Genomic DNA, 57671 nt, shown 5'->3' on the forward strand with positions numbered 1-57671 from the left:
GCCGACGATCCTGCAGATCGAAGGGGCGAAAGCGGCGCGGGAGGTCGCGGCGGGCGGCGGCGCGGTCTGCGGGATTTCGTTCGAAGCGTAGCGCGCGCCGGTTCGCGCAAGGCGGCCGAGCGCGGCGATCCGGCGTCGTTCGACATGGCAAGCGGAAGTCGCGCCGCCGGCGGAATGGCGGCAGGGCGCGGACGTATCTCGGCATCTATCTGGGCATCTCGGCGGACGGCAGGCTCCGTGACGCCGTTTCGTGGCGGATGGCAGGAAGTGCAGGCAGAAGACGCCTGCTCGCACGTTTCCGGTTTCTCTGCCGTGGGTGCGCCGAAATGGCGACGAGATGTCCGCGGGTCCAGCGGCAATAATAAAACCGCCTGATTGGCATTCAAATCTTGATTCTTGAAATCAACGTCGAATTTCTCGTTATTTAGAAAATACCGGCTAATGGCGCGAATCGGAATTCATGACGTGTTTCGATATCGCGCGGCTGAAAATACGCGATGCGTCGAATCATCCGCGTTGCAGAGCGGGCTTCGTCTCGGCAAGCGACCAACCGCGCTCCGTTGCAACAGGAACCCGGGTGCCGCGCCGGAAATCGAAAGCCACTTGCATGTGACGCGCGCGGTCCGATCCGTCGGACAGCGTTCATTCGAATCAGCATGCAAAAGCATACGGCCGGATAAAATAAAAATAACTTGATTGTCGGAATCAACGTTGACAGCCGAAGTTTGCCGACAATAATCTTGCTGCGATATCGACAAATCGAGAATATCCATGTCCGATCTCGCTTCTTTATCGCAATCCGAACAATCCGGCCGCGCTCGCACCGCCGCGTATCTGCACGAAATCTGGCGGGCCGCGAACGGCGATCCCGACTATCTGCGCACGTTGCGCTTCAGCGGCGTGGGCGTCCTGCCGTCGGTTTTTCCAGTCACCGATTTCGCGTCGGCCGCGATCGGCGCGGCGAGCGCCGCGGTCGCCGAGCTCGTGCATCGCGCGACCGGCAAGCTGCCCGGCGTTCACGTGGATCGCCGCCGCGCGTCGCTGTGGTTCGGCGCGTCGCTGCGTCCGCGCGGCTGGCAAGTGCCGCCGCCGTGGGACGTGATCGCGGGCGACTATCGTACCGCCGACGGTTGGATCAGGCTGCACACGAACGCGCCGCATCATCGCGACGCCGCGCTCGCGGTGCTCGGCGCGCCGCTCGACAAGGCAGCCGTCGCGCGCGCGGCCGAGCGGTGGCGTGGCGACGCGCTCGAGTCCGCCGTCATCGCACAGGGCGGTTGCGCGGCCGCGATGCACACGCAGGACGAGTGGGCGCGTCATCCGCAAGGGCGCGCGGTGCGCGCGGAGCCGCTGCTGATTCACGACGACGTGGCGGTCGAGGGCAAGCGCCCGGCATGGTCGGCGCCCGCCGAACGTCCGCTGCACGGCGTGCGCGTGCTCGACCTGACGCGCATCCTCGCGGGCCCCGTCGCCACGCGCTTTCTTGCGGGCTTCGGCGCGCAGGTGCTGCGCATTGATCCGATCGGCTGGGACGAGCCGAACACGGTGCCGGAAGTCGTGCTCGGCAAGCGCTGCGCGCGCGTCGACCTGAAGTCCGGAGAGGGGTGTGCACTGCTGCGGCGCCTGATCGGCGAGGCCGACGTGATGGTCCACGGCTACCGGCCCGACGCGCTTGAGCGGCTCGGCTTCGACGCCGACGAGCGGCGCCGGATCAATCCGGGCCTCGTCGACGTGTCGCTCGACGCCTATGGCTGGAGCGGGCCGTGGCGCGGACGCAGGGGTTTCGACAGCCTCGTGCAGACGAGCGCCGGCATCGTCGAGACGGGCATGCGCGAAACACGCGGCGAGCGTCCCGTGCCGCTGCCCGTCCAGGCGCTCGATCACGGCGTCGGCTATTTCCTCGCGACCGCCGCGATTCGCGGCCTCGCGCGCCGGCTCGCGACGGGCGTCGGGACGAGAACGCGCGCGTCGCTCGCGAGAACGGCGGTGCTGCTCGCGTCGGATGGACTGCAGGAGAAGGGCCGGCGGCCGATCGCGCCCGAAACGCCCGACGATCTGGCCGAGTGGGTCGAGGAGACGAGCTGGGGGCCGGCGCGGCGCGTGCGCGCGCCCGTGGCGGTCGACGGCGCCCCGGTGCGCTGGCCACATCCGGCGAGCGCGCTCGGTTCGTCACCCGCCGGGTGGTAGCGGGCGCGCGCCGGCGCATTCATCACGTTCACACGGGAGCGCACATATGAGCCGGATAGTCGTAGTCAGCGGCGGCGGCACGGGAATCGGTTTGGCGGCCGCGCGTCATTTCGCGCGGCAGTGCGCGCAAGTGGTGATCGTCGAGCGTCGTGCGAACGTGAACGCCTGAACGCCTGAACGCCTGAGCGCCGCGTCCGCGGCCGGTTTGCACGAGTCGCCGGCCAGTCCGTGCGCCGCAAGCCTGCCGCCGCCGCCCATCCATCGACTGCGCGGACTGCCCAGCAGATCCCGCCGCGCCCCGGCCGTCGACGGCTCAGTCCAAGGCGGCGGAACGGTCTCTGTCGCGTCGGCCGCGGCCTCGCCAGATTCATCGCTCATATCGCCACCACCGCGAGACACTCGATGAAAGCGATTGGATTGATCGGCGGGTTGAACTGGGAATCGTCGGCGTCGATCGGGAGATTCTGGCAGAAGGCGATGGCTTTCATGTCGGTTCGAATCCACAACATGGAATAGAGGCGCGCGGGCCGTCGCGCGAAACGGATGCGAAACGGGGGCGAAACGGGGGCGAAACGGGGGCGAAACGGGGGCGCGCGCCGCGGTGCACTGTGCCGGTCAGCGGCGCGAGGCATTCGCGGTCATCGTCGGCGATCGTCGGTGATCACCGGCAGTCCTTCCGGATGCGCTTGGCCGGCGCCGGTGGCGACGATGCGGCGCCCGGCGTGAGCGTCACAGCCGGCGGGCGCGATTTCAGTTTCAATGCGGTGTTGAACATCCCGGTGGCGCGTGGGCCGCGGGCCGGTGCGAGCCGGATGTGCCGCTTCGATCGGCCGGCGACGAGCCGCTCAATGCAGCATTCCCAGCCGCTCCGCCATCGGATGCCGCTGCACGTAGCACTGAAACGCCTCGATGAACACGTTCTCGGCCGCGTTCATCCGGCGCTCGCGGTTCCACATCAGAAAGATCTCGACATCGAGCAGGCCTTCCTCCGGCGGCAGCCGCCAGAGCCGCTGCCGCGCGAGGTCGTCGCGCACGATGTGCTCGGGCAGGCAGCCGATTCCATAGCCCGCGAACACGAGGCGGCGGATTTCGTCGAGACTCGCCGACGTCGCGACGATTCGCCCAGTGAAGCCGCGCTGATCGCGAAACACGGTGAGCGGCGCGAGCGCGTCGCCGATCTGGTCGCTGGTGAACGAAACGAAATTCTCGGCGAGCAGATCTTCGATTTTCAACGCCTGCCGACCGAATAAGCGGTGGTGACGTCCGCAAAACATTGCATAGCGTTGTCGCAAAAAACTGCGTAATTCGATTTTATCGACCGGCGTTCGACATAATGCGAGCCCGCAAGTCGCTGTTTTTTGCAATAAAGAAGAAAGAATATCCGCCGAACGCATGACTTCGATATGCAGATCGACGCGCGGATAGGTGCGGCGAAATTCGGCGAGAAACTCGTCGTAGACGGGCGATTCGACGCGGCTCACGCACAGCAGGCGCACCGATCCGGTCAGTTCGCCGCCGCGGTCGTCGAGCTCGTTGTCGAGCCGCGACATGTGGCCGTAGATGTCGGCTGCGATCCGGTAGACCTCTTCGCCCGCGCGCGTCGGCAGGAACTGCGCGCCGCGCCGCTGGATCAGCGTGCGGCCGAGCGAATCCTCGAGCCGCTTGAGCGCCTGGCTCACGGCCGGCTGCGTCAGGTGCAGCCGCGCGGCCGCGCGGCTGATGCTGCGCTCCTGCATGATCGCCAGATACGTTCGCAATAGATTCCAATCGAGGCGGTCCATCAGCACGCGTGCGACATGGGTTCGAATATTCGACACTTATTTTTACTCCCGGGAAACGATTTTGCATCGTAAAACTAGATTAGCGGGATTTATTCTTAAGATAATAACTTAGAATTTGACCGATTAATCCCGCTGCGCGATAAATCGCCCATTTGCCGAACCCGATTCGTTCGGCCGAGGCGGACATTTCAGCGAGGAGATCGCATTGGACCGGGGCATCCCATCGAACCTGCCGGCGCGCCAGCCGCGCCGCGCGGCCGGCGCCGCATTCGTCGGCACGATGATCGAGTGGTACGACTTCTACATTTACGCGAACGCGGCCGCGCTCGTATTCGGCGAGCTGTATTTCCCGTCGCGCGATCCGTTCACGAGCACGATGGCGTCGTTCGCGACGTTCGCGGTCGGCTTTTTCGCGCGGCCGGTCGGCGGACTGTTCTTCGGCCATCTCGGCGATCGGATCGGGCGCAAGAAGGCGCTGATGACGACGCTCGTGATGATGGGCGTCGCGACCGTCTGCGTCGGCCTCTTGCCGAGCTACGAGCGCGTCGGCATGCTCGCGCCCGTGCTGCTCGTGCTGCTGCGGATCGTGCAGGGCGTCGCGGTCGGCGGCGAGTGGGGCGGCGCGGTGCTGATGGCGGGCGAGCACGCGCCGCACGGGCGGCGCACGTTCTTCGCGTCGTTCGCGCAGCTCGGCAGTCCGGCGGGGCTCATCCTGTCGCTCGTCGCGTTTCGCGCGGTCACCTCGATGGAGCACGATGCGTTCATGTCGTGGGGCTGGCGTCTGCCGTTTCTCGCCAGCATCGTGCTGCTCGCGGTCGGCGTGTTCGTTCGGCTGAAGGTCGACGAGTCGCCCGAGTTCATTCACGAGAAGGCGATGGCGCGCACCGTCGCGCGGCCGATCGCCGAGGTGTTGCGCTCGTCGCGCGCGATGGTGCTGTTCTGCATCTGCGCGAACACGATCGGCATCGCCGGGCTGTATTTCACGAACACGTTCATGATCGCGTTCACGACGCAGCACGTCGGCGTGACGAAATCGCTGATCCTCGATTGCCTGTTCATCGTCGCGATCATCCAGTTCGTGTCGCAGCCGATCGCCGCGTGGCTCGGCGGCAAGCTCGGCGACGCGCGGTTTCTCAAGCTCGCCGCGCTTTTCGCGATGGCGTCGCCGTATCCGATGTTCATGCTCGTGCAGACGGGACGCCTCGTGCCGATGGTGATCGGCATCGCGCTCGCGACCGTGTTCCTCGCCGGCTTCTATTCGGTGATCGCGGGTTTCGTGAGCGGCGCGTTTCCGACGCGCGTCCGCTATTCGGCGATCTCGATCTCGTACCAGATGTGCGGCGCGATCGCGGGCGGCCTGACGCCCCTCGCCGGCACGTGGCTCGCGCATCGGTTCGTCGGGCAATGGTGGCCGCTCGCGGTGTTCTATACGTGCCTTGCGGCGTTGTCGCTGCTCGGTGTGATCGCGCTCGACGCGCGCAGGCATCAGCGGGCCGACGTCGCCGACGCCGTGCTCACGCGCTGATTCGCGAAGGAGGAAGGCTTCGATGTGGCAAATCGACGGTATGCGACTCTGGGACAGTTTGATGGCGCTCGCGCAAATCGGCGGCACCGCGCGGGGCGGCGTGCGTCGGCTCGCGCTGACCGATGCCGATCGGCGCGGCCGCGAGCGCTTCGCGCAATGGTGCGGCGACGCCGGGATGACGGTGCGCGTCGATGCGATCGGCAATCTTTTCGCGCGGCGCGCCGGTGCGGATGACGCGCATCCGGCCGTGCTGATCGGCAGCCATCTCGACACGCAGCCCGAAGGCGGGCGCTTCGACGGCGCGTACGGCGTGCTCGCCGGGCTCGAGCTCGTGCGCACGCTGAACGACCGCGGGATCGTCACCGACAAGCCGCTCGAGCTCGTGTCGTGGACCAACGAGGAGGGGGCGCGCTTCACGCCGGCGATGCTCGGCTCGGCGGTGTTTTCGGGCGCGATGTCGCTGGATGCGGCGCTCGCGGCGCGCGATGCCGACGGCGTCGCGCTGGCCGACGCGCTCGATGCGTGCGGATATCGCGATCCGCTGCGCGCGGCCTGGGCGCGCGGCCAGCATGCGTCGTGCGATCCGGAGCAGGTGCGCGCGATGCTGCGCGAGCGCGTCGACGCATACTTCGAAGCGCACATCGAGCAGGGCCCGGTGCTCGAGCGGCGCGGCAAGACGATCGGCGTCGTGACGGGCGGGCAGGCGATCCGCTGGCTCGACGCGACCGTGACGGGCGTCGCCGCGCACGCGGGCACGACGCCGATGCCGTATCGGAAGGACGCGCTGTTCGCGAGCGCCGAGATCGCGCTCGCGCTCGAAGCGCTCGTCGCGCGCCACGCGCCGGATGCGCTCGCGACGATCGGGCAGAGCACGGTCGAGAACGCGTCGCGCAACACGATCGCGGAGCGTGTCGTGTTCAGCGTCGATCTTCGTCATCCGGATGATGCGCGGCTCGACGCGATCGAGCGCGAACTGCGCGACGCGTGCGCGCAAATCGCCGCACGCCGCGGCGTGACGGTCGACGTCGGCACGCATTGGTCGAGTCCCGCGACGCCGTTCGACCCCGCATGCATCGCGCTCGTCGAGACGGCCGCGCAGCGCTGCGGCTACACGCACGCGCGGATCGTGAGCGGCGCGGGGCACGACGCGATCCACCTCGCCCGCTGCGTGCCGACCGCGATGGTGTTCATCCCGTGCGTCGACGGGCTGTCGCACAACGCGGCCGAGCGCGCGCTGCCCGAGCATGTCGCGGCGGGCGCGAACGTGCTGCTCGGCGCGGTGCTCGCGCGCGCCGGCGTGCACGAGCAACCGGCGCACGCTCACGCCGCCGAAATCGCGTCGCAACCGCATTGACGATCGATCGGAGAGCCGAGCCCGCATGCTGACTTATTTTCATCCGGACCAGTTGAAGCACAGTCCGCTCACCTATCTGTCGCGGGGCAAGATGCGCGCGCCGCACGAAGTGCCCGAACGGGCCGCGCGGCTCGTCGACGCGGCGAAGTCGCTCGGCTTCGACGTGCGCCCACCCGCGGACTTCGGCACGGCGCCGCTTGCGGCGGTGCACGGCGAGCGGTATCTGCGCTTTCTCGCCGACGCGCACCGTGAGTGGCTGCGCATCCCGGAGGACTGGGGGCCCGAGGTGATGTCGAACGTCTACGTGCGCGAGCCGAATCCGCTGCGCGGCGTGCTCGCGCAGGCGGCGCGCTATCTCGCGGACGGCAGCTGCCCGATCGGCGAGCACACGTATCGGGCCGCGTACTGGTCCGCGCAGGACGCGCTGGCCGGCGCGGCCGCGCTCGCCGACGGCGTGCGCGACGTATACGCGCTCTGCCGCCCGCCCGGCCATCATGCGCGCCGCGAGGCCGCAGGCGGCTTCTGCTATCTGAACAATGCGGCGATCGCCGCGCAGGCGCTGCGCGCCCGCTACGCGCGCGTCGCGATCCTCGATACCGACATGCATCACGGTCAGGGCATCCAGGAGCTGTTCTACGACCGCGACGACATACTGTACGTGTCGATTCACGGCGATCCGACGAACTTCTATCCGGCCGTCGCCGGCTACGAGGAGGAGCGCGGCACGGGGCGGGGCGAGGGCTGCAACGTGAATCTGCCGATGCCGCACGGCTCGGACGAATCGGTGTTCTTCGCGCAGCTCGAGCGCGCGAAGGCGATCGTCGAGCGTTTCGCGCCCGACGTGCTGGTGTTCGCGCTCGGCTTCGACGTGTACCAGGACGATCCGCAGTCGAAGGTCGCGGTGACGACGGAAGGCTTCGGCCGGCTCGGCGCGATCGTCGGCGCGTTGCGTTTGCCGACGCTGATCGTGCAGGAGGGCGGCTATCACCTCGATGCGCTCGCACAGAACGCAGCGGCGTTTTTTCGGCGTTATCAGGCGGCGCGCTGAGCGCGTCCGCCGGGACGGCCGGGCGGCGCAGCCGTCGCCCTGACGTTGGTTCGATTTCGTTGGTTCGGCACTAGTGGCTGATGCTAGTGCGCCGCCCGCCATCTGGTGGTGGCCCTTGGATGCAGGCGGATTTTGCCGCGCGATCGCTCGCGCGGCTTTTCTCTTTTTACGCCGCGCTTTCGTGTGGAAGCGTCGGCACGAGGTCGACGCTTCGTCGATGAGGGCCCGGCGCGGCGCGTCGCGATAGCGCGAGCGCGCCGGGCGGCGGCGATCAGCGATTGGCGATGGGTGTGCGGCGCGCGGCGCGCGATGGCCGTGCGGGCGCGCCGGCGCGCACCACGGTGAATGCCGAACCGGCCGACGTCGGGATCGACGCCGCGCCGATCCGATCGAACCGGCGCGGCGAGTCGATCTCGCATCATGCGTCGCTGCGCTCGACTCGCCTTCCAACTATCCGATTTTCAGGGCGTCGACCGATCACGAAGCCGCGCCGCGCGCGCCGCCCGTTCCGCGAGAAGCCGCCGCTTCCGTCGAGCCGTTCCGCGGCGTCACGCCGTCGGCCGCGCGGGCTTCCCACCAGTACTTGCCCGCCCGCAGCTTCGGATCCCGGATCGCCAGATACGTCGTACTCCACAATTGCGCGGCGTTCGCCTCGGTCACGTCGGTGCTGCGCGTGCCGAACGCTTCGGTCTGGTATTGCCCGTTCGCGTAGGACCACGACCACATCTCGGTCAGGCGCATGTCCTTCGCGTTCGCGATCACCTGCCAGATCTGCTGCCGCGCCTGCGTGAGCAGCGTGCGCACGTCGCCCGGCAAATCGGTGCGCGCGAGCTGCCGGTCGAGGCCCGCGACCCACATTGCCTGCTGCCACGACCAGATTACCGTGCCGTGATACGCGGAGTTCGTGAAGCGCGGCCACAGCGTCGGGTCCGCGTAGGCCGGATTCGCGATCAGCATGCCGGCGTCGGTCACGAGCCCGACCGGGAACGGCCGCATCACGTCGGTGACGATGCGGGCGAGCAGGTCCGGCGGCGGATTGCCGAACAGCAAGACGAAGCCGCCGTCCGAGTGCATGATCGGGATCGGGTAGCCGCGCGCGTCGAGCGCGATTGCGTCGAACTGCAGCGCGGCGTTCGGCGCCGTGCCGGCCGGCACGCCCGCCTGCGGCGCGTAGGCGGCGAGCTTCGCGCGCGCGTCGTTCGGCGTGACGGCGACCTGGAAGTACGGCGGGGCGGCGCGCTCCCAAACGGCTGCCGCGGCGCCCGCGTTCGCGAGGACGGCGCGCTGATCGGCGCTCAGGTACGGATCGAGCAGACCGCGCGCGAGAAAGTTGCTCGTCGCGCGCAACGCGGCCGGCACGAGCGCGACGTTGACGTCGTACGGATAGACGCCGCCGCCGATGCCGTCGGTGCTGTCGCGCCAGTTGCCGACGATCTCGCCGGGACGCAGCCGGATCAGGTTCGCCGCGAGCGCCTGCTGCGTGAACGGCTGCGCGGTCTGGACGACGCGCACCAGATTGCTGACGAAGCGGCTGCCGTTCGCGACGCCGTCGCTGCCGGCCTGCGCGAGGTACGCGGCGGCGCGCGCCTGGCCGCGCGGATCTTCGATCAGCCAGTCTTCCATGATCGGCGCGAGCATGTAGTCGCCATCGATCATCTTGTAGTCGTAGGTCGGCGTCGGATCGTTCGGGCGGCCGTGCTTGAGGTTGTCGATCAGCGCGAATTCGCCGATGCCTTCCTCGTGCGCGACCTTGCCGTCCGGCGACAGGCGGCTCAGCACCGAGCCGAGGCCGGCTTCGATCACGTCCGGCTGCAGCACGGGCATCAGCATCCGCACCGAGATCAGCGTGTCGCGGCCGAAGTAGGTGTCGTACTGCCAGGAGCCGGCGAGCAGCTTGTCGTGGAAGCTCAGGAATTCGAATACATCCTGGCTCAGCGGATCGGGGTTCACCGCCGACGTGAACAGATTCGTGTGCGTGATCGGCTGCAGCGGCGTCTCGCCGCTAAACGCCTCGATGCGCAGGCGCAGCGTCGGCGCGCCGGACGGCGATTGCAGCACGAGCTTGCCGGTGCCGTCGGCGGCCACCGTGCCGCCGCCGATCACCGTGACGCGCAACGCGTAGCCCGGCGCGCCGTCGACGCGATTGCGCTGCCACGTCGCGACGTTGTCCGACACGGACGGCTGCACGACGATGTCGGACGGCACGGTCGCGCCGCCGTTGTAGTCGCGCAGGAAGCGCACGGAGCTCAGCAGCGCCTGCTTGATCGACAGGCTGTTCACGTCGGCCGACACGTCGACGCCGATCCCGTACAGCGGCCGGCCCGCCGCGTCCTGCGTCATGACGGGCGCGATCGGCGTGTCCTGGCTCCAGTTGACGGGCTGCGACGTGTCGCCGAACCAGAGGCCCGTGCCGCTGTTGCCCGCCGGAAAGACGACGAGGAGGCGCGGTTTCGTCGACGAGCGCATCAGCAGATGTGCGGCGATCTTGTCCTGCCGGTAGAACGCATTGATCTGCCCGCCGCGGTCGAGCCTGAACGCGAGCGCGGACGCTGGCGGATCGCCGCCGCCGCCCGAAATGTCGTCGTGATCGGAGCAGCTCGCCAGAAAAGCAATGAAAAATACAAACAAACAGGTGAAGACCTTCCTCGTATCGAGACGCGCCTGCATATCCCCTCCATTTGCTCGTGGGCAAGTGAAATTGTGTCGATATGTCCGATGACCGGGCGTCGCCGGACACGCGAAAGCACTGCTGAATGACGCTTCAATCGGGATGCCTTGTGCGAGACGGCCGGATGCTCGCGCTGTCGTGCCGGCTGCGGAATGCGTGCGGACGCTGCAACGTGCGGTTGCCGTGCGCGCATGGCGCGCGTAGCCGGAGCCGCTCGGGCCGGCGGAGCCGATCTGCGGCCGCCGATCGCGAGCCGGGCGGGATGCGGATGGAGCTCGGCGCATGGATGCGCATCGAGCCGGCCGAGGGCGACGCGAGCCTATCGCGCCTCGGCGGAAACGTTCGGACTTCGGCTACGTCGCGTGCTGCGCGCTCGCTTCCACACGTAGGCGTGGGACGTCAGCACCATCGCATGCTAAATCAATCGTCACACGATTGGGGCGGGAATGCAGATCGCCATGAGCGTTGTCGATACGACTTCTTGTTAATGGCTCGGAGAAGAATTGAATTGATAATCCTGATTCAATAATCGATCGGGTCGTCCGCTCTCGATTCGCGAAAAGAGGCTTCCTGTTTCCGTGAGGATGTCGTACTGCTCTGATTGCTTTTAGCGAGTATCGATATTTCAATGGTTGGCTACATTCTTGCGATGCAATCTGGCCACCTGTCCGCTACCCGTCGCGTCCAGGTGTCGGGCGCTCGTCGTGACAAGCGAGACGGACCGGCGGCGTTCGCTTATCCGGGCCGTTCGATGCGACAGCGCGGCCAGGCATTTTTTGGCCGGGCGGCCCCGTCGGCGCTTCATTGCTTCTCCGGCAGGAACCAGTTCATCACGAGCGCGCAGATGCCGCCCGTGGCGACGCCCGATTCCAGCACGCTCTTGAGCGCGTGCGGCAGGCTGGTCAGGATCTCCGGCACTTGGGACACGCCGAGGCCGAGCGCCAGGGAGACGGCGATGATCAGCAGTGCGCGGCGGTCGAGCCGGATGCCGGCGAGGATGTTGATGCCGGAAGCGGCCACCGCGCCGAACATCACCATCGCGGCGCCGCCCAGCACGGGCTCGGGCACCGCTTGCAGGACGCCTGCGACGGAGGGAAACAGGCCCAGCAGGACGAGCATGCCCGCGATCCAGATGCCCACATGGCGGCTGGCGATGCCGGTGAGCTGGATCACGCCGTTGTTCTGGGCGAAGACGGAACTGGGGAAGGTGTTGAAGACGCCGGCCAGCAGCGAGTTGGCTCCGTTGACCAGCACGCCGCCCTTGATGCGCCGCATCCACAGCGGGCCTTCGACAGGCTGCCTGGAGATCTTGCTGGTGGCGGTGACGTCGCCGATGGCTTCGAGCGAAGTAACCAGGTAGATGATCAGCATCGGCACGAACAGCGTCCATGAGAAGCCCAGGCCGAAGTGCAGCGGCGTGGGGATCTGGAACAGCGCGGCTTCGCGCGCGCCGGTGAAGTCGAGGCGGCCCATGGCGGCGGCCGCGAGATAGCCGATCGCGAGCGCGATGACGAGCGCGGTGCTGCGCACCCAGACGACGGGCACCCGGTTGAGCAGGATGATGGTGCCCAAGACGAGGCCGGAGAGGGTCAGGTTTTCTGCGCTGGCGAAGCTGCCCTTGGACATGGCGCTGTAGCCGCCGCCCATGCTGATGAGGCCGACCTTGATGAGGGTGAGGCCGATCAGCAGGACCACGATGCCGGTGACGAGCGGGGTGATGAGGCGTTTGACGAAGGGCAGGATGCGGGAAACGCCCATCTCGACGAAGGAGCCGGCGATGACGACGCCGAAGATCGCGGCCATCACGGTTTCGACCGGCGTGCCCTGCTTGACCATCAGGCTGCCGCCGGCGATGAGCGGGCCGACGAAGTTGAAGCTGGTGCCCTGGACGATGAGCAGGCCGGCGCCCAGCGGGCCGAAGCGCCTGCACTGGACGAACGTCGCGATGCCTGAGATCACCAGCGACATCGACACGATCAGCGTCGTATCGCGACTGGGCACGCCCAAGGCCTGGCAGATCAGCAGGCCCGGCGTGACGATCGGCACCAGGATCGCCAGCAAGTGTTGCAGGGCGGCGACGATGGCGACCATCGGGGCAGGCCGGTCGTCGGGGCCGTAGACGAGATCGTGGGCGGATTCGGCGTCGTCGGCGCTGCGGGAAGCGGGTTGGGCGAGGGGGGCGGGTTGCATGGCGGAAGGGCCGGTCCAGGTGGAAAGTGCGGGATTTTAACGGGAAGGCCCCGCCTGCACCCGCCAAGCCGCCGGTTGGCTGTCCGCGCTTACGCCACCTGGGCGTGGAGTCCGCGCATCAGCGCGTCGAAGGTCGCTTGCGGCACGAGCGAGGACGGCTGAACGGCCGAGCCGTCGCGAGGGGCCGAGGGCCCTTCGCGACGCGCCTCGATGCGCGCGCGAATCGTCGACATGGCGATCGGTTCGCGCGCGCCGCCGGGCAACCGTCGCGTGATCGTGCGATCGGTCGCGTGACGACAGCCGCGCGTCAATCGACGCGCTTCGCCCCCGCCAGCGCCGCCGCCTCGTCATAGATCGCCGTCTGCGCGATGCCGCCCGCCACCGCCGCATCGTCGACGTCCCCGCTCATCATCCCCCAGCGCCGGTACTGTGACAGGAACCACATCCCATCGCTCGCGGCCGGCCGATTCACCGTTCCGTGCTCGTGGAACTTGATCGGCGCAGGCGGCTGCGCAAACGGCCCTGCGCCGTAGTCGCCGAGCAGCCGCGGCGCAATCTGCCCGACCGGCACGCCGATCGCGTCCGGCTCGGCCAGCCATGCGGCCGCCGTCACCCGGTGGTTCGAGTCGTCGAGCCATTCGCACGCATCGAGCAACGTGCGCACCAGCAGGCGCGCTGTGTTCGGATACAGCGCGACGAACTCGCGCCGGCACGCGAGCGCCTTTTCCGGATGATCGGGCCAGACTTCGCTTGTCGCCGCGACCGTCCTGCCCGCGCCGCGCGCCTCGGCGACCGCGTTCCACGGCTCGCCGACGCATAGCCCGTCGAGCTCGCCTGCCGCGAGCGCGCCGACCATCTCCGGCGGCGGAATCACGACGCTGCGGATGTCGCGCAGCGGATCGACGCCGCGCGCCGCGAGCCAGTGATACAGCCACATCGCGTGCGTGCCGGTCGGGAACGTCTGCGCGAACACGGGGCGCCGGCCGAGCGTCGCGAGCGCGGCCTTCAGGTCGCCCGACGCGCGGTAGGCGTCGGCGAGCCGGCTCGAGAACGTGATCGCCTGGCCGTTGCGGTTCAGCACCATCAGCACCGCCATGTCGGCGCGCGGCCCGCCGATGCCGAGCTGCACGCCGTAGACGAGCCCATGCAGCGCGTGCGCGGCGTCGAGCTCGCCCGACAGCAGCTTGTCGCGGATGCTCGCCCACGACGGCTGCCGGCACAGCTCGAGCGTGAGGCCATGGCGTTCGCCGAGCCCGAGCCGCTGCGCGGCGACGAGCGGCGCGGCGTCGCTCAGCGCGACGAAGCCGATGCGCAGATGGCGGCGTTCCGGTGCGTCGAGAGTCGCTGTATTGATGCGCGCTGTGTTCATGCGTATTGCACCTTCGATCAAGATTGCGTGTGCGCCGCGAGCAGCCGGCGGGCGGCCTCGACGATCCGGATGCCCTGATCCATCGCGCTGCGGCGCAGCGTCGCGTACGCGTCCTGTTCGGACAGCTTGCGGCGGTCCATCAGCATGCGCTTCGCGCGGTCGATCAGCTTGCGGTCGGCGAGCTCGCTCTCGACTTCGGCGAGCCGCTGGCGCAACTGCTCGTCGTGCGAGAAGCGCGCGAGCGCGACTTCGAGGATCGGCGCGAGCCGCCCGGCGGACAGACCCTCGATCAGATACGCGCTCACGCCCGCGCCGACCGCCGCGCGGATCAGCTGCTGGTCGGCGTCGTGGCTGAACATCAGCACGGGGCGCGGCGCGGTCGCGTTCATCACCGCGAGCTGCTCGAGCGTGTCGCGCGACGGCGATTCGGTGTCGATGATCACGACGTCCGGCCGCTGCTCCTCGACGGCCGCGGGCAGCCGCGCGGGCGTCGCGACCTCGTCGAGCATCTCGTAGCCGAGGCGCGCGAGCGTGTCGCGCAGCTCGCCGATCGGCTTGTCGGTGTCGGTGACGAGCAGCACGCGCAGCTTGGAGGATTGGTCGGTCGATCCCATGTGTCAGGCGGAAGAGGCGGGCGCGTCGCGGCGGCGCTCGCCCATGCGTTTTTTTACCATATGCGCGCGGACGCGGCGGGCAAGCGCCGGCATGCGCCGCTCGCGCCGCTCAGGCCGCGTGCGGGATTCGGCGGCGATCGGCCGCGTGCAACGCGGCGTGCGCATCGCCCGAAAGCGCGCGCGCATTCGCATGCAGCGTCGCGTGCGCGCCGTCGATCGCGAGCGCTTCGCCGATCGCGCGGCCGACGAAGATCACGGCCGGGCTGCCGAGCCCCGCTTCGGCTGCGCCGGACGCGAGATGCCCGAGCGTGCCGGTCCAGCGCCGCTCGGCCGGCGTGCCCGCCCACTGGACGACGGCGGCGGGCGTCGCGGCGTCGAGCGCCGAGCGCAGCCCCGCGGCGATCCGGTCGATGCGGCTCATTCCCATGTAGATCGCGAGCGTCGTGCCGGCCGCGGCGAGGCTCGCCCAGTCGGGCTCGCCGTGATCCTGCAGGTGCGCGGTGACGAACGTCACGCCCTGGCAGTGATCGCGATGCGTGAGCGACACGCCGAGGCTCGCCGCGGCCGCGAAGCCCGACGAGATCCCGTTGACGATCTCATACTGCACGCCCGCCGCGCGCAACGCAGCGATCTCTTCGCCGGCGCGGCCGAACAGCAGCACGTCGCCGCCCTTGGCGCGCACGACGTGCGCGCCGCGCAGCGCGTGGCGGCACATCAGCCGCTCGATGAACGCCTGCGGCGTCGACCGGCAGCCGCCGCGCTTGCCGACGCGGATCACGCGCGCGCGCGGCGCGAGCGCGGCGATGTCCGGATTGACGAGATCGTCGAGCAGCAGCACGTCGGCGGCCGCGAGCGCCTTCGCGGCCTTGAGCGTCAGAAGGTCCAGATCGCCGGGGCCGGCGCCGAGCAGCGTGACTTTGCCCATCGTGTTCATCTTCGTCTCCCCATGCCGCCCGGGCGGCGCGTCTGCGGCGAATGCGCTTCGCCAAAAAAAGAACGGCGTCCTGCGCACGCGGTCGGCGAAGCGGCCGGATGCGTAGGACACCGTTGTCCAAGTGGACCGTCCGTCGGCGGACGATCCGGAGATGCTGCGCGATCCTGCACCGGCGTCGTTGCCGATGACGCTTCACATCCAGCAATATCCGGGCCAGCGGCGGGCGCGCACGCGCCGAAGCGGCGCGAAGATGGCGCGAAGATGGCGCGATCGTGCTCGCGCGCGTTGCGGGCGAGCAGGCGTCGCGCGCGATGCGCGAGCGCTCAGACCGGCGTCGGCGCGCGGGTGCCGCCTCGCCGGCGCGGGCGAAGCCGTGGCGCAAGCGTCGGCACACGCGCCGCACGACGCGCGCGCCATCGATCGCGCGGCCTCGCCGCCGACGCGCGGCGCGCGGCCCAAAACCCGCCGCCGCACCCGCCCCCGCGCCGACATGTCGCACGCGGACAGTGCTGCATCGCACCAGATCTGTGCTTCACTGCCTCACCGCGCATCGTCGGCGCGCGGCGCGAAAACCGTGCACGTCGGCGCAATGCCGCGCCGCATCTCGTTTTCGGCTTGCTGGCACGCCGCTTGCCTAGCGATCTTCGGGCGAGTCAATGACGATTCGCTTCGCAGCACCGAATATCGATCCGCCCGGCAACGGGCTTCCTGGGCAACGGCGTCCTACGCATCCGGTCACTCGACCGGGTTCGCAGGACGCCGTTTTCGTTTGGTGAGACAAGATGTCCGACAAAGCCACCCGCATCGACCTTCTCGACTGGCGCACCGCGCCGATGCGCGCCTTTCATCTGACGTGGATGGCGTTCTTCGTGTGTTTCTTCGCGTGGTTCGCGTGCGCGCCGCTGATGCCGCTCATCGCACGCGAATTCGGGCTGAGCGCCGATCAGGTCGCGAACGTCAACATCGCGGCCGTCGCGGCGACGATCGCCGTGCGGCTCGTCGTCGGTCCGCTGTGCGACCGCTTCGGCCCGCGCCGCGTTTATGCGGGGCTGCTCGCGCTCGGCGCGATTCCGGTGTTCGCGGTGTCGTTCTCGCATGACTACCTGACGTTCCTGCTGTGCCGCCTCGGCATCGGCGCGATCGGCGCGAGCTTCGTGATCACGCAGTACCACACGTCGGTGATGTTCGCGCCGAACGTCGTCGGCACCGCGAACGCGACGGCCGCCGGCTGGGGCAACGCGGGCGCGGGCGCCGCGCAGGCCGCGATGCCGCTCCTGATCGCCGCCGCGCTGATGCTCGGATTCGGCCACGCGTTCGCGTGGCGCGCCGCGCTCGCAGCGCCGGGCGTCGCGATGCTCGTGATGGCGGTCGTCTACTGGCGCTGCACGCAGGATTGCCCGCAGGGCGATTTCGTCGCGCTGCGCGCGCGCGGCGTGACGATCGACAGCGGCAAGAAGGGCGGCTTCGCGAGCTTTTCCGCCGCGTGCGCGAACTACCGCGTGTGGATGCTGTTCGTCACCTATGGCGCGTGCTTCGGCGTCGAGGTGTTCATGCACAACATCGCCGCGCTCTATTACGTCAATCACTTCCAGCTGTCGCTGAAGGACGCGGGCCTCGCCGCCGGCATCTTCGGCCTTCTCGCGCTGTTCGCGCGCGCGCTGGGCGGCTGGCTGTCCGATCGCGTCGCCGCGCGCCGGGGGCTCGACGTGCGCGCGACGCTGCTGTTCATGCTGATCGTCGGCGAGGGGCTCGGGCTCCTGTGGTTCGCGCATGCGGGCAGCGTCGCGATCGCCGTCGCCGCGATGGTCGCGTTCGGTCTCTTCACGCACATGGCGTGCGGCGCGACGTACGCGCTCGTGCCGTTCATCGACCGCCGCGCGCTCGGCGGCGTCGCGGGGATCGTCGGCGCGGGCGGCAATGTCGGCGCGGTCGCGGCCGGCTTCCTGATGAAGGGCGTCGGCGATATCCAACAAACGCTCACGCTGCTAGGCCTATTCGTCACCGTTTCCGCGTTCTGCGCGCTCGCGGTACGGTTCAGCGCCGAGCACAAGGCTCGCGAGGCGGCGCTGCGCGACCGCGCGCTCGCCGCGAACGGCTTCACGAATTAACAGAGGGCATCCATCATGAAAATCGTCGTCATCGGTCACGGGATGGTCGGTCACAAGCTGCTCGAATGCATCGCGGCCGGCGCGCGGGACGCGTCGGCCGCGCCGCAGGTCGCGGTGATCTGCGAGGAGCCGCGTCCCGCGTACGACCGCGTCCATCTGTCCGAATTCTTCGCGGGCAAGTCGGCCGACGATCTGTCGCTCGTCGAGCCGGGCTTCTTCGAGCGTCATCCGAACTTCCGTCTGCTGCTCGACACGAAGGCGGTCGCGATCGATCGCGACGCGCACACGGTCACGCTGTCGACGGGCGAGACGCTCGCATACGACAAGCTCGTGCTCGCGACCGGCTCGACGCCGTTCGTGCCGCCCGTGCCAGGCCGCGAGCGCGCCGATTGCTTCGTGTACCGAACGATCGAGGATCTCGAAGCGATGCAGGCGTGCGGCGTGCGCGCGAAGTCGGGTGTCGTCGTCGGCGGGGGCCTTCTCGGTCTCGAATGCGCGAAGGCGCTGCGCGACATGGGGCTCGCGACGCACGTCGTCGAGTTCGCGCCGCGCCTGATGGCGGTGCAGGTCGACGAAGGCGGCGGCCGGATGCTGCGCGGCAAGATCGAGGCGCTCGGCGTGAGGGTGCACGTGGGCAAGAACACGCTCGCGATCGTCGACGGCGAGACGGGCGCGCACCGGATGGAATTCGCCGACGGCACGCATCTCGACGCCGACATGATCGTGTTCTCCGCGGGCATCCGGCCGCGCGACGAGATCGCGCGGCAGTGCGGGCTCGAGATCGGCACGCGCGGCGGCGTGGCGATCGACAGCAACTGCCGGACGAGCGATGCGGACATCTACGCGATCGGCGAATGCGCGGCGTGGAACGGCCAGACCTTCGGTCTCGTCGCGCCCGGCTACGACATGGCGCGCGTCGTCGCGCAGCAGTTCGCGGGCGGCGACGGCGCGTTCACCGGCGCGGACATGAGCACGAAGCTCAAGCTGATGGGTGTCGACGTCGCGAGCATCGGCGATGCGCACGGCAAGACGCCCGGCTGCCGCACGTACCAGTTCGCCGACGAGCGCAAAGCAGTCTACAAGAAGCTCGTCGTGTCCGAATGCGGCAAGGAACTGCTCGGCGCGGTGATGGTCGGCGACGCGGCCGAGTACGGCACGCTGCTGCAGATGATGCTGAACCGGATCGAGCTGCCGGACGCGCCGGAATTCCTGATCCTGCCGCAGGCGTCCGGCGGCGCGAAGCCGGCGCTCGGCGTCGACGCGCTGCCGGACGCCGCGCAGATCTGCTCGTGCAACAACGTGACGAAGGCGCAACTCTGCGAAGCGGTCGCGGGCGGCGCGGCGAGCATCGGCGCGCTGAAGCGCTGCACCGGCGCGGGCACGTCGTGCGGCGGCTGCGTGCCGCTCGTCACGCAGGTGATGAAGGCCGAGATGAAGAAGCAGGGCCTCGACGTCGACAACCACCTGTGCGAGCACTTCCCGCATTCGCGGCAGGCGCTCTATCACCTGGTGCGCGTCGAGCGGATCAAGACGTTCGGCGCGCTGTTGAAGAAGCATGGCCGCGGCCTCGGCTGCGACGTCTGCAAGCCGGCCGTCGCGGGCATCCTCGCATCGTGCTGGAACGAATTCGTGCTGAAGAAGGAGCACGCGGGCCTGCAGGATTCGAACGACTACTTCCTCGCGAACATCCAGCGCGACGGCACGTATTCGGTCGTGCCGCGGATGCCGGGCGGCGAGGTCACGCCCGAAGGGCTGATCGCGGTCGGCCAGGTCGCGAAGAAATACGGCCTCTACACGAAGATCACGGGCGGTCAGCGCGTCGATCTGTTCGGCGCGCGCGTCGAGCAGTTGCCGCTCATCTGGGAAGCGTTGATCGCGGCCGGCTTCGAATCGGGCCACGCATATGGCAAGTCGGTGCGCACGGTGAAATCGTGCGTCGGCTCGACGTGGTGCCGCTACGGCGTCGGCGATTCGGTCGGCCTCGCGATCGCGCTCGAGAACCGCTACAAGGGGCTGCGCGCGCCGCACAAGCTGAAATTCGGCGTATCCGGCTGCACGCGCGAATGCGCGGAGGCGCAGGGCAAGGACATCGGCGTGATCGCGACCGAGAAGGGCTGGAACCTGTACGTGTGCGGCAACGGCGGGATGAAGCCGCGCCACGCGGAACTGCTCGCCGCCGACCTCGACCGCGACACGCTCGTTCGCTACATCGACCGCTTCCTGATGTTCTACGTCCGCACCGCCGACCGGCTGCAGCGCACGAGCGTGTGGCGCGACAACCTCGAAGGCGGGCTCGACTACCTGATCGACGTCGTCGTCCACGACAAGCTCGGGCTCGCGGCGGAGCTCGAGGCCGAGATGCAGCACGTCGTCGACACGTACGAATGCGAATGGAAGAAAGCCGTCACCGATCCGGCGACGCGCCGCCGCTTCCGCCATTTCGTCAACAGCGACGCGTCCGATTCGACGATCGCGTTCGTCGAGGCGCGCGGCCAGATCCGCCCGGCGACGTTGGACGAACGCGACGCGCACGCGGCCGACGCGAGCCGCCTGCGCGAGGCCGAGGCGGAAATCACGACCGAAACGGCTTGAACGTCCCGTCATCGTCAGTTACAGCAAGGAGGACACCATGAGCAGCCATCGAGACGCATCCGCGTGGACGCCCGTCTGCGCGCTCGACGACATCGTGCCGAACACGGGCGTGTGCGCGCTCGTCAATGGCGAGCAGGTCGCCGTATTCCACGTCGACGACGGCGGCGGGTGCGGCCGCGCGTTCGCGATCGGCAACGTCGATCCGCATTCGCAGGCCGCCGTGCTGTCGCGCGGGCTGATCGGCAGCCTCGGCGAGCGGGTCGTCGTCGCGTCGCCGCTCTACAAGCATCACTTCGACCTGCGCACGGGCGAGTGCCTCGAAGCGCCGGACAAGTCGGTGAACGCGTATCCGTCGCGCATCGAGGACGGCTACGTGTGGATCGCCGCGTGACGCGCGCGAACTGATCGCGAGGCGAGCGAACATGGCGAGCGCGAGCGTGAAGACGGTGTGCCCGTACTGCGGCGTCGGCTGCGGGATGGTGCTGCACGTCGAGGACGGCGAGGTGGTCAAGGTGTCCGGCGACACCGAGCATCCGGCCAACTTCGGGCGGCTGTGCACGAAGGGCTCGTCGGCGCACGTCGCGCTGCGCAACGCGGGCCGCCTGGAGCGCGCGTTCGTGCGCGACGCGCGCGACCGCGATCCGGCGCCCGTGCCGATCGCCGACGCGATCGCCGAGACCGCGCGCCGGCTGCGCGCGGCGCTCGACGCGCACGGCCCCGACGCGCTCGCGTTCTACGTGTCGGGCCAGATGTCGCTCGAAGCGCAGTATCTCGTCAACAAGCTCGCGAAAGGCTACGTGCGCACGCCGCACATCGAATCGAACTCGCGGCTTTGCATGGCGAGCGCGGGGAGCGGCTACAAGCTGTCGCTCGGCGCGGACGGCCCGCCCGGCTCGTATCAGGACTTCGATCGCGCGGACCTGTTCTTCGTGATCGGCTCGAACATGGCGGACTGCCATCCGATCCTTTTCCTGCGGATGATGGACCGCGTGAAGGCGGGCGCGAAGCTGATCGTCGTCGATCCGCGCCGCACCGCGACCGCGGACAAGGCGGATCTCTTCCTGCAGATCAAGCCGGGCGCCGACCTCGCGCTGATGAACGGCCTGCTCTATCTGCTGCACGCGAACGGCAAGACCGACGCGGACTTCATCGCCGCGCACACCGAAGGCTGGGACGCGATGCCCGGCTTTCTCGACGCATACGCGCCGGACAAGGCCGCCGGGATCACCGGCATCGCCGAAGCCGACATCCGGCTCGCCGCGCAATGGATCGGCGACGCGCGCGAGTGGACGAGCTGCTGGACGATGGGGCTCAACCAGAGCACGCACGGCACCTGGAACACGAACGCGATCTGCAACCTGCATCTCGCGACGGGCAGGATCTGCCGGCCGGGCAGCGGCCCGTTCTCGCTGACCGGCCAGCCGAACGCGATGGGTGGCCGCGAGATGGGCTACATGGGGCCGGGGCTGCCCGGCCAGCGCTCGGCGCTCGACGACGAAGACCGCCGCTTCGTCGAGGACGTGTGGAGCCTGCCGGCCGGCACGCTCAGAAAGGATGCGGGCGGCGGCACCGTCGACCTGTTCGCGAAGATGGCCGCGGGCGACGTCAAGGCGTGCTGGATCATCTGCACGAATCCGGCGGCGACCGTCGCGAACCGCAAGAACGTCATCGCGGGGTTGCAGGCGGCGGACGTCGTGATCGTGCAGGACGCGTTCCTCGACACCGAAACCAACCGCTACGCGGACATCCTGCTGCCGGGCGCGCTGTGGGCGGAAGCGGAAGGCGTGATGATCAACTCGGAGCGCAACCTGACGCTGATGCGGCAGGCGGTCGAGCCGCCCGGCGGCGCGTGGCCGGACTGGCGGATCGTCGCGGCGGTCGCGCGCGAGATGGGCTACGGCGACGCGTTCGACTATCGTTCGGCCTCCGATGTGTTCGACGAGATCAAGCGCTTCGCGAATCCGAAGACGGGCTACGACCTGCGCGGCGCGAGCCACGCGGCGCTGCGCGACACGCCGCTGCAATGGCCTTGCCCGCCGGACGACGGGCAGGACCGCCATCCGATCCGCTATCTGAACGACGGCGCGAGCCGGCCGCGCGCGACGCTGCCCGACGGCGCGGCGCCGGCGCTCGAGTTCCCGACGCCGACCGGCAAGGCGCGCTTCTTCGCGCGTCCGCACGCCGCGGCGGCCGAGACGCCGACGCCCGAATTCCCGATCGTGCTGAATACGGGCCGCCTGCAGCATCAATGGCATACGATGACGAAGACGGGCAAGGTCGCGATGCTGAACAAGCTGAATCCGCGTCCGTTCGTCGAGATCCATCCGGACGACGCGGCCGCGCTGTCGATCGCGGCGAAGGACGCGGTCGAGATCCGCTCGGCGCGCGGCCGCGCGGTGCTGCCCGCCGTCGTCACCGATCGCGTGCAGCCGGGCGCGTGCTTCGCGCCGATGCACTGGAACGACGTGTACGGCGACGACCTGTGCGTGAACGCGGTCACGAACGACGCGGTCGATCCGGTGTCGCTGCAACCCGGACTCAAATTCTGCGCGGTCGCGCTCGCGCGCGTCGACGCGGTCGACGATGCGGGCGATGACGGCCGCGCGTCGCTCGCCGAATCGCGCAATGCGCGGGCCGGCGCGGTGTCCGGGGCGTCGTTCGAAGCCGCCGACGCCGCGCCCAAGGAACTGGACATGTCCGATATCGACACCTTCGCCGCGCTGCTGGGCGTTCCGGCTGCGGCGAGCGCGCCGCGGCTCACCGACGCGGAGCGCGTCTACGTCGCAGGCTTCGTCAGCGGCCTGCGCGCCGCCGAAGGCGGGCGGCCGGGCGGCGTGCCGGTGCTGCCGGCGAGCGCGCCGCTTGCGGGCGACACGCGTCTGTGGGTCGACGGGCTGCTCGCCGGGCTGTTCAGCCGCGTGTCCGGCGAGGCTTCGGCAGCGGCTTGCGCACGCGCCGCCTCGACGGTGTCCGCGTCGCCCGCGTCGGCCGATGCGTCGCCCGCGCCGAGCGGCGTGCGGATCGTGCGCACGCGGCCGAAGGTCGTGCTGCTGTGGGCGTCGCAGACGGGCAACGTCGAATCGCTGACCGAGCGTTACGCGACGCAATTGATGGATTCGGGCTTCGAGATCCGCGTCGCGTGCATGGCCGACTATCCGGCCGCCGCGCTCGCGAAAGCGCAGTACGTGCTGCTGATGACGAGCACGTTCGGCGACGGCGACGCGCCCGACAACGGCCAGGAATTCTGGACGGCGCTCGATGCGGCGGACGCCGCGCGGCTCGACGGCGTCCGCTACGCGGTGCTCGCGTTCGGCGACCGCAACTACGACCTGTTCTGCGGCCACGGCCGCCGGCTCGACGCGCGGCTCGCGGAGCGCGGCGCGGCGCGCCTCGTCGAGCGCGTCGATTGCGACGCCGAATACCAGCCGGCCGCCGACGCGTGGCTCGACCGCGTGATCGCGCGAATCAAGGAAGAGGACGCGGCGCTGCACGCGGTGCCGGCGGACGGGATGATCCCGTCGGGCGCGATTCCGACGAAGACGCGCCCGGCCGCGTCGCGGCTCGTCGCGAACCTGCGGCTCAACGAGCCGGGCGCGGCGAAGGATACGCGCTACGTGTCGCTGTCGACGGATGGCGCGGCGATCGAGTACGAAACGGGCGACGCGCTCGGCGTGTGGCCGACGAACTGCCCTGAACTCGTCGACGAGCTGCTGACGCTCACGCACCTGAAGCCGGACACGCCGGTGACGGTCGCGGGCGTCGGCGAGCTGCGGGTCGCCGACGCGCTCGCCAAGCACCTCGACATCACGCGGCCGCATCCGGACGCGCTCGCGTTCATCGCGTCGCGCAGCCGCGCGGGCGGCGCGCTGAAGCGCCTGCTCGGCGACGACCGCAAGGCGGACCTGAAAAACTGGCTGTGGGGGCAGCAGCTCGCCGACGTGCTGCACGAGTTTCCTGTCGAGCTGTCGGCGGCCGAGCTCGCCGGGATGCTGAAGCGCCTGCAGCCGCGCCTCTATTCGATCGCGTCGAGCCCGAACGCGCACCGCGGCGAGATCCATCTGACCGTGTCGGCGGTCCGATACAGCAACGGGCGGCGACAGCGCAAGGGCGTCGCGTCGACGTTCCTCGCGGATCGCGCGGCCGACGCGGGCGTGCCGGTGTTCGTGCAGAAGTCCGCGCATTTCCGGCCGCCCGCAAGCGGCGACGCGCCGATCGTGATGGTCGGGCCGGGCACGGGCATCGCGCCGTTTCGCGGCTTTCTGCACGAACGCCGCGCGCGCGGCGCGAAGGGGCGCAACTGGCTGTTCTTCGGCGAGCAGCATGCGGACACCGATTTTTACTACCGCGACGAGCTCACGCAGATGCAGGCGGACGGTTTCCTGACGCAGCTCGATCTCGCGTTCTCGCGCGACCAGAAAGAGAAGATCTACGTGCAGGACCGGATGCTCGAACAGGGCGCGGCGCTATGGGCGTGGCTCGCGGAGGGCGCGCATTTCTACGTGTGCGGCGACGCGGCGCGCATGGCGAAGGACGTCGACGCGGCGTTGAAGACGATCGTCGCGCGGCATGGGGGGATGACGGACGAGCAGGCGGCGGACTACGTCGCACGGCTCGCAAAGGACAAGCGTTATGCGCGAGACGTTTATTGAAGCGGAGGCGGCGCCCGACTCACGGGACACCGCTTATCGCGGACCGAAGCAGATGTACGGGCGGTGGCGGCAGATGCAGTCGCGCCGGCGCGGCAGGCGCGTCTCGTGGGCGGCGCGCGGCAGGCCGTCGGCCGGAACGGGCCTTTGCGCGGGCAAGACGCCGGCCAACGCCGCGTCCTGAGTCGAGCGCCCGTTCGCGGGCGGCATGATGTTTCGATCGCGCGCCGGCGCGCACGCGCGTCGCGGCGTTCGGCTCGCGTTGGCGATCGCCGTCGGGGGCGGCGTGTCCGGCTTCGTTCGGGGTGTCGGATGCCGCGCGCGATGCGCGGCGGAAGAAGCGATGCTTGAGTTTCAACATGTCGAGATTCCGAACGGATGGCTCGCGCGCGGGCCGGATTGCGGCGACTCGACCGGCGCGCGATGAGAATGGACGAGGCGGCCGGGGCATGCGTCACGCATGCCGCGTCGGCGATCGATCGGGCGGCACGCCGAGCAGATGCAGCGCGTTCTCCATGATCCCGGCCCACGCGGGGCCGGCCGCGGGGCCGCCGTAGTACGAGCCGCGCGACGGCTCGTCGATCATCACGGCGACGATCAGGCGGGGATCGCTCATCGGCGCCATGCCGACGAACAGCGCGCGATACTTGCCGCGCGCATAGCGCTTGCCCGACAGCTTGCGGGCGGTGCCCGTCTTCGCGCCGATCCGGTAGTCGGGCAGGCGGGCGACGCGCGCGGTGCCTTCGGCGCCGTCCGTCTCGAGCATCGCGCGGATCTGCCGCGCGACCGCCGCCGGCACGACGGGCACGCGTTCCGGCGGCGCGCTCGCGTGCGTCAGCGACAGCGGTATCCGGCGGCCGTCGCCGGCAAACGCGGTGTAGACGTCGGCGAGCTGCGCGAGCGACATCGACAGCCCGTAGCCGTACGACATCGTCAATCGTTCGATCGGCTTCCAGCCGCGCGCCGGCCTCAGCGTGCCGCGCGCGATCGCCGGCATCCCGGCGAGCGGGCGCTCGCCGATGCCCGCGCGCGCGAACGTCTGCCACATGTCCTGCGCGCGCAGCCGCTCGGCGATCTTCGCCATGCCGACATTGCTCGATTTCGCGATGATCTGCGTGACAGTGAGTTCGCCGAAATCGCCGGTATCGTGAATCGTCGCGCCGTCGATTTGCAACACGCCGGGCGACGTGTCGAAGCGCGTGTCCGGCGTGACGACGCCTTCGCTCAGCGCGAGCGCGACGGTCAACGGCTTGAGCGTCGACGCCGGCTCGAAGACGTCGGTCAGCGCGCGATCGCGAAAGCGGTCGTCATACGCGGCGGGCTGCCCGTTCGGATCGAAGGACGGTAGATTGACGAGTGCGAGAATCTCACCCGTTTTCGCATCGACGACGATCGCGCAGCCGGCGGCCGCGGCGGTGCGCGCGATGGTCTCTTCGACGGCGAGCCGCGCGAGATGCTGGAGCCGGCGGTCGATCGACAGCCGGATGTCCGCGCCGGGCCGGCCCGCCGACTCGACATCGCCGACGTCGACGGGACGGCCCATCCGGTCGACGATCATGTCGCGCTTCGCGCCGATGCCCGACAGCGCGGCGTCGTCGGCGAGTTCGACGCCTTCGAGCCCGTGTCCGTCCGCGCCGACGAAGCCGACGAGTTGCGCGAAATCGCTGCCGCCTGGGTAATAGCGCCGCGTCGCGCGGCCGAGATGCACGCCGGGCGCGGCGAGCTGCCCGATGCGCGCGGCCAGGTCCGCTTCGACCCATCGTTTCACGTACAGGAACTGGCGGCTGCTGATCGCCTTGGCGGCAAGCGCGTCGCCCGGCAGCCGAAGCAGCGACGCGAGCGCATGCATTTGCGCGCGCGTCGCGCGGCGGAACGCTTCGGGCTCGATCCACACGTCGGCAACGGGCTTGTCGATCGCGAGCACGCCGCCGTTGCGATCGAGGATGCGCCCGCGCGCCGGCGAGGCTTCGAACGTGTGCTCGTAGCGTTTGACGCCTTGCCGGATGTAGAAATCGCTATGCACGACTTGGACCCAGAGTGCGCGCACGGCGAGTGCGGCGAAGCCGGCGCAGAGGAGTCCGAGGACACAGCGCGAGCGCCATCGGGGCAGGCCGCGCGGGCCGCGGTGAAGCGATGCAGTGGATCTCAGCATGATCGGATGGATGTCGAGTCGTCCTCGCGGTGACGGAAGCGTGGTGGAGGGCATCCGGGGCGAAGCCTGCGCGGCCGGAATGCTGGTGACGTCGGAATGCCGTCGTGGCCGGCGGCCGGCGCGTTCTTCGCTGTCGGACGAGCGCGCACGGAAACGGGACGCGACGAAGCACGCCGTCACGCGCGGCGCGATGCCGGGCGAGCGATGAAGGGAAAGGTGAATCGGCCGGGCGGCGCGCGCCGCTTCGGCGTGCTATCGACGGCGGCGTGCGCCTCATGCGTTTGCGCCGCCGTCGCCGCGCAAACGCATGAAGCGCGGTGTTCGGCTACGCGAATGTCAGAGCATGCGCGCCGATTCCGCCGAGCGGCGCTCGCCAGCCTGCGGGCCGGCCCGGCGCGCGCCGTTCGCGGCCGGATGCTCGCCGCCGAGCGACGCGAAGCCCCAGTCGAGGAGTCTTCTCGCATCGGCGAGCCGCTGCTTTTCCGTCGGCTCGCCGAGCAGCACGGCAATCACGCGATGCTTCGCGGACGCGCCGGCGACGCGGCGTTTCGCGGTGACGACCATGCACCAGCCGGCTGCATTCGTATGGCCCGTCTTCATGCCGTCGACGGTCGGATCGGTGCCGAGCAGGCGATTCTTGTTCGTCTTCGCGAATTTTCCGTATTCGAAATGCGGCTGCGACGAGAACGCGTAGAACGCCGGAAAATCCTGGTCCAGATGCCGGGCGAGAATCGACAGGTCGTGCGCGGTCGAATAGTGATCGGGCGTGGTGATCCCGGACGGCGACACGAAGTGCGAATCGCGCATGCCGAGCTGCTGCGCCGCGTCGTTCATCCGTTTCGCGAAGCCGGCGGGGCTGCCGCCTATCCGCTTCGCGAGCACGAGCGCCGCATCGTTGGCGGACGCGACGATCAGGCCGCGCACGAGGTCGCGCACCTGGACGAGCTGGCCCGGCGCGAGATACATCCGCGCTTCGTCGTTGCCGACGGACGCGATATCGGCGGCGGCGATTTCGACCTTCTCGTCCCAGTGCAGCGTTCCTTGCTTCAGCGCATCGAGCGCGAGGTACGCGGTCATCAGCTTGGTCAGCGACGCCGGCTCGCGGCGCGCGTTCACGTTGTGCTCGGCGAGCGTCTTGCCGGAGTCGGCATCGACGACGAGCCACGAAGCCGCTTGAATCTGCGGCGCCGGGTTTGCGTGCGCGCCGCTCGCCGCGACGGATGTCGCGACGACCAGCATTGCGCCCAGGATGCGACGAGGCAAGGCCGGCAGGCGCTGTTCGGGCGGGTGCGTGATGGTTATCGATTGTTGCTCACTCGTCATTGTGTGAATCGGAAGATCAGGATGATGGAGAGGGTGTCGGATAGGGGGGGCGATTGCCGGCGGGAGTGGAATTGACGTGATCGAATCGATATCGATGGCACTTTGAGCATCGAGGCGAATTATATTTTGATCGTCCTTGGGAATGTCGAATGAAATGTGTTTTATTGTGGCTATATGAGTGAATGTGTGAAATGGAATGCGATTTTGATTTCGATCAAAGACGTAATATTTGAAAGAAATTTCGATTGATGCCGGTGTAAATGGAGATTGGATATCGGTCGTCGAATGAACGAAAAGCAGTCGGGCGCGGCGCGTGAGTGGAAGTGTGCGCGGACGAGAAGCGAGTGAGGCCGCGACGATGAATCGATGTGCTTGAATGGATCGCCGAAGCGGCCGCCGCGATCGCGTCGGCGCATTTCGCGGAAGCGTATCGATGGTCGGGTAGAGGGGCGCATGGACGCATGAAGCGCCGCGCATTGCCGAGGCGGCTGCGACGGATGCCGTCGGCGACGCGAGTTTGACGATCCGGACGGCGGCGTTGGACGTTTTAGCGGCGGCGGTTTGTCCATTCGATTTTGCGGCTATCTTGAAGGCCGCCGCCGCCGCCGCCGCCGCCGCCGCCGCGTGCGCTCGATCTCCCTGTTCGTTCATCGGCCCGGATACACGGTGCCGCGCTTGACTGAATGACGAACTTGCCGGTTGCCGTCTGGCATCCATCCTGTGGGTTTTCGGATTCAGGTTTGCCCCGCAGCCCTGTAACGTGATTGGGAAAATTCAGACGGCCGGGCCGACCTTGCAGCGGATTTTTTGAATGGCGATTGAAAATTAAATGCAGGTGGAACTCGAATAATTTTAATTATTAATTTTAATAATGCAAATATCTTTCAATCGACTGGAATGACGATGCGGCATGGATGTCAATCCGCATCAATTCGGATGAGTGGCGTTCATTTGATTTTTGCTTTCCCAAATGGAGCGGGCCCGGCATGAACGCGCATAGTCGTCGACCACGTTCAGGCATCGAAACCGCCGACCGTAGGCCAGCCCGTCAGAAACGAAGTCCATCGACCAACTCTGATTCGGGCCTGTTGGTAACGGCAGCGGCGTGCGTTCGACAGCCGCAATACGTTTGCGTCGCCGCTTGCGCACGCTCAGTCCCGCCTTACTGTACAGGCGCCAGATGCGCTTATGGTTGGCGAAGCAGCCATCCCGCTGCAACGGCACGTGAATCCGGCGATAGCCGTAGCGGCGCTTCTGCGCGGCGATGGCCATCATCCGGCCGGCAAGCGCTTCCTCGTCAACTTGGCGGCGTGATTCGTAGTGGAACAGCGAGCGCGAAATCCCTACCAGCCCGCAGGCCCGGGTAACACCCATGGCGCGTTCGGTCATCAATATTCGGATCGCTTCGCGCTTGGCCTGCGGGCTTGCTACTTTCAAGCCAGCAGATCCTTCAGCGCGGCGTTGTCGAGCATTGATTCGGCCAACAGGCGATTGAGCTTGTTGTTTTCCTGCTCCAGTTCCTTCAGGCGCTGCGCTTCGGGGACCGTCATCCCGCCGAACTTCGCTTTCCAGTTGTAATAGGTCGCTTCCGAGATGCCGTACTTGCGGCACAGCTCCGCCGGTTTCAGGCCAGCCTCGGCTTCCTTCAGAATGCCGATGATTTGCTCTTCGGTGAATCGCTTTTTCATTGCCGTTTCTCTCTGGAATGGACTCTACACCGTCACCGTACTAAATGCGGGGAGCAGGTCAAGACCGCCGAAATGCGCCAAGGTTGACATCTTTGTTTCAGAAATGATGATGAATTTATTTCCTTTCCAGTGAGTTCAGTCGTTCATTTCGCATTTTTAGACAAAAAATTCGTCGACGCGCACGCTCTCAATGAAAAAGTGAATTTCTTTGTTTTAAAAAATTAAATCTTTTGTTGGAAAATATTTAGCCGATATTTGCTGGGATTGAGTATTTCTCTGGGTCAATTGAGATTGATATGAAATTTTGCGAGGTGTGCCATTGTGAATACTGCTATGGTGTTGTCTGAGCATCTCGATGCACTAATGGCGATTGCCATATCGGCAAGTCAATCTGTTGACGCGGCATCCCTTGCGCGGTGTGCCGCCGATGCGATGGGCGTCTCGTATTGTTCGATTGTGCCTCTATTTGAATTGAGAGGGGAACAGCCTCGGATCAAACTCTGGGGATGCAGGCAAGGATGTCCGGATATTGCGTGGAAGGACGTTCTCCATTGCCCTGGAGACGTGGCTGGCGCCCGAAAGGCAGCTTTGTCAGGGGGGGCAGTGCGTTCGCTGCTGCGGACTGGTGCGCTGGACGGTGTGCTGTCGTCAGGCGATGGGGCGGTTGGAAGGTCTTTTCACGGAGAGTTGCCGAACTTCGCTGCGATTCACTATGCCTTCCCGGTGTCATTTGTCGTGATGAGCCAGACACGTTATGACGCGTTACCGGACGAGTTGCGAGTTCAGCTCGATAAAGCGGCACTATCCATTCAGGTTTTAAATCCTATGAGAAGAGTGTCATGAGCAACCCGATCAAGAATATCGTCATCGTGGGCGGCGGCACCGCGGGCTGGATGGCCGCCTCGTACCTCGTCCGGGCGCTCCAACAGCAGGCGAACATTACGCTCATCGAGTCTGCGGCGATCCCCCGGATCGGCGTGGGCGAGGCGACCATCCCGAGTTTGCAGAAGGTGTTCTTCGACTTCCTCGGGATACCGGAGCGGGAGTGGATGCCCCAGGTGAACGGCGCGTTCAAGGCCGCCATCAAGTTCGTGAACTGGAGGAAGTCTCCCGGCCGCTCGCGCGACGATTGTTTCTACCATTTGTTCGGCAGCGTGCCGAACTGCGACGGCGTGCCGCTTACCCATTACTGGCTGCGCAAACGCGAACAGGGCTTCCAGCAGCCGATGGAGTACGCCTGCTACCCGCAGCCTGAGGCGCTCGACGGCAAGCTAGCACCGTGCCTGCCCGACGGCACCCGCCAAATGTCCCACGCGTGGCACTTCGACGCGCACCTGGTGGCCGACTTCTTGAAGCGCTGGGCCATCGAACGCGGGGTGAACCGCGTGGTCGACGAGGTCGTGGAGGTTCACCTGAACGACCGCGGCTACATCTCCAGCCTGTCCACCAAGGAGGGGCGGACGCTGGAGGCGGACCTGTTCATCGACTGCTCCGGCATGCGGGGGCTCTTGATCAACCAGGCCCTGAAGGAGCCCTTCATTGACATGTCCGACTATCTGCTGTGCGACAGCGCGGTCGCCAGCGCCGTGCCCAACGCCGACGCGCGCGTGGGGATCGAGCCGTACACCTCCTCGATCGCCATGAACTCGGGGTGGACCTGGAAGATTCCGATGCTGGGCCGGTTCGGCAGCGGCTACGTCTTCTCGAGCAAGTTCACCTCGCGCGACCAGGCCACCGCCGACTTCCTCGACCTCTGGGGCCTCTCGGACAAGCAGCCGCTCAATCAGATCAAGTTCCGGGTCGGGCGCAACGGGCGGGCGTGGGTCAACAACTGCGTCGCTATCGGGCTGTCGTCGTGCTTTTTGGAGCCCCTGGAATCGACGGGAATCTACTTCATCTACGCGGCGCTTTACCAGCTCGTGAAGCACTTCCCCGATACCTCGTTCGACCCGCGGTTGACCGACGCGTTCAACGCCGAGATCGTCCACATGTTCGACGACTGCCGGGATTTCGTCCAGGCGCACTATTTCGCCACGTCGCGCGAAGACACGCCGTTCTGGCTCGCGAACCGGCACGACCTCCGGCTCTCGGACGCCATCAAGGAGAAGGTTCAGCGCTACAAGGCGGGGCTGCCGCTGACCACCACGTCGTTCGACGATTCCACGTACTACGAGACCTTCGACTACGAATTCAAGAACTTCTGGTTGAACGGAAACTACTACTGCATCTTTGCCGGCTTGGGCATGCTGCCCGACCGGTCGCTGCCGCTCTTGCGGCACCGGCCGGAGTCGATCGATAAGGCCGAGGCGATGTTCGCCCGCATCCGGCGCGAGGCCGAGCGTCTGAGGACGAGCCTGCCGACGAACTACGACTACCTGCGGTCGCTGCGTGAGGGCGACGCGGGGCTGTCTCGCAGCCAGCCCGGGCCGACGCTCGCGGCGCCGGAGATCCTGTAGTGGAGCGCGCCCTGGGCCGGGTATGTGCATTCGCGGCCACGCACGCTGCGGTGGCGGCCTGCGATCCGCTGCAGGCGCGGGCGCTCGTTCTGCAGCTGCCTGGCCTGAATCGTAAAAAGGACGTGCCCGGCATCGTTGGCCTGTTGCGCGAGCTCCTCCCGGCGCGCGGCGTGCCCTCCGGCTGGGGCTTCGTCGAAGCCGCCGCCGCGATGCGGGACATCGGGTTCTTCCTGGGGTCGCTCAAGCGGCACGGACACGAGCCCGCGGACGTGGTGCCCGGGCTCGAGCCGGTGCTGCTCGACTTGGCGCGCGCGACCGACCTGCCGCCGCGCGAGACGCTCCTGCATGTGACAGTCTGGAACCCCGCGGCGGCCGACGCGCAGCGGAGCTACACCGGGCTGCGCGACGAAGCGCACCTGCTCGAGAGCGTGCGCATCTCGATGGCGGCCCTCGAGGCGGCCATCGAGATGACCGTCGAGCTGTACGACGTGCCCCTGCGGTCGCCGGCGTTCGCCGAAGGGTGCGACGAGCTGGCGGACTATCTCCACAAAATGGTCGAATCGATCGTTTACGCCTACCGCTATATCTCGGTGCAGGTCTTCTACGACGAGCTTCGCCCCTACTACGAACCGATTCGGGTCGGGGGCCAGAGCTACCTCGGCCCCGGTGCCGTGGAAATGCCCCTCTTCGTGCTGGAGCACGTACTGTGGGGTTCGCAATCGAACCACCACGCGTATCGAGAATTCAAAGAGACGTACCTGCCCTACGTGCTTCCCGCGTTCAGGGCGATCTACGCCCGGTTCGCCGGGGAGCCGGCGCTCGTCGATCGGGTGCTCGACGAGGCGCAAGCGGCCGGCGCGCGGGGCGAGCCCGTCGGGGCCGGGCTGGCGGCCCTCGACCGGGTCTTCGAGATCCTGCTGCGTTTTCGCGCGCCTCACGTCAAATTGGCGGAGCGGGCGTACGAAGTCGGGCGAAGCGGCCCCACGATCGGCAGCGGGGGCTACGCGCCCAGCATGCTCGGCGATCTACTCGCGCTCACGCGTGCCGCGCGGTCCCGCCTCCGCGCGGCGCTCGACGAGCCCTGACGCCTGACGCGCGCGGCCATGTGTTCCATCTCACAAGGAGAGTGTGCCCCATGACTCAGAAGAGCCCCGCGAACGGGCGCGACAGCAACCACTTCGACGTGATCATCCTCGGCTCGGGCATGTCCGGCACCCAGATGGGGGCCATCCTGGCCAACCAACAGTTTCGCGTGCTGATCATCGAGGAGTCGTCGCACCCGCGGTTCACGATCGGCGAATCGTCGATCCCCGAGACGTCTCTTATGAACCGCATCATCGCCGATCGCTACGGCATTCCGGAGCTCGACCGCATCACGTCGTTCTACGCGACGCAGCGTTACGTCGCGTCGAGCACGGGCATCAAGCGCAACTTCGGCTTCGTGTTCCACAAGCCCGGCCGGGAGCACGACCCGAAGGAGTTCACGCAGTGCGTCATTCCCGAGCTGCCGTGGGGGCCGGAGAGCCATTATTACCGGCAAGACGTCGACGCCTACCTGTTGCAAGCCGCCATTAAATACGGCTGCACGGTCCGCCAGAAGACGAACGTGACCGAATACCACGCCGACAAAGACGGCGTCGCGGTGACCACCGCCCAGGGCGAACGGTTCACTGGCCGGTACATGATCGACTGCGGAGGACCCCGCGCGCCGCTCGCGACCAAGTTCAAGCTCCGCGAAGAGCCGTGTCGCTTCAAGACGCACTCGCGCAGCCTCTACACGCACATGCTCGGGGTCAAGCCGTTCGACGACATCTTCAAGGTCAAGGGGCAGCGCTGGCGCTGGCACGAGGGGACCTTGCACCACATGTTCGCGGGTGGCTGGCTCTGGGTGATTCCGTTCAACAACCACCCGCGGTCGACCAACAACCTGGTGAGCGTCGGCCTGCAGCTCGACCCGCGTATCTACCCGAAAACGGACATCCCCGCGCAGCAGGAATTCGACGCGTTCCTCGCGCGGTTCCCGAGCATCGGGGCGCAGTTCCGGGACGCCGTGCCGGTGCGCGACTGGGTCAAGACCGACCGCCTGCAATTCTCGTCGAGCGCCTGCGTCGGCGACCGCTACTGCCTGATGCTGCACGCGAACGGGTTCATCGACCCGCTCTTCTCCCGGGGGCTCGAGAACACCGCGGTGACCATCCACGCGCTCGCGGCGCGCCTCATCAAGGCGCTGCGCGACGACGACTTCTCCCCCGAGCGCTTCGAGTACATCGAGCGCCTGCAGCAGAAGCTTTTAGACCACAACGACGACTTCGTCAGCTGCTGCTACACGGCGTTCTCGGACTTCCGCCTGTGGGACGCGTTCCACCGCCTGTGGGCGGTCGGCACGATCCTCGGGCAGTTCCGGCTCGTGCAAGCTCACGCGAGGTTCCGCGCGTCGCGTGACGAGGGCGACCTCGATCACCTCGACAACGACCCCCCGTACCTCGGGTACCTGTGCGCTGACATGGAGGGGTACTACCAGTTGTTCAACGACGCCAAGGCCGAGGTCGAGGCCGTGAGCGCCGGGCGCAAGCCGGCCGAGGAGGCCGCGGCGCGGATTCACGCCCTCATCGATGAACGAGACTTCGCCAGGCCGATGTTCGGCTTCGGGTACTGCATCACCGGGGCCAAGCCGCATCTCAACAACTCGAAGTACAGCCTACTGCCGGCGATGAAGCTGCTGCACTGGACGCAAACCAGCGCGCCGGCAGAGGTGAAAAAGTACTTCGACTACAACCCGATGTTTGCGCTGCTCAAGGCGTACGTCACGACCCGCATCGGCCTGGCGCTGAAGTAGTCGGCCGACACCGACACGAAAACGATGAACGACGTTCAATTGGATCAAGCGGTCGCCAAGGAGCATCCCCCGGGGGCGTACGACGCGACCACGCGCCTGGCCGCGAGCTGGTACGTCGCGATGCGCTCGGACGACCTCAAGGACAAGCCGACGGCGTTGACGCTCTTCGGCCGTCCGTGCGTGGCGTGGCGCGGCGCGACGGGGCGGGCCGTGGTGATGGACCGCCACTGCTCGCACCTCGGCGCGAACCTGGCCGACGGGCGGGTCAAGGACGGGTGCATCCAGTGCCCGTTTCACCACTGGCGGTACGACGAGCAGGGCCAGTGCGTTCACATCCCCGGCCACAGCCCGGCGGTGTGCCGGCTGGAGCCCGTCCCGCGCGGCGCGCGCCAGCTGACGTTGGTCACCGCCGAGCGATACGGCTACGTGTGGGTCTGGTACGGCTCCCCGCAGCCGCTGCACCCGCTGCCCGAAATCGCCGCGGCCGACGTCGACAACGGCGACTTCATGCATCTGCACTTCGCGTTCGAGACGACGACGGCGGTCTTGCGGATCGTCGAGAACTTCTACGACGCGCAGCACGCTCACCCCGTGCACGCGCTCCCGATCTCGGCCTTCGAGCTCAAGCTCTTCGACGACTGGCGCCGGTGGCCGGAGGTCGAGTCGCTGGCCCGGGCGGGCGCGTGGTTCGGTGCCGGGATCGACTTCACCGTGGACCGGTACTTCGGGCCCCTCGGCATGCTGTCGCGCGCGCTCGGCGGGCACATGTCGCAGATGAACCTGCACTTCGATGGCTACCCCGGCGGGTGCGTCATGACCGTCGCCTTGGACGGAGACGTCAAATACAAGCTGCTCCAGTGTGTGACGCCGGTGAGCGACGGCAAAAACGTCATGCACATGCTCATCTCGATCAAGAAGGTGGGCGGCGCCTTGCGCCGCGCGACCGACTACGTGCTGTTCGGGTTGCAGACCAGACAGGCCGCGGGGTACGACGTCAAAATCTGGAACGGGATGAAGCCGGACGGCGGCGGCGCGTACAGCAAGTACGACAAGCTCGTGCTCAAGTACCGCGCGTTCTACCGGGGCTGGGTCGACCGCGTCGCCGAGGCGACCGCTCGACCGCGCCGCCACGAGTGAGCGGCGATGCGTGAGTCGGCGGCCCTGGCCGAGCCGGTCTCGGCCGCGCCGTTCCGCCGGGCGCTCGCGAACCTAGAGCCTGTTATGAACCTATATGAATGAAGTCGATGATTTTGGGCAGCCTTAGACAGGCGAAGGCGAGGAAATGGAATCCGGCCAGCGTGTGAGGCAAGCGTTCATAGTCGCGCGCGAGGCGTCGAAAGCGCGCGGCCCATGCGAAGCTGCGTTCGACCACCCAGCATCTGGGCAGCAACACGAAACCGCGTTTGGCCTCGGGTGTGCTTGATCACCTCCAACTCAATGCCGTGGCTTTGTGCTGCCTGACGAGCCGCTTCGCCGGTATAGCCCTGATCCACGTACGCAAGCGCCACGCTCTGGCCGGTCAATTCTTGTACCGCATGGGCCAATTGCTCGACCTGTGCGCGATCCTGCTCATTGGCCGGTGTCACATGCAGTGCCAGCAACTGACCCAGAGTATCGACCGCCAGATGCACTTTCGAACCCTTGCGGCGCTTCGCGCCGTCGTAGCCGGCGCGCGCGCCGGATTCCGGGGTCGATTGCAATGTGCGGCTGTCCAGGATCATGGCACTGGGTTGCGCTTTGCGTCCATCGCACATGCGCAACAGTTCTCGCAGATCATCCATGATCGCCTCGAAACAGCCCGCGCGCATCCAGCGCTGCGTCTGTTGATAGACCGCTTCCCACGGGGGCAGGTCATTAGGCAACATGCGCCACGGCGCGCCGCTTCTGATCAGCCAGCGCAGCGCATTGAAGACCTCGCGAAGCTCGTGGCGGCGTTGTTCGCTGTCTTCTCCCACTAGCCAGCGCCAGATACGGCACAACGAACGACCATTCTTCGTCGCTTACATCGCTCGGATAAGGCTTGCGGGTTTTCATTCCGACATCTTGCCTTATCAGCGGTAAAGTTCATAACACCCTCGAGGCATCGAGGCATCGAGGCATCGCGACCGCGAGTCGACTCGGGCAGCCAAAGTCACTTTCCGCCCGCCCCATGAGCCCCCGCCCACCGACGCCCACGCAGGCTACACGCCAGCGATGCATCGTTCTTTTCGGCCGCTCGTGAAAGAAAGACCAACCGAGCCCCGCCAGCTTGACAGGCGCGTGGCGAAGGCATCCAGCAGACGATACGCCGCGCGGAGTCAAACGAAGGCGTTCGTTCGCGCGCACGGACGCGACGTAACCTGACCCGGCGGCCGGCCGTACACAGACCATCGAAGGCCTTCGCGTCGCTAAGCGACAAATTCGCCCTTCAACGCCCGATACAGCCGCCGATACCGCGCAAGCCGCGCGCCGAGCCAATCCGCCGACGCCGGATCGGGCCGATATGTCTCCGCGATCGCCGGCGCGACGCACACGTCGTCGATCGCATCGCGCGTCGCCGCGAGCCGTGCAAGCCGCGCCGCGCCGAGCGCCGCGCCCACCGCGCCGCTCGCGTGCCGATGCATCGCGAGCCCCGTTGCGTTCGCGCACAGCCGCGCCCAGAACGCGCTCTTCGACCCGCCGCCGATGAACGATGCGTCGTCGAGCGTCGTGCCGGCGTGGCGCAGCGCCGCGTAGCCGTCCGCCATCGCGAACGCGACGCCTTCCATCACCGCGTACGCGAGATCGCCCGCGCGATGCTCGCTCGCGAGTCCGAAGAACACGCCGCGCGCGTTCGCGTCGTTGTGCGGCGTGCGCTCGCCGCTCAGGTACGGCAAGAAGAGCGGCGCGCGCGCCGCATCCGCGCGTTCGGCGAGCGCGGGCAGCATGTCGATGGCGACGTCGCGGGTCTTCGCGAACCAGTCGAGGCTCGCCGCCGCCGACAGGATCACGCTCATCTGATGCCAGCGCGCCGGCAGACAATGGCAGAACGCGTGCACGCCGTCGCCGGGATTCGGCGCGAAGCGGTCGTTGCCGGCGAACAGCACGCCCGACGTGCCGAGCGACAGGAATCCGCTGCCCGCGTTCGCGACGCCCATGCCGATCGCGCTCGCCGCGTTGTCGCCCGCGCCGCCCGCGATCGCGACGGGGCCGGCCACGCCCCAGTCGCGCCGCAGCGCGTCGCGCAATTGCCCGGCGGCCGCGCTGCCTTCGACGAGGCGCGGCATCTGCTCGCGCGACAGCTCGGTCGCGGCGAGCATCCGCTCGGACCAGTCGCGCCGGCCGACGTCGAGCCACAGCGTGCCGGACGCGTCCGACAGGTCGGACACGAATTCGCCGGACAGCCGCCACGCGACGTAGTCCTTCGGCAGCAGCACCTTGTGCGCGGCGCGGAACACCGCGGGCTCGTATTTCGCAAGCCACAGCAGCTTCGGCGCGGTGAAGCCCGGCATCGCCATGTTGCCGGTGATCGCGCGCGATTCGGGGACGAGCGCCTCGAGCTCGACGCATTCGGCCGCGGCGCGCGTGTCGTTCCACAGGATCGCGGGGCGCAGCACCTGTCCCGCGCGATCGAGCAGCGTCGCGCCGTGCATCTGGCCGGACAGGCCGATCCCGCGCAACGCGGCGAAGCCGCGCGGATGCGCGGCGCGCACGGCGGCGATCGCGTCGAGCGTCGCGTGCCACCAGGCCTGCGGGCTTTGTTCGGACCAGTGCGGATGCGGGCGGTCGACGGCGAGCGGCGCGCCGCCGGCGGCGAGCGGCGCGGAATCGGCGTCGGTGAGGATCGCCTTGACTTCGGACGTACCGAGATCGATGCCGAGAAAGGTCACGGGTGGAGGCTCCGGTGCGAGTGGGAGACAGCGCGCGCGTCCGGCAGCGGCGCGGCGGGCGCGGCCGAGGGAGCGTGCGGTTCGTTCAGCCGGTGCAGCGCGCGGAATCGGGACGGCGGCATGCCTTTCATCGCGAGGAACTGCCGGTTGAAGTTCGACAGGTTGTTGAAGCCGACCCGATAGCAGATGTCGGTGACGCTCAATGCGGAGAGCATCAGCAGCTCGCACGCCTCGTTGATCCGCAGCCGGTTCAGGTACTGGACGAACGTCGAGCCGGTATGGCGGCGGAAGAAGCGCGTGAACGTGCTGATGCTCATGCCGGCGAATTCGGCGACATCGGTCTCGCGCAGCGCGCCGGGCAGGTTCTGCCGCAGGTACGCGAGCACCTGGTTGATCGTCGACGACATGTAGTGCTGCGCATCGATCCGGTAGCCGGGGCCGGCGAGCGTGCGGCGCTCGGCGCACGACGACAGCCGGTCGAACAGCGACATCAGCACCTCGATGCGCCGGCAGCCGTGCGCGCTCGCCAGCTCGAGCATCAGCGGCGCGGCCGCCGCGCCGACGTCATCCGGAAACTGCACGCCGCGCGACGCGTCGTCGATCAGATCGAGCACCGGCTGCAACTCGGCGAACGCGGCAACCATCTTCTCGACTGCGTCGCGCGAGAACTGCAGCACGACGTCGCGCGACGGCACGCGCTCGCCGGGGCCGAGCTCGCTGATCCAGTTGTGCGGCAGGTTCGGCCCCGTGACGACGAGATTGCCGGGCGCGAAATCGCCGATGTAGTCGCCGATGAAGCACTTGCCGTGCGACGCCTGAATCAGGTGGATTTCGTACTCCGGATGGAAATGCCACTTCGCGACCGTGTGCGGATAGTCGTGCACCCACGCGCGGAACGACTCGTCGCGGCGGGTGGGGACGATTTCCAGGTCTGGATTCATGTCTCGCTCCTGCGGGTGCGGCTCGGCGGCCGTCGTTCAAGCGCGCGACATCGACAGGGTGCGCGGCGTGTCCGGCGGCAGCCGCGTCGCGGCCTCGGGCCGCGCGGCGTCGGCCGGCGCGCCGGCGTCGGGCAGCATCACGTTGCGCTCGGTGGAGGCGTCGAACAGATGCAGGTCGCGCTCGTCGAACGTGAACGTTACCACGGCGCCGAGCTTGGGGGCGGCCGACGCCGGCACGAGCGCCGCGAACGGCGCGCCGTTCCAGTCGAAGGTGACGAGCGCCTCGGCGCCGAGCAGCTCGACGAGTTCGACGCGGCCTTCGAGCGCGAGCGCGCCCGGCGTATCCGGCAGGCCGGACATGCCCGGCGCGCCCGCGCGCTCCGTGGACGCGATGCGCAGGTAGTTCGGCCGGATCGCGAGCTTCACGCGCCGGCCGTCGGCAAGGCCGGCGAAGCGGCGTTCCGCGAGCGGCCAGCGCACGCCGCCCGTCGCGAGCGTGACGCCGCCGTCGGCGCGCTCGATCGCGCCGTCCGCGAAGTTCATCGCCGGCGTGCCGACGAAGCCCGCCGCGAACACCGTGTGCGGGCAGCCGTACAGCTCGGCCGGCGTGCCGAGCTGCTCGATGCGCCCGCCGCGCATCAGCACGACGCGGTCCGCGAGCGTCATCGCTTCGAGCTGGTCGTGCGTCACGTACAGCGTCGTCGTCTTGAGGCGCTGATGGAGCCGCTTGATGTCGCCGCGCAATTGCGCGCGCAGCTTCGCGTCGAGGTTCGACAGCGGCTCGTCGAACAGGAACACGTCGGGCGTCTTGATCATCGCGCGCGCGATCGCCGCGCGCTGCTGCTGGCCGCCCGACATCGCGCGCGGCTTGCGGTCGAGGAGCGCGTCGAGGCTCAGCACCCGCGCGACGTCGCGCACGCGCCGGTCGATCTCGGCCGCCGGCGCCTTCAGGCGGCGCAGCCCGAACGCGATGTTGTCGTACACCGTCATGTGCGGGTACAGCGCGTAGTTCTGGAACACCATCGCGACGTTGCGCTCGCGCGCCGGCAACGCGTTGACGACGGCTTCGCCGATCGCGAGCTCGCCGCCCGTGATCGCCTCGAGCCCCGCGATCATCCGCAGCATCGTCGATTTGCCGCAGCCCGACGGGCCGAGCAGCACGATGAACTCGCCGTCGCCGATCTCGAGATCGAGCGGATGCAGGACGGGCGGGCCGCCGTCGTAGCGCTTCGTCAAACTTCTGCAGACGATCTGTGCCATGGCTCAATCCATTTCGATCTGAATCTTCACGTCGTGCGGATGCCCGCTCGCCGCTTCCTCGAATGCGCGCAGGCCGTCCGAGAACGGGAACGTGCGCGAGATGAACGGCTTCACGTCGATCGCGCCGGACGCGATCAGCGCGAGCGCGCGCGGGAAGACGTTCGCATAGCGGAACACCGACTCGATCCGCGCTTCCTTCGCCTGCAACGCGACGACGTCGAGCGGCACCGGATCGAGCGGCATCCCAATCAGCACGAGGCAGCCGTTCGGGCATAGCAGGTCGATGACGCCCGCATAGGCGTTCGCGTTGCCGCTCGCTTCGAACACGACGTCCGCGCCCCAGCCGTCGGTCGCGTGCACGACCGCGTCGGCGAGCGACTGCGTGCTCGCGTCGACGGTCGTCACCGCGCGGTTCGACGCGAACAGCGACAGCTTCTCCTTGACGACGTCGGCGAGGATCACGCGCGCGGCGCCGCCCGCGAGCGCGGCGAGCGCCGTCATTGCGCCGATCGTCCCCGCGCCGATCACGACCGCGATGTCGCCCGGCTTCATCGCCGCCTTTTTCGCGGCCTGCAGCCCGATCGACAGCGGCTCGACGATCGCGCCTTCGGCGAACGACACGTTGTCCGGCAGCCGGTACGTGAACGACGCCGGATGCACGACGTAGGGCGTGAGGCAGCCGTGCACGGGCGGCGTCGCCCAGAAGCGCACCGACGGATCGAGGTTGTAGAGGCCGCGCAGCGTCGCCTTCGAATCGAGGCGCGGAATGCCGGGCTCCATGCAGACGCGGTCGCCGACGCGCAGGTACGTGACGTCGCGCCCGACCTCGACGACCGTGCCCGATGCTTCGTGGCCGAGCACCATCGGCGCATCGACCCTGAACGGGCCGATGCCGCCGTGCATGTAATAGTGGACGTCGCTGCCGCAGACGCCGACGGTATGGACGCGGATCTTGACGTCGGCCGGACCGACGTCGAGCGGCAGGTCGATGTCGCGCAGCGCGAGCTCGCGCGCCTGTTCGAGTACGAGGGCTTTCAACGGATTCTCCTTATTTGCCTTTGAGCATCGAGTTCAGCAGCCGGCTCAGCATGCCGACGAAGACGAGGGGCGGCAGCGCGAGCAGCACGGTGGATGCGTTGATCACGCCCCACGGCACTTCCTGGCCGAGCGACGTGAACGCGGACGCGACGACGGGCAGCGTCGCGCTCCTCGACGACGTGAGCGCGAGCGCGATCATCAGCTCGTTCCAGACGAGCACGAAGCTGAACACGACGCCGCCCAGGAGCGTGCTCGCGCAGACGGGCAGTGCGACGCGCCAGAACACCGCGTACGGCCCGCAGCCGTCGAGCTCGGCCGCTTCCTCGATCTCGCGCGGCAGCCGGCGGAACACCGGGATCGACAGCCACGTGATCGTCGACAGCGTGACGAGCAGGTACGTGACGATCATCGACAGCTTCGTGTCGTAGAGCCCGAGGTCGACCCAGATCGCGATCAGCGGGATCGCGACCGCGACGGGCGGCAGGAAGCGCAGCGACAGCAGGAAGAACTGGATGTCGCGCTTGCCGCGCACCGGATGGCGCGCGATCGCATACGCGGCCGGCACGCCGAAGAGCGCGCCGAGCGCGACGGCCGCGCCGACGATCGCGAGGCTGTTGCCGAGGCCGATCAGCACTTCGGGGCTCGACAGCACCTGCCGGTAGTTGTCGAGCGTCGGCGTGAAGATAAAGCGCGGCGTCGGCGTGACGATGTCGAGCAGATGCTTCAGCGAATTGAGAAACGCCCAGAACAGCGGAAACACGGCGACGAGCGCGATCGCGCCGCCGATCGCGACAGTGCCGCCGCGCGCAATCAGTCGTCCCATTTGTTGACCCGTTTCCAGATGAACGTGAACACGAGCGTCGTGGCGACCATCATCAGCACCGCCATGCTCGATGCGTACGAGACCTTGCCCGACAGCCCGATGCCTTGCGCGTACGCGTACATGTCGAGCGTCTCGGTCGCGATGCCGGGGCCGCCTTTCGTCATCACGTAGATGAGGTCGAACGAGCGCAGCGATTCGACCATCTTGATGAACACGAGGCTCATGATCGGCGCCTTCAGCATCGGCAGCGCGATGTACGCGTAGACCTGCCACGTCGACGCGTAGTCGAGCCGCGCCGCTTCGAGCGGCTCGGGCGGAAGCGTCTCCAGGAGCTTCAGGACCACGACGGAGAAGAAGAGGCCCCATTGCCAGACGTCGACGAGCGCGACCGCGAAGAGCGCGAGATGCGGATCGGCGAGGAACGCGGCGCTCGATACGCCGAGCGCGCCGAGCAGCCAGCTCGAGATGCCCGTGAGCGGCGCGTACATGAACTTCCAGATGAACGCGGCCGACACGCGCGGCAGCAGCACCGGCATGATCAGGATCAGCACCGCGAGGTTGCGCGCGCGGCCGTGCACGCGCTCGAACAGAAAGACCGCGAGCACGATGCCGACGGCGACCGCGCCCGCGACCGTGACGACCTCCCACAGCGCCGACACTTCGATCGCGTTCAGGAAGCGCCGGTCGGACATGAGCCGCGCGAAGTTGCGCAGTCCGACGTAATCGCTGTCGGTGTAGCGCAGCACGCGGTTTTTCAGCGCGAGGTTGACGGCCGCGATCGTCGGCACGAGGCCGAGCACCGCCATCAGTGCGAGCGGCGGGCCGAGGAAGAGCCAGGGCAGGCTCGTCTTGCCACGATTGAACATGAAGGACTCCGGCGAAGAGGGCGATGCGGGGCGGGCGGCGAGGCGCGGCGGCGGCGTTGCAGCGCCGCCGCGCGGCCGTCACTTGCGCGACCCGTGCTCCATCGCGTCCTTCGCGTACTGGACGGCGTCGTCGAGCGCGCCCTGCACGTCGGTCTGCGTGCCCGTAAAGATTTCCTCGAGCGCGATGCCGAGGTTGTCGCCGATGTCGGGCCATTGCGGCGTCGCCCAGATCGTCGCCTTCGTCACCGGGTTCGTGTCATTCAGGCCGGACAGGATCTGCGGCTTCACGTGCTGCCTGAAGTAGTCGCTGCCGATCGTGCTCGTGCGGTTGTAGTCGCTGAACACGCCGTTGCGCAGCCGCGCCTGTTCCTGGTCCTTGCTCGTCGCCCACGCGATGAAGCGGCCCGCCGCCTGCCGCGTGCAGTCGTCCTTCGCGCCGACCGACGAGATCGCGAGCCCGTGCCCGTACGCAGCCGACGGCAGCGGCGCGGGCGGCCTCACGTAGCCGACCTTGCCGGCGACGCTCGACTTGCCCGGATCTTCCATCCAGTCGGCGAACGGCGTCGATTCGATCATGAACGCGACCTTGCCCGAGCGGAACGCTTCGAGTGCGTTGCTCCAGTCGTAGGTCGCGGCGCCGGGCGGCGCGTACTTGAAGAGATCGCGGTAGCGCTGCGTCGCCTGCACGGCGGCGGACGAATTGAACGCGGGCTGCCCGTGCTTGTCGGTCCACGCGCCGCCTTGCGCGAGCATGAACGGCGCCCAGCGCCACACGTTCATTCCCGAGCCGCGCTGGCCGCGCGCGACCCAGCCGTACAGCTTCGGCGGCGCGTTCAGCTTCCTGATCGCAGCGACCAGCTCGTCGACCGTCTTCGGCACCGGAATGTGCGCGGCGTCGAGGAGGTCGCGGCGGTAGAACAGGAAATCGCCGCCGCCGATGAGCGGCGCGAAGTACGCGACGCCCTTGTAGCTCGCGACCGCGCGGCGGCCGGGCAGAAAGTCGTCGTAGTCGTATTCCTTCGGGTAGTACTTGAGGAGCGGGGCGATCCAGCCGGCCGACGCGAATTCGGCGACGTTCGCCTCGTCGACGTAGTAGATCTGATACGAGCCCGCGCCCGTCGACGCGTCGAGCCGCGATTTCGCGCGGCGGTCGTTCTCGCCGAAGTAGCTGATCTCGATTTTCGTGCCGCTCTTTTTCTCGTAATCGGACAGCGACTTCTCCATCACCGTCAGACCGAGGCTCTTCTGCGCGAGCACCCTGAGCGTCGGCGCCTTGCAGACCTGCGCCGCCGCGGCGGCCGGCAGGCAGGCGGCGATCAGCGCGCCCGCGGCCAGAAATCGCAACTTGTTCACCCGTGTCTCCTTGATCGTATTTGTCGTCCGTCGTGCAGGCAGGGCCGACGGCAGGAGGAACTGTAGTGATTCGCGACGCCTGTTCACTACGTCAAAAGAAACCGGTTGCCGATACTTTTTGCTCACGGTGGGCGCTGCGCCGCACAATTTGTGTCAGTCCGCACGGCGGGCGTCCGAGGGCGCGGAGCAAGGGCGGCAGACGCTGTTCTTGCGTCACCGCCGCTCGGGAAACCCGATCGCATGATTGGCGGCTGTCGAGCGGCTGTCGGGCTGCCTTCGGCGGTCGTATCGACGCGCGTTCCGGCCGCGATGCTCGCTGTCCGCTCGTGCGATGTCCGGCGGCTTCGCGCTGCGATACGACGATCGCCGCCGGCGCATTCCCTTGCAGTCGCTACGATGCCGGCCGAAGCACGGCGCAGCATCCTTCGAGTGCATTCGACGCGCCGTTCGATGACATATCGAGCCGGCGCACGAGCGAACCGCGCCGTGAATGCGGAGGCGGGGCGCGCGAATCGCGTCACCGGAGGCGAGGCTCGGGCGTCGACAACAGCATTCCGCCGAGTTTCGCGAGCAGCTCGCCTGCGGTGAGGCGGGGCGACGCCCGGGATGCCGTCGGCGCGCGAAACGCCGTTTGCGCGGCTGCGCGCGGCTCGCCGTCGAATCGCGTATCGTCCGGCGGCGAGCATGCGCCCCGGTAGCACGCGAGCACCTGGCGCACGTATGCCTGCGTTTCCCGATAGGGCGGAATCCGGTCGCGGTACTTGCGTACGGCGCCTTCGCCGGCGTTGTACGCGGCGAGCGCGAGCGTCAGGTCGTCGTCGAATTCGCCGAGCAGCCATTTCAGATAGGTCGCGCCGGCGCGCAGATTCGCGTGCGGATCGCGCAGGTCGCGAAAGCCGAAGCGCGCGCTGGTCGCCGGAATCACCTGCATCAAGCCGGTCGCGCCCTTCGGCGACACCGCGTTCGCGTCGTAGCCGGACTCGACGCGGATCATCGCGTGCAACAGCTTTGCGTCGAGACCGAATTCGCGGGCGACCGAGGCGACGAGCGTGTCGTAGCGCGTCGATCGCGGTGTGGCGGATGTGGCGGCGGGTGTCGCGGCAGGAACGACGTTCGCGGGCGACAGTGGGTTGGAAGAAGTCGATGCCGATGCCGGAGTCGGAGTCGGAATCGGAGCCGAAGCCGAAGTCGAAGTCGAAGTCGAAGTCGAAGTCGAAGTCGAAGTCGAAGTCGAAGTCGAAGTCGAAGTCGAAGTCGATGGCGATGGCGGATTCGGATTCGAAGCCGACCGCGGAGTCGAAGTCCCCGCCGTTGCAGCCGCCTCCGTATCCGCCGTCTCGTCGTCGGACGCAGCCGCGCGCACGGACGTGTGTGCGCCCGCACCCGGATCGTCCCGCTCGGCAGACGGCGTCGTCGCCGTCACGGACGACGGCGCGAATGCCGCGAGCGCCGTCGATCCGATACCCGCTCGATCACTTCCAGCCGCAGCCGACTCGTCGACATAAGGCGTCCAGACGAGCGTCGCGGGCGGCTCCTGCGCGTTCGCGCCCTGCGCGGCCGTCAGGCCGGCGATCGCGAACGCCGCCGCCCGCGCCGCGCACGCCGCCCACGATGCGGCCCGCAGAAGCGAACGCATCTCAACGGCCGGCGTCATCGCGTGGAGGACGCGCACCGTCATCTTGTGCGTGTTCATCGTGGTCCTCATCGCGCACGCCGTCTTCGTCGTAGCGCAACTGCATCGCGACGCGCAGGATGTGCGCAACGGGCTCGAACAGATCGGGCGGGATGCGCTGCCCGACGTCGAGCCGGTTCGCGAGCGCACGCGCGAGCGGCACGTTCTCGACGACGGGCACGCGCTCGCGCTCGGCGAGCGCGACGATGTGCAGCGCCATCCTGCCGCGGCCGATCTCGAGCACCTCGGGCAACGGCGTCTCGTCGCGCTGGTAATAAAGGCACACCGCGACGTGCGTCGGATTGCGCACGACGACCGTCGATTTCGCGACGTTCGCGGCAAGGCTGCCGCTTTGCACTTCGCGATGGATTTCGCGGCGCTTGTGCTTGATCTCCGGGTTGCCTTCCGAATTCTTGAACTCCTGCTTGATGTCTTCCAGCGACATCATCAACTGCTTCGTCGTGTTGTAACGCTGGAACGCGAAGTCGGCGATGCCGAACACGACGTAGAAGCCGATGAGCGCGGCCCACATCCAGTACAGCAATTGCGTGCTGACCGCGAGCCCGCATTCGACGCTGCAAAGCGGCAGGAACTGCAGCGAAGGCGCGTACTGGCGGATCAGATAGAAGAAGATCGCGGACAGCACGCCGACCTTGAACAGTGACTTCGCGAACTCGAACAGGCTTTTCAGCGAGAACATCTGCTTCAGGTTCGCGAGCGGATTGATCTTGTCGAGCGACGGCTTGAGCGCTTCGACGGCAAGCAGCGGGCCGATCTGCGCGATCGCGGCGACGACCGTCATCGCGATCACGAGCGCCGCCATGCCGAGCGTGAAGCGGATCAGCACGGCGGCGAGCGCGCGCATCCAGCGCGCGGTCGCCGCGGCGAAATCGTCGTTGACGACGGCAATCGACACGTCGACGAGCGCTTCGAACGCCTGCAACAGATGCGCGCCCTCGAACAAGAAATAGCCGAGCAGCACCGCGAGCTGGACGCCGCTCGTGATCTCGACGCTCTTCGCGACCTGGCCTTTCTTGCGTGCGTCCGCGAGTTTTTTCGCGGTCGGCTTCTCGGTCTTCTCGCTCATCTCAGCATGCCGGCGAGCTGAGCGATGCGCTCGGGCAATCGCGAGATTTCGGCAAGCGGCAGCCGGAACGCGAAGCTCGCGCACATGACGAGCAGCAGCAGTGCGAACGCGCTCTTGATCGGCATCGACAGGAAGAACACGTTCAGTTGCTGCGCGGAGCGGTTGACGAGGCCGAGCGCCATGTCGACGAGCAGGATCGCCGCGAGCGCCGGCATCGCGAAGCGCAGGCACAGGTCGACCATCAGCTGCCACTGCTGCGCGAAGAACGCGAGCGCGTCGGGGCCGAAGCACAGCGGCGCGCCGGGCGGCAGCGTCACGTACGATGCGTAGATCGTCTCGATCAGCGTGTTGAAGCCGCCCGACACGAGAAAGAGCAGCGTGAACACTTGCGAGAACACCATCCCGAACGGCGACGACTGCGCGCCGAGCAGCGGATTGAGCACGCTCGCCATCGACGCGCCGCGCGTCGTGTCGATCAGGAATCCTGCCATGTCGAGCGCCCAGAACGGGATCGCCGCGCAAAAGCCGATCAGCGCGCCGACGCACAGCTCGCCGAGCGCGAGCCGCAGATAAGGCGGCGCGCCGCCGGCCGCGGGCGAGAACGCGGGCCATGCGTCGTGAACCGGCAGCACCGGCAGCGCGATCATCAGCACGAGCGCGTTGCGCACGAGCGAGCCGCCGAGCGTGCCCGGCGTGAACACCGGCACGATCATCAGCGCGCCGAACGGGCGCAGCATCGCAATCGCGACGATCGGCAGCCAATGGATGAGTGTTTGCATGCCGATGTCTCTACGATCTCATCCGGCCGATCTGATCGAAGCTCCGCAACGTGTAGTTGACGAGCACGTCGCCCATCCAGTGATAGGTCGCGGCGAGCGTGACGGCGACCGCGAGCAGCTTGATGAGGAACTGGATCGTCTGGTCCTGGACCTGCGTGAGCGCCTGCACGAGGCTCACCAGAATGCCGACGACCGATGCGACGACAACGACGGGCAGTGACAGCAGCAGCACGAGCCACATCATCTGCGCGGCGAGCTGGGTGATGACGGCTTCGCTCATCGCGGCCGCGCACGCGGCGTCATGAGAACGACAGGAGAAGCTGGCCGATCAGCTTCTCCCAGCCGTGGATCAGCACGAAGACGAGCAGCTTGAGCGGCAGCGCGATCGTCATCGGAGACACCATCATCATGCCCATCGCGAGCAGCACGTTCGACACGATCAGATCGATCGCGATGAACGGCAGGAACAGCAGCAGGCCGATCTTGAATGCTTCGATCAACTGACTGACGGTGAACGCGGGCAGCAGCACGATCAGCGAGTCGTCGGGAATCCGGTTGCGGTATGGCTCGGGCCAGGTCCGGCGGCCGACGTCCGCGAAAAAGCGGACCTGGTCCGGCGCGGTGTTGCGCTCGAGAAACGCGCGATACGGCGCGAGGATCGTCATTTCGGCTTGCTGCGCGAAGTCCTTGGCGTCGATCCTGACCGGATGCTCGGCGAGGTTGTCCTGAATCGCGAGCCCGACGGGCGCCATGACGAACATCGTCAGCACGAGCGCGAGCCCGTGCAATGCGATGTTCGGCGGAATCTGCTGCGTGCCGAGTGCGTTGCGCAGCAGCGCGAACACCACGGACAGCTTGAGGAACGACGTGCCCAGCACCACGAGAAGCGGCAGGATCGACAGGGCGAACAGCACGGCGATCAACTGGAGGGGCTGGTCGAAAAGGTTCATCCACGAATCCGGAAAGGCCGATACGCCGCGCATTATCGGTACGCGGGGCGGACCGACCCATCCGGCCGACACCTGAAGTCACGCCTGCAGCAGATACTCGATGCGCACCGCGAGGCGGCCGCCGACGTCGAGCAGCGTGCCGCGCGCGAACGGCTTGCCGGCGACTTGCAGCGTGACGAGGCCGTCGGGCTGCGCGGGGCCGTCGAGCACGTCGCCCGCTCGCAGGCTCGCGAGCCGGGCGAGCGGCACGTCGATCGTCGCGACCTGCGCGACGACGCGCGCGTGCGCGTCGAGCCGCAGCGGCTGCGTGCCGGGCGTGCCGGGCGTACCGGGTGTGCCGGGCGTACCGGGTGTACCGGGTGTACCGGGTGTACCGGGTGTACCGGGTGTACCGGGCGCATCGGGCGCATCGGGCGCATCGGGCGTGCCGAGCGCGACAGAAGGGGCGACGTCGACATCGACGTCGAGCCAGTCATCGAACGTATCCATCGTCGTTCCAATCGTGTAAGGGCCGGTCCGGCAGCCGAGAACGGTCGCGAGCGGGCGATCGGCGAACAGCGCGAGCTCGCCGTCGGCGGCCGCGTACGCGTGTTGCAGCAGCAGCGCGTCGCCGGGCTGCACGCGCGCGAGCGTCGCCGCGCCGACGCTGCTCCAGCCGGCCGCGAGCGCGAGCCTGACGGCGGGCATCGCGGCGCGACAGTCGGGCGGCGAACCGGACGGCGAATCATGCGGCGGGTCCGCCAGCAATGGTTCGAGCCGGTCGGCGAGCCGTTCGAGCCACGCAAGCGGCGCGTCGACGATGCGCATGTCGAGCGACGCATGCTCGCGCTCGATGCCGAGCGACCATGCGGGCTCGACCGGGCACGCCCCGCATTCGATCGCATCGGCATGCAGCCACACGACGCCGAACGACGCGAGATCCGGCTCGATGCACGCGCAGGTCCACGCGGCGAGTGCGCCGCGCAGTTCGACGGGCACCGCGTCCCAATCCGGCACGCTCAGCACGGGCTCGATCCAGCGGCACCAGGGCGCGGCGTCGACCCACAGGCGCACGGGGCCGTCGCTCGTGCGGGCCGACACGATCAGCCCGCTGCCGCCCGCGCGGCGAAAGCGCAGCGTGAGTGCGCCGGCGTCCAGCGCGAGCCGCCGGCCGGCGCCGACTGCGCGCAGTAGCGCGCCCGTCGCGCGATCAATCGGTATCGGTCGCATCGGACCACTCCAGCGTGACGGGTTGCGCGAACCGCGCGGCGAGCGCCGCTTCGAGCGGGCCGCGCATTCGTAGCGCGTGCGCGCGGCGGCCGGCGTCGGCCAACGCCGAATCGAGCGCGACGACGAGCGCGCCGCCCGCGAAGCGCGCGCGCAGCGTGAGCCCGGCGAGCGGGCCGTTGGCGATGCGCAGCGTCAGCATGTTGGACGGCGACGGCCGCGAGGCGGCGGGCGCTTTGCCGGGCGGCGCGCCCGCATCGGCCGGCTGCGCGCGCCGGGCTCGCGCGCGTGGGCCGTCGGCCGCGTCGTTTTCCGATGCGTCGCCGGCGCGCGCGCGGTGCGGCGGCGTATCGCCCGGCTGCGCGTCGAGCCAGGCGGAAAACGCATCGGCCGCCTGTTCCGCGTCGCCGCCGGCGGGCGCGAGCGAATCGTGCGATCCGCATGATTCACGGAGTCGCGCGCCGGTCGTCATCGTTTTCACTGCGGACATCGTTTCATTCCAGCAACGCGTTCAGTTTTTCCTGATCGACGAGCGCCCTGCGCAACTGCTCGAGCTGGCCGTCGCGTTCGAGCCGCAGCGCCTGCCACTGCGCGTCGACCGCCTCGATGCGGTCGGCGAGCGTCTGGTCGCGCTGATGAAAGCCGGCGAGCTCGCGCTTGAGCGCCTGCAGCGACGCGTAGTCGTGCACCGCATCGGTGTCCGCGCGCTCGCGCCAGTCGACCCAGAGTGCGCGGCGCGCTTCGAGCAGGCTCGCCTTGCTCGAGAGGAGCGCCGCTTCCTGTTGCTCGAGCATCGCGAGCATGCTGCGTATGCTGCGCTCGCGACGCTTCTTGATCGTCACGAGCGTGGTCAGCGTTGACCGTCCACCGTTGTCCATAACTGATCGATCGTCTGTTCAAAAGTGTTTTTCTCCGTCACCGGCTGGCACAGGAAGCGGCGGATCGCGTCGCGGCGCGCGAGCGCGTCGTCGGCTTCCGGATCGCGTCCCGGCTGATATTCGCCGACCCGCACGAGCAGCTCGATGTCGCGATAGACGGCGTCGAGCCGCCGAAGCCGCGCGGCGAGCGCCAGGTGACGCGCATCGGCGATCTGGGTCATCACGCGGCTCACGCTCGCGCCGACGTCGATCGCCGGATAGTGGTTCGCCTGCGCGAGCTTGCGCGACAGCACGATGTGGCCGTCGAGGATCGACCGGACTTCGTCGGCGACGGGCTCGTTCATGTCGTCGCCTTCGACGAGCACCGTGTAGAGCCCCGTGATGCTGCCCGTTGCCGCCGGCCCCGCGCGCTCGAGCAGGCGCGGCAGCCGAGCGAAGCAGCTCGGCGGATAGCTGCCGGCCGCGGGCTTTTCGCCGGCCGCGAGGCCGATCTCGCGCGCCGCGCGCGCGAAGCGCGTCAGCGAATCCATCATCAGCAGCACGTCGCCGCCTTGGTCGCGAAAGTGCTCGGCGATCGCGGTCGCCGTGTACGCCGCCTTCAGTCGCTCGAGCGCGGGGCGATCGGACGTCGACACGACGACGACCGCCCGTGCGCGCGCTTCCGGCGTCAGCGTGTGTTCGAGAAACTCGCGCACCTCGCGGCCGCGCTCGCCGATCAACGCGAGCACGGTGACGTCGGCGAGGCTGCCGTCGCAGATCATCCCGAGCAGCGTGCTCTTGCCGCCGCCCGCCGCCGCGAAGATGCCGATCCGCTGGCCGCGCCCGCACGTGAGCACGCCGTCGATCGCGCGCACGCCGAGCGGCAGCGGCGTGTCGATGACGGCGCGCGTGAGCGGATCGGGCGCCGCGCGATCGAGGTCGACGCGCGTCGCATCGGCGGGAATCGCGGGACCATCGTCGAGCGGCCGGCCGACGCCGTCGACGACGCGCCCGAGCAGAAAATCGCCGACCGCGATCCGGTGCGGCCGCCCGAGCGCGCGCACCGCGCTGCCCGCCGCGATGCCGCGCGGTTCGGCGAACGGCGACAGCAGCGCCGCGTCGCCGTCGACCGCGACGACTTCGGCGTCGATGCCGCTCGGCTCGAGCCGGCACAGATCGCCGAAGCCGACGCCCGGCAGCGTCGCGCGCACGAGCGTCGGACCGATTTCGACGACCCGGCCGAAGCGGAGCCCGGCCTCGGGCGCGACGCCGCGCGGCGCGAGCCGTGCGTCGACGAGCGCGGCGACGCGCGCGCGATCAAGCGGCCGCATCGGCGAGCTCCCTGATCAGGTCGGCGGTGCCGATCACGCGCAGCTCCGCCTCGTCGCCGATTTCCTGAAACGACAGCACGGGCAGCTCGCCGAACTCGCGCTCGACCATCTTGCGAACGAAGCGGCGCACGTCGATCGCGGTGACGAGCACGGTGCGACGCAGGTCGGCGTCGGCGAGCGCCGCCTTCAGGCGCGCGACGATCGCGTGCGTGTGCTCGGGCGCGAGCGACGAATACGAGCCGGCGGCCGTCTGCCGGATCGATTCGCGGACCATCGACTCGATCCGGTCGCCGATCATCCAGCAGTTGATCCACGGCTGTCCGGCGCGATGGCGCGTCGCGATGTGCCGCCGCAGCGCGACGCGCACGTATTCGGCGAGCATCACCGGGTCCTTCTCGCGCGGCGCCCATTCGACGAGCGCCTCGAAGATGCCGCGCAGATCGCGCACCGACACGCGTTCGTCGACGAGCCGCTGCAGCACGTCCGCGATCCGGCCGATCGGCATCTGCCGCTGCACTTCCTTCACGAGCTCCGCATAGCGCGATTCCATCGCGTCCATCAGGAAGCGGGTCTCCTGCACGCCGATGAACTGCGCGGCGTGCCGGTCGATGACGAGCGACACGCAGTGCGCGACGCGCGCCTCGTCGCGATGGACGGTCACGCCGAGCGCGGCGAGCGCGTCCGCATGCGCGGGGTCGATCCATTGAAGCTGCAACTGCGCGAACGGCAGCGGCTCGACGCGCACGCGCTGCGCGACGCTCGCGCCGCGCGCGTCGGCGAGCCATTCGTTCGCCGGCATCGCGAGCGTGAGGACGGGCTCCTGATAGAGCAGGATCTGCACGGCGTCGGCGGCGAGCCCCGCGTCCGCCTGCAGATGGATGTCGGGCAGCGGCAGGCCGAGCTGCTCGAACTTGTGCGCGCGCAGCGCGTCGAGCGCTTCGGCGAGCTTCGACGCGCGCACGGCCGATTCGCCGTGGCGGATCATCAGCGGGATTGCGCCCGGCGTCATCGCGAAGCCCGCCTGGCCGCCCGCGTGGCCCGCGAGCGCGCCCGCCGACGCGGCCCCGCCGTGCGCGGCGGCGCCGATGCCCGTCGCGGCCGCGCCGCGCTTCGCGCGTCGGCGCAGATGCCATGCACAGCCGAACACGAACGCGGCGAGCGCGACGAAGTAGACGACCGGAAAACCGGGCAGCAGCGCGAACACGAGCAGCACCGACGCGGCGAGCCAGAGCGCCTGCGGCTGCCTGCCGATCTGCTCGGTGAGATCGGCGGCGAGCGGCTGGCGCGTGTCGCCCGGCACGCGCGTGACGATGATGCCCGCGGTGATCGAGATCAGCAGCGCGGGAATCTGGCTGATGAGGCCGTCGCCGATCGACAGGATTGCGTACGTCGACATCGCCTCGCTCGCGCTCATCCCGTGCATGAACACGCCGACCGCGGCGCCGCCGAGGATGTTGACGAGGATGATGATGATGCCGGCGATCGCATCGCCCTTGACGAACTTCATCGCGCCGTCCATCGCGCCGTAAAGCTGGCTCTCCTTCTGCACGAGGCCGCGCAGCCGGCGCGCTTCGTTCGCGTCGATGGTGCCGGCGCGCATGTCGCCGTCGATGCTCATCTGCTTGCCGGGCATGGCGTCGAGCGAGAAACGCGCGCTCACTTCGGCGACGCGTTCGGAGCCCTTCGTGATGACGATGAACTGGACGATCGTGATGATCACGAACACGATCAGGCCGACGCCGAGATTGCCGCCGGCCGCGAAGCTGCCGAACGTATAGACGATCTCGCCCGCGTCCGCCTGCAGCAGGATGAGCCGCGTCGTGCTGATCGTCAGCGCGAGCCGGTACAGCGTCGTGATCAGCAGCAGCGAAGGGAACACCGAGAATTCGAGCGGATCGCGGATGTACAGCGACATCATCAGCAGGATGATCGACACCATCAGGTTGAATGCGATCATCAGGTCGACGAGGCTCGTCGGCAGCGGCACGATCATCATGAACACCGCGACGAGCAGCAGCACCGCGAGCACGATGTCCTGACGGTCCGCGGCGCGCGCGAGCCACGGCGCGAGCCGTTTCATGCGGCGTCTCCGGCGTGCGCGTCGAGGAGGCGCCGCATGGTCCGGTGGCCCGCGAGCCAGTCGTCGACGCTCGTGTCGCGCGGGAACGCGCAGCTCACGACGAGCTGGCTGCCCGCCGCGAACGCGCGCAACACGAGGCCCTGCATGCGCAGCGGGTCGCAGCGCGCGATGACGCGCATCAGCGCGTCGCGGCGGCGAGCGGCGTCGACTGCGCTCGCAAGCGACAACGTGAGCCGCCCGTCGGCGACTTCGACGAATAGACGCGTGCCCGCATGAGCGAATTCCATTCGCTCGCCGATGCGGGAACAAGGCAGATCGAGGAGGCGTAGCAACTGTTCGAGTCGGCGTTCCGTTTGCAAATCCATGCGGTTCCTTCGTACGCCGAAGATGCGTCGTGATGCGTCGTGATGCGTCGTGAGACAAGGTCGGCACATCTTCCCGAATCGAACCGGCGCGGGGCATACGGTAAAGACCTGAATTGGCCGGCGGGCGAAAAGGCAAAATGCGATAATTGCCGCGCCGATGTTGCGGGGTACACATCAATAATGAGCGCATTGTGGGAGAAGTCGCTGACTGCGCGGATCATGGTGATCCTGAGTTGCGCGATGACAGCCTTCTGGCTGCTGTCCGAATCGATCGGCTTTTATTTTCGATACATCGAGGCGCAAAGAGAGCTGCGCGGCGAGCTGACGTGGCAGCTCGAATCGATCGCGCAGGAGGAAAGCCGCCGCTACGAATACGCGGAGCGCCAGGCGCGGATGCTGATGTCGTGGTGGACCGTGCTCGACGAGCGGATCATCCTGCGCCCGAAGGCGCAGGCATCGGGGCAGCACGCGATCTTCGTGCCGTTCAAGGACGCGAAGGGCAATCGCGAGCTCGTCGAGCGCGCGCGCGAAATCGTCGAAATCTACGGACACGCGGATCCGCGCAACCGGATGGACACGTTCCTGCTGCTGCCGACGGAAGGCATCGTGCTGTTCGAGCCGGAAAGGATGTCGAGGGACGACATGCAGCGCAAGATCGCCGCGCTGTCGACGCTGCGCACGCTGCCGAAGCTGCCCGTCGTCCATTGGGGCGCGGCGATCAAGGATTCGAACGGGATCATCCGCGCGGCGGCCGCCGTCGTCGATCCGAACACGGGCATCATCGCCGGCCAGAATTTGAGGGTCGGCGACTTTCCGGCGATCGCGAAGGACATGGGGCTCGAGGCGCCGCCGCGCTTCGCGCTGCAATCGCAGACGGGCGAGGTGTTCTGGATGGGCGCCGACGTGTCCGCGAAGCCGCCGCCCGCGTTCGTGCTCCCGCCCAAATGCGACCGAACGCACTGGATCCGCCGCGGCGACTACTACGTGATCTGCACGCCGCTGTCCGGCCCGAACTGGCAGGTCGCGGCGATCTACCCGGTCAGCGCGGTCACCGACAAGGCGATGTCGCTGCTGCCGTTGACGACGCGCTGGACCTTCGTCGTGCAGCTCCTGCTGATCGCGTTCGTCTACGTCACGCTGCAGCGGCAGCTCGGCCGGCCGCTACAGCACTTCGTCGACATCATCGACGCGCAGCGCGAAGGCGATCTCGGCCGCCGGCTGCCGACCGGGCGTCGCGACGAGCTGGGCCGGATCGCGAGCGCGTACAACTCGCTGCTCAGCACGGTCAACGCGTATTACAAGACACTCGAAAGCAAGGTGCGCGAACGCACGCGCGAGCTCGCCGAGGCGAAGCGGATCGCCGAATCGGCGAGCCACCGCAAGAGCGAGCACATCGCGAGCATCAGCCACGAGCTGCGCACGCCGCTCAACGGGATCGTCGGCGCACTCGCGCTCTTGAACCGCAGCGCGTTGCAGGCGGAGCAGCGCGATCTCGTGCGCGTCGCGCAGCAGTCTTCGTGCTATCTGCTTGGCATCGTCAACAACGTGCTCGATTTTTCGCGAATCGAAGCCGGTCAGCTCGAACTCGCGAGCGAGCAGACCGATCTGCTCGCGCTGCTCGACCAGGCGATGCTGACGATCCACATCCGCGCGCAGGAGAAGAGCCTCGATCTGCGGACTTTCGTCGCGGCGGACGTGCCGCGGCGCGTATGGCTCGACGGGCTGCGCGTGCGGCAGATCCTGA

45 protein-coding genes and 1 pseudogene (1 of these 46 running past the window's edge) are annotated in these 57671 nt (G+C 68.0%); 14 read left to right on the plus strand and 32 right to left on the minus strand.

The annotated features are described in order from the left end of the window. Nucleotides 1-458 precede the first annotated feature (458 nt). Entirely contained in the window at nt 459-773 is a 315-nt protein-coding gene (locus tag WS69_RS33685) for a hypothetical protein (protein WP_156438335.1), read from the minus strand. Here WS69_RS33685 and WS69_RS22790 point away from each other — a divergent pair. Next, a complete protein-coding gene (locus WS69_RS22790) occupies nt 772-2187 on the plus strand; it encodes a CoA transferase (RefSeq protein ID WP_059472947.1) in 1416 nt (471 codons plus the stop codon). The genes WS69_RS33685 and WS69_RS22790 overlap by 2 nt on opposite strands. Before the next feature lie 845 nt (nt 2188-3032). Here the strand turns inward: WS69_RS22790 and WS69_RS22795 are convergent. Then, entirely contained in the window at nt 3033-3968 is a 936-nt protein-coding gene (locus tag WS69_RS22795) for a LysR family transcriptional regulator (protein ID WP_059472948.1), read from the minus strand. A 205-nt stretch (nt 3969-4173) separates the two neighbouring features. On the opposite strand from WS69_RS22795, the gene WS69_RS22800 reads away from it, so the two are divergent. From WS69_RS22800 to WS69_RS22810, 3 genes are read left to right on the plus strand one after another with little or no spacing between them, the layout of a single operon-like run. After that, nucleotides 4174-5493 (plus strand): MFS transporter, encoded by a 1320-nt coding sequence (locus tag WS69_RS22800; RefSeq protein WP_059472949.1) that lies wholly within the window; start codon nt 4174-4176, stop codon nt 5491-5493. Nucleotides 5494-5515: 22 nt separating this feature from the next. Beyond that, nucleotides 5516-6847 carry a Zn-dependent hydrolase gene (locus WS69_RS22805; RefSeq protein WP_059472950.1) on the plus strand — a complete coding sequence of 444 codons (1332 nt, stop codon included), beginning with the start codon at nt 5516-5518 and terminating at the stop codon, nt 6845-6847. Between the two features lie 25 nt (nt 6848-6872). Further along, nucleotides 6873-7895 (plus strand): histone deacetylase family protein, encoded by a 1023-nt coding sequence (locus WS69_RS22810; protein WP_059472951.1) that lies wholly within the window; start codon nt 6873-6875, stop codon nt 7893-7895. A gap of 477 nt (nt 7896-8372) precedes the next feature. Here the strand turns inward: WS69_RS22810 and WS69_RS22815 are convergent, their stop codons facing one another. From WS69_RS22815 to cobA, 6 genes are all read right to left on the minus strand, one after another. Further along, nucleotides 8373-10562 carry a hypothetical protein gene (locus tag WS69_RS22815; protein WP_059472952.1) on the minus strand — a complete coding sequence of 730 codons (2190 nt, stop codon included), beginning with the start codon at nt 10560-10562 and terminating at the stop codon, nt 8373-8375. 802 nt (nt 10563-11364) lie between these two features. Then, nucleotides 11365-12753 (minus strand): nucleobase:cation symporter-2 family protein, encoded by a 1389-nt coding sequence (locus WS69_RS22820; RefSeq protein WP_059472953.1) that lies wholly within the window; start codon nt 12751-12753, stop codon nt 11365-11367. An 89-nt stretch (nt 12754-12842) separates the two neighbouring features. After that, entirely contained in the window at nt 12843-12986 is a 144-nt protein-coding gene (locus tag WS69_RS33690; protein WP_156438339.1) for a hypothetical protein, read from the minus strand. A gap of 74 nt (nt 12987-13060) precedes the next feature. Next, nucleotides 13061-14122, minus strand: a complete 1062-nt coding sequence (locus WS69_RS22825) for a CmpA/NrtA family ABC transporter substrate-binding protein (protein ID WP_059472954.1) — start codon at nt 14120-14122, stop codon at nt 13061-13063. A gap of 17 nt (nt 14123-14139) precedes the next feature. Beyond that, nucleotides 14140-14736: an ANTAR domain-containing response regulator gene (locus WS69_RS22830; RefSeq protein WP_059472955.1), complete on the minus strand. Its 597-nt coding sequence runs from the start codon at nt 14734-14736 to the stop codon at nt 14140-14142. A gap of 109 nt (nt 14737-14845) precedes the next feature. Next, nucleotides 14846-15670, minus strand: coding sequence for a uroporphyrinogen-III C-methyltransferase (cobA, locus tag WS69_RS22835; protein WP_059473071.1), 825 nt, complete (start codon nt 15668-15670; stop codon nt 14846-14848). Nucleotides 15671-16452: 782 nt separating this feature from the next. On the opposite strand from cobA, the gene WS69_RS22840 reads away from it, so the two are divergent. From WS69_RS22840 to WS69_RS22855, 4 genes are read left to right on the plus strand one after another with little or no spacing between them, the layout of a single operon-like run. Then, a complete protein-coding gene (locus WS69_RS22840) occupies nt 16453-17778 on the plus strand; it encodes an MFS transporter (RefSeq protein WP_059472956.1) in 1326 nt (441 codons plus the stop codon). A 15-nt stretch (nt 17779-17793) separates the two neighbouring features. Beyond that, nucleotides 17794-20370 (plus strand): nitrite reductase large subunit NirB, encoded by a 2577-nt coding sequence (nirB, locus tag WS69_RS22845; RefSeq protein WP_059472957.1) that lies wholly within the window; start codon nt 17794-17796, stop codon nt 20368-20370. Between the two features lie 37 nt (nt 20371-20407). Beyond that, complete coding sequence (gene nirD, locus WS69_RS22850; protein ID WP_059472958.1) at nt 20408-20761, plus strand: nitrite reductase small subunit NirD; 354 nt, start codon at nt 20408-20410, stop codon at nt 20759-20761. 31 nt (nt 20762-20792) lie between these two features. After that, nucleotides 20793-25019 carry a bifunctional nitrate reductase/sulfite reductase flavoprotein subunit alpha gene (locus WS69_RS22855; RefSeq protein WP_059472959.1) on the plus strand — a complete coding sequence of 1409 codons (4227 nt, stop codon included), beginning with the start codon at nt 20793-20795 and terminating at the stop codon, nt 25017-25019. 19 nt (nt 25020-25038) lie between these two features. Here the strand turns inward: WS69_RS22855 and WS69_RS31985 are convergent, their stop codons facing one another. The 5 genes from WS69_RS31985 to WS69_RS22880 form a co-directional block, all read right to left on the minus strand. Then, nucleotides 25039-25377: a hypothetical protein gene (locus WS69_RS31985; RefSeq protein WP_082716398.1), complete on the minus strand. Its 339-nt coding sequence runs from the start codon at nt 25375-25377 to the stop codon at nt 25039-25041. A gap of 93 nt (nt 25378-25470) precedes the next feature. Then, nucleotides 25471-27168 (minus strand): peptidoglycan D,D-transpeptidase FtsI family protein, encoded by a 1698-nt coding sequence (locus WS69_RS22865; protein WP_059472961.1) that lies wholly within the window; start codon nt 27166-27168, stop codon nt 25471-25473. 336 nt (nt 27169-27504) lie between these two features. Continuing rightward, on the minus strand, nt 27505-28491 hold the full coding sequence (locus WS69_RS22870) for a D-alanyl-D-alanine carboxypeptidase family protein (RefSeq protein ID WP_059472962.1): 987 nt from the start codon (nt 28489-28491) through the stop codon (nt 27505-27507). A 927-nt stretch (nt 28492-29418) separates the two neighbouring features. Continuing rightward, the gene (locus WS69_RS33695) at nt 29419-29928 is read right to left on the minus strand and encodes an IS3 family transposase (protein ID WP_156438341.1); all 510 of its coding nucleotides are present in this window, start codon (nt 29926-29928) and stop codon (nt 29419-29421) included. Beyond that, entirely contained in the window at nt 29925-30179 is a 255-nt protein-coding gene (locus WS69_RS22880) for a transposase (RefSeq protein ID WP_059472963.1), read from the minus strand. The genes WS69_RS33695 and WS69_RS22880 overlap by 4 nt, the downstream gene beginning before the upstream one ends. Nucleotides 30180-30512: 333 nt before the next feature. Here WS69_RS22880 and WS69_RS35045 point away from each other — a divergent pair, with 333 nt between their 5' ends. The 5 genes from WS69_RS35045 to WS69_RS22900 are packed head-to-tail and all read left to right on the plus strand — an operon-like array spanning nt 30513 to nt 36608. Beyond that, nucleotides 30513-31022, plus strand: coding sequence for a hypothetical protein (locus WS69_RS35045; protein ID WP_231747198.1), 510 nt, complete (start codon nt 30513-30515; stop codon nt 31020-31022). After that, entirely contained in the window at nt 31019-32635 is a 1617-nt protein-coding gene (locus WS69_RS22885; protein WP_059472964.1) for a tryptophan halogenase family protein, read from the plus strand. Before WS69_RS35045 ends, WS69_RS22885 begins: the two co-directional genes overlap by 4 nt. After that, nucleotides 32635-33720 carry a monodechloroaminopyrrolnitrin synthase PrnB family protein gene (locus WS69_RS22890; RefSeq protein ID WP_059472965.1) on the plus strand — a complete coding sequence of 362 codons (1086 nt, stop codon included), beginning with the start codon at nt 32635-32637 and terminating at the stop codon, nt 33718-33720. Before WS69_RS22885 ends, WS69_RS22890 begins: the two co-directional genes overlap by 1 nt. Nucleotides 33721-33770: 50 nt before the next feature. Beyond that, entirely contained in the window at nt 33771-35471 is a 1701-nt protein-coding gene (locus WS69_RS22895; protein ID WP_059472966.1) for an NAD(P)/FAD-dependent oxidoreductase, read from the plus strand. 24 nt (nt 35472-35495) lie between these two features. Next, entirely contained in the window at nt 35496-36608 is a 1113-nt protein-coding gene (locus tag WS69_RS22900) for a Rieske 2Fe-2S domain-containing protein (RefSeq protein ID WP_059472967.1), read from the plus strand. Nucleotides 36609-36690: 82 nt separating this feature from the next. Here the strand turns inward: WS69_RS22900 and WS69_RS22905 are convergent. The 19 genes and pseudogenes from WS69_RS22905 to WS69_RS23000 form a co-directional block, all read right to left on the minus strand. Beyond that, a pseudogene (locus WS69_RS22905) lies at nt 36691-37505 on the minus strand (IS5 family transposase). A gap of 353 nt (nt 37506-37858) precedes the next feature. Then, nucleotides 37859-39319 carry a xylulokinase gene (gene xylB, locus WS69_RS22910; RefSeq protein WP_059472968.1) on the minus strand — a complete coding sequence of 487 codons (1461 nt, stop codon included), beginning with the start codon at nt 39317-39319 and terminating at the stop codon, nt 37859-37861. Next, nucleotides 39316-40260, minus strand: coding sequence for an AraC family transcriptional regulator (locus WS69_RS22915; protein ID WP_059472969.1), 945 nt, complete (start codon nt 40258-40260; stop codon nt 39316-39318). The genes xylB and WS69_RS22915 overlap by 4 nt, the downstream gene beginning before the upstream one ends. A gap of 36 nt (nt 40261-40296) precedes the next feature. Further along, on the minus strand, nt 40297-41520 hold the full coding sequence (locus WS69_RS22920; protein WP_059472970.1) for an ABC transporter ATP-binding protein: 1224 nt from the start codon (nt 41518-41520) through the stop codon (nt 40297-40299). Nucleotides 41521-41523: 3 nt separating this feature from the next. Then, nucleotides 41524-42558 carry an NAD(P)-dependent alcohol dehydrogenase gene (locus WS69_RS22925; RefSeq protein ID WP_059472971.1) on the minus strand — a complete coding sequence of 345 codons (1035 nt, stop codon included), beginning with the start codon at nt 42556-42558 and terminating at the stop codon, nt 41524-41526. 10 nt (nt 42559-42568) lie between these two features. Continuing rightward, nucleotides 42569-43381 carry a carbohydrate ABC transporter permease gene (locus WS69_RS22930; RefSeq protein ID WP_059472972.1) on the minus strand — a complete coding sequence of 271 codons (813 nt, stop codon included), beginning with the start codon at nt 43379-43381 and terminating at the stop codon, nt 42569-42571. Continuing rightward, nucleotides 43369-44247: a carbohydrate ABC transporter permease gene (locus tag WS69_RS22935; protein ID WP_059472973.1), complete on the minus strand. Its 879-nt coding sequence runs from the start codon at nt 44245-44247 to the stop codon at nt 43369-43371. The genes WS69_RS22930 and WS69_RS22935 overlap by 13 nt, the downstream gene beginning before the upstream one ends. Before the next feature lie 78 nt (nt 44248-44325). Continuing rightward, nucleotides 44326-45600 carry an ABC transporter substrate-binding protein gene (locus tag WS69_RS22940; RefSeq protein ID WP_082716399.1) on the minus strand — a complete coding sequence of 425 codons (1275 nt, stop codon included), beginning with the start codon at nt 45598-45600 and terminating at the stop codon, nt 44326-44328. Nucleotides 45601-46117: 517 nt separating this feature from the next. After that, on the minus strand, nt 46118-47305 hold the full coding sequence (locus WS69_RS35340; RefSeq protein ID WP_331457988.1) for a lytic transglycosylase domain-containing protein: 1188 nt from the start codon (nt 47303-47305) through the stop codon (nt 46118-46120). After that, on the minus strand, nt 47238-48359 hold the full coding sequence (locus tag WS69_RS22955) for an EscU/YscU/HrcU family type III secretion system export apparatus switch protein (protein WP_059472975.1): 1122 nt from the start codon (nt 48357-48359) through the stop codon (nt 47238-47240). The genes WS69_RS35340 and WS69_RS22955 overlap by 68 nt, the downstream gene beginning before the upstream one ends. Then, entirely contained in the window at nt 48356-49138 is a 783-nt protein-coding gene (gene sctT / locus WS69_RS22960; protein ID WP_059472976.1) for a type III secretion system export apparatus subunit SctT, read from the minus strand. Before sctT ends, WS69_RS22955 begins: the two co-directional genes overlap by 4 nt. A 10-nt stretch (nt 49139-49148) precedes the next feature. Next, nucleotides 49149-49418 (minus strand): EscS/YscS/HrcS family type III secretion system export apparatus protein, encoded by a 270-nt coding sequence (locus WS69_RS22965; RefSeq protein ID WP_059472977.1) that lies wholly within the window; start codon nt 49416-49418, stop codon nt 49149-49151. 19 nt (nt 49419-49437) lie between these two features. Then, nucleotides 49438-50088 (minus strand): type III secretion system export apparatus subunit SctR, encoded by a 651-nt coding sequence (sctR, locus tag WS69_RS22970; protein WP_059472978.1) that lies wholly within the window; start codon nt 50086-50088, stop codon nt 49438-49440. A 78-nt stretch (nt 50089-50166) separates the two neighbouring features. Further along, nucleotides 50167-51297 (minus strand): type III secretion system cytoplasmic ring protein SctQ, encoded by a 1131-nt coding sequence (sctQ, locus tag WS69_RS22975; RefSeq protein ID WP_059472979.1) that lies wholly within the window; start codon nt 51295-51297, stop codon nt 50167-50169. Then, nucleotides 51278-51784, minus strand: coding sequence for a hypothetical protein (locus tag WS69_RS22980; protein WP_059472980.1), 507 nt, complete (start codon nt 51782-51784; stop codon nt 51278-51280). The genes sctQ and WS69_RS22980 overlap by 20 nt, the downstream gene beginning before the upstream one ends. 4 nt (nt 51785-51788) lie before the next feature. Further along, the gene (locus WS69_RS22985) at nt 51789-52172 is read right to left on the minus strand and encodes a hypothetical protein (RefSeq protein ID WP_059472981.1); all 384 of its coding nucleotides are present in this window, start codon (nt 52170-52172) and stop codon (nt 51789-51791) included. Continuing rightward, nucleotides 52145-53482: an EscN/YscN/HrcN family type III secretion system ATPase gene (locus WS69_RS22990; RefSeq protein WP_059472982.1), complete on the minus strand. Its 1338-nt coding sequence runs from the start codon at nt 53480-53482 to the stop codon at nt 52145-52147. Before WS69_RS22990 ends, WS69_RS22985 begins: the two co-directional genes overlap by 28 nt. After that, a complete protein-coding gene (locus tag WS69_RS22995) occupies nt 53469-55562 on the minus strand; it encodes an EscV/YscV/HrcV family type III secretion system export apparatus protein (RefSeq protein ID WP_059472983.1) in 2094 nt (697 codons plus the stop codon). The genes WS69_RS22990 and WS69_RS22995 overlap by 14 nt, the downstream gene beginning before the upstream one ends. Continuing rightward, the gene (locus WS69_RS23000) at nt 55559-55849 is read right to left on the minus strand and encodes a secretion protein (RefSeq protein WP_010121059.1); all 291 of its coding nucleotides are present in this window, start codon (nt 55847-55849) and stop codon (nt 55559-55561) included. The genes WS69_RS22995 and WS69_RS23000 overlap by 4 nt, the downstream gene beginning before the upstream one ends. 258 nt (nt 55850-56107) lie before the next feature. Here WS69_RS23000 and WS69_RS23005 point away from each other — a divergent pair, with 258 nt between their 5' ends. Then, nucleotides 56108-57671, plus strand: the 5' portion of a protein-coding gene (locus WS69_RS23005) for a two component system sensor kinase (RefSeq protein ID WP_059472984.1). It continues 1208 nt past the right edge of the window; only the first 1564 of its 2772 coding nucleotides appear in the window; it begins with the start codon at nt 56108-56110; the stop codon falls past the right edge of the window.

The organism is Burkholderia sp. BDU5, assembly GCF_001522845.1.
Lineage (GTDB): Bacteria > Pseudomonadota > Gammaproteobacteria > Burkholderiales > Burkholderiaceae > Burkholderia > Burkholderia mayonis.

Bases quoted from the DNA above. Each gene is read 5' to 3' on its own strand.
- WS69_RS22790 (WP_059472947.1), top strand. From the start codon at position 772: ATGTCCGATCTCGCTTCTTTATCGCAATCCGAACAATCCGGCCGCGCT.
- WS69_RS33685 (WP_156438335.1), bottom strand. From the start codon at position 773: ATGGATATTCTCGATTTGTCGATATCGCAGCAAGATTATTGTCGGCAA.
- WS69_RS22795 (WP_059472948.1), bottom strand. From the start codon at position 3,968: ATGGACCGCCTCGATTGGAATCTATTGCGAACGTATCTGGCGATCATG.
- WS69_RS22805 (WP_059472950.1), top strand. From the start codon at position 5,516: ATGTGGCAAATCGACGGTATGCGACTCTGGGACAGTTTGATGGCGCTC.
- WS69_RS22810 (WP_059472951.1), top strand. From the start codon at position 6,873: ATGCTGACTTATTTTCATCCGGACCAGTTGAAGCACAGTCCGCTCACC.
- WS69_RS22815 (WP_059472952.1), bottom strand. From the start codon at position 10,562: ATGCAGGCGCGTCTCGATACGAGGAAGGTCTTCACCTGTTTGTTTGTA.
- WS69_RS22820 (WP_059472953.1), bottom strand. From the start codon at position 12,753: ATGCAACCCGCCCCCCTCGCCCAACCCGCTTCCCGCAGCGCCGACGAC.
- WS69_RS33690 (WP_156438339.1), bottom strand. From the start codon at position 12,986: ATGTCGACGATTCGCGCGCGCATCGAGGCGCGTCGCGAAGGGCCCTCG.
- WS69_RS22825 (WP_059472954.1), bottom strand. From the start codon at position 14,122: ATGAACACAGCGCGCATCAATACAGCGACTCTCGACGCACCGGAACGC.
- WS69_RS22830 (WP_059472955.1), bottom strand. From the start codon at position 14,736: ATGGGATCGACCGACCAATCCTCCAAGCTGCGCGTGCTGCTCGTCACC.
- cobA (WP_059473071.1), bottom strand. From the start codon at position 15,670: ATGAACACGATGGGCAAAGTCACGCTGCTCGGCGCCGGCCCCGGCGAT.
- WS69_RS22840 (WP_059472956.1), top strand. From the start codon at position 16,453: ATGTCCGACAAAGCCACCCGCATCGACCTTCTCGACTGGCGCACCGCG.
- nirB (WP_059472957.1), top strand. From the start codon at position 17,794: ATGAAAATCGTCGTCATCGGTCACGGGATGGTCGGTCACAAGCTGCTC.
- nirD (WP_059472958.1), top strand. From the start codon at position 20,408: ATGAGCAGCCATCGAGACGCATCCGCGTGGACGCCCGTCTGCGCGCTC.
- WS69_RS22855 (WP_059472959.1), top strand. From the start codon at position 20,793: ATGGCGAGCGCGAGCGTGAAGACGGTGTGCCCGTACTGCGGCGTCGGC.
- WS69_RS31985 (WP_082716398.1), bottom strand. From the start codon at position 25,377: ATGTTGAAACTCAAGCATCGCTTCTTCCGCCGCGCATCGCGCGCGGCA.
- WS69_RS22865 (WP_059472961.1), bottom strand. From the start codon at position 27,168: ATGCTGAGATCCACTGCATCGCTTCACCGCGGCCCGCGCGGCCTGCCC.
- WS69_RS22870 (WP_059472962.1), bottom strand. From the start codon at position 28,491: ATGACGAGTGAGCAACAATCGATAACCATCACGCACCCGCCCGAACAG.
- WS69_RS22880 (WP_059472963.1), bottom strand. From the start codon at position 30,179: ATGAAAAAGCGATTCACCGAAGAGCAAATCATCGGCATTCTGAAGGAA.
- WS69_RS35045 (WP_231747198.1), top strand. From the start codon at position 30,513: ATGGTGTTGTCTGAGCATCTCGATGCACTAATGGCGATTGCCATATCG.
- WS69_RS22885 (WP_059472964.1), top strand. From the start codon at position 31,019: ATGAGCAACCCGATCAAGAATATCGTCATCGTGGGCGGCGGCACCGCG.
- WS69_RS22895 (WP_059472966.1), top strand. From the start codon at position 33,771: ATGACTCAGAAGAGCCCCGCGAACGGGCGCGACAGCAACCACTTCGAC.
- WS69_RS22900 (WP_059472967.1), top strand. From the start codon at position 35,496: ATGAACGACGTTCAATTGGATCAAGCGGTCGCCAAGGAGCATCCCCCG.
- WS69_RS22915 (WP_059472969.1), bottom strand. From the start codon at position 40,260: ATGAATCCAGACCTGGAAATCGTCCCCACCCGCCGCGACGAGTCGTTC.
- WS69_RS22920 (WP_059472970.1), bottom strand. From the start codon at position 41,520: ATGGCACAGATCGTCTGCAGAAGTTTGACGAAGCGCTACGACGGCGGC.
- WS69_RS22930 (WP_059472972.1), bottom strand. From the start codon at position 43,381: ATGGGACGACTGATTGCGCGCGGCGGCACTGTCGCGATCGGCGGCGCG.
- WS69_RS22935 (WP_059472973.1), bottom strand. From the start codon at position 44,247: ATGTTCAATCGTGGCAAGACGAGCCTGCCCTGGCTCTTCCTCGGCCCG.
- WS69_RS35340 (WP_331457988.1), bottom strand. From the start codon at position 47,305: ATGAGGACCACGATGAACACGCACAAGATGACGGTGCGCGTCCTCCAC.
- WS69_RS22955 (WP_059472975.1), bottom strand. From the start codon at position 48,359: ATGAGCGAGAAGACCGAGAAGCCGACCGCGAAAAAACTCGCGGACGCA.
- sctT (WP_059472976.1), bottom strand. From the start codon at position 49,138: ATGCAAACACTCATCCATTGGCTGCCGATCGTCGCGATTGCGATGCTG.
- WS69_RS22965 (WP_059472977.1), bottom strand. From the start codon at position 49,418: ATGAGCGAAGCCGTCATCACCCAGCTCGCCGCGCAGATGATGTGGCTC.
- sctR (WP_059472978.1), bottom strand. From the start codon at position 50,088: ATGAACCTTTTCGACCAGCCCCTCCAGTTGATCGCCGTGCTGTTCGCC.
- sctQ (WP_059472979.1), bottom strand. From the start codon at position 51,297: ATGCGACCGATACCGATTGATCGCGCGACGGGCGCGCTACTGCGCGCA.
- WS69_RS22980 (WP_059472980.1), bottom strand. From the start codon at position 51,784: ATGTCCGCAGTGAAAACGATGACGACCGGCGCGCGACTCCGTGAATCA.
- WS69_RS22985 (WP_059472981.1), bottom strand. From the start codon at position 52,172: ATGGACAACGGTGGACGGTCAACGCTGACCACGCTCGTGACGATCAAG.
- WS69_RS22990 (WP_059472982.1), bottom strand. From the start codon at position 53,482: ATGCGGCCGCTTGATCGCGCGCGCGTCGCCGCGCTCGTCGACGCACGG.
- WS69_RS22995 (WP_059472983.1), bottom strand. From the start codon at position 55,562: ATGAAACGGCTCGCGCCGTGGCTCGCGCGCGCCGCGGACCGTCAGGAC.
- WS69_RS23000 (WP_010121059.1), bottom strand. From the start codon at position 55,849: ATGGAATTCGCTCATGCGGGCACGCGTCTATTCGTCGAAGTCGCCGAC.